This is a genomic window from Laspinema sp. D2d, assembly GCF_025370755.1.
In the GTDB taxonomy this organism is placed as follows: domain Bacteria; phylum Cyanobacteriota; class Cyanobacteriia; order Cyanobacteriales; family Laspinemataceae; genus Laspinema.
Genome location: NZ_JAMXFC010000013.1, coordinates 1 through 57,671, shown reverse-complemented (window position 1 = coordinate 57,671; position 57,671 = coordinate 1). Strand labels below are relative to the sequence as shown.

Here is a 57,671-nt window from a genome sequence, read left to right as displayed (position 1 = left end):
ATCGGAGCGGTTAGTTCACCGGACTTTCCCACGACAGGCAACCCGGCAGTTCCTGGAAAAGCTTTTATTTCCAAACTGTCTAATAATGGCACATTACTCTATACCACATTTTTGGGGGGTAATGGGTTTAATCAGGGGGAGGGAATTGCTACCGATAATGCAGGAAATGCCTATGTAACTGGCTTAACTCTTTCTAATGATTTTCCCATTCTGAATGCAATTCAAGGGAATTCAACCCTATCCCACCAAGCCTTTATCGCTAAACTTTCTAGCACCGGAAGTTTAGTTTATTCCACCTTGTTTGGGGGCAGTAGTTACGATGCTGCTCGCAGTATTGCTGCCGATAATAATGGCAATGTTTTTATCACCGGCGAAACGACTTCATCAGATTTTCCCCTCCTCAATGCCATTCAACCCGCTTATGGCGGGGCTCAGAACAATTTTTCCTTGAGCCTGGGAGATGCCTTTGCGGTGAAACTTTCTCCTGAGGGTCAGTTAGTGTACTCGACTTATCTCGGGGGTAATAATGATGACGGAGGTTTAGGAATTGCCACCGATGGCAACGGCAATGCTTATATAACCGGCGCGACTTATTCTAATAACTTCCCCATCCAAAATGCCGTTCAAAGTAGCTTTGGCGGGGTGCAAGATGCCTTTATCACCAAACTTGCTTCCGATGGAAATTTAGTTTACTCCACCTATATCGGGGGAACGGGAAGTGAACTGGGAGAAAGTATCGCCGTAGATACTAACCAAAATGTGTATATCACCGGAACGGTAAATGCACCGTTGCTGCCGGTTTTCGTGCCTCTACCCTCTGTACCGGCGATCGGCGATCGCACCTTCTCTGACCCATCAACTATTCTGCTTTCCCCCGACGAAAACGGGAGTCCCCGCACCTTCCTGTCTCCTCCCCCCATCAATCCCTTTGAAGCGAATCTCGGTGACTCACAAAGCGCCTTTGTCACTAAACTGGCGAACGATGGCAGTCGGCTGATTTATTCCAGATTACTCGGAGGAACCAGTAATGATAACGGCACTGGAATTGCCGTTGATAATAGCGGTAATGCTTATGTAACTGGAACAACTAATTCTGCCAATTTCCCGGCTGCTAATGGCTTTCAAGCTTATAGCGGCGAAGGAGATGCCTTTGTTACGAAATTTACTGCCGATGGTACTGTGGAATATTCCACTTATCTAGGTGGGAGTGCTCAGGATACGGGTACTGGCATTGAAGTTGATAATGCAGGAACAGTTTATCTAGCTGGAAATACTTATTCACCGGATTTACCCAATAGTTTGAATCAGTTTGGGGGGAATTTCAATGCCTTTCTTGCTAAAATTACGCCCCAACCTGGCCCCAGGATAGAATTACCTTTTATCAATTTAATCGATGCCTTCTCAACCTCCAGTGGCGGATCGATCTTGATAGGCACTCCCTTGGGGAATATCTTATTTGATGAAAGCTTTTACCTGTCCAATAATCCTGATGTCGCTGAGGCAGTAACTTCGGGTGTCTTCATTAATGGATTTGATCACTTCTTCTCCTTCGGGCAACTTGAAAGACGGCAACCTAGTCCTTTTTATAATGAAGGGCGTTATTTATCCCAAAATCCGGGTGTAGCGGCAGCAGTGGCCGCCGGAGGATTTCGGAGTGGATTTGAACATTTTTTAAATTTTGGATTCTTTGAGGGACGCGATCGCCGGACTCAATTATTCCACGAAGGGTTCTATCTGAATACTTACCCAGATATTGCAGCGGCTGTTGCCGAAAATCTGATTAATCTCGGGTTTAACCATTACATTCAGTTTGGACAACAAGAGGGACGCAATCCGAACCGTTTCTTTGATGAAGGCTTCTATCGGACAATTTATCCCGATGTTGCCGCAGCGATCGCCGCCGGAAATATTGCCAGTGGCTTTGAGCATTTTGCCTTCGCCGGGGAAAGGGAGGGACGGCAACCGAGTCCTCTGTTTAATGAACAGTTTTATCGGGCCACTTATCCTGATGTCGCCGCAGCCGTAGCAGGCGGTAATTTCCCTAGTGGATATGATCACTTTTTGCGGCTTGGATCTACGGAAGGACGAGCAGGAGTGGGGTAAATTGATACCGAATTTCTATTTTCAGTAGTCCAATAAATCCCCAGTAGAGAGGTAAAATTTTACCTCTCTACTCTTGTCTTGGGATGGTTTTAAAGCCGGAATTTTTTATACAAAGCTGGCAACCCGATCGCCTGATAAAGCCGGTAAGACGCGATCGCCAAAGGCTTGGATAAACTCCTCCTGTTGTCGGTTGACGTTATGCAGAATCAGTCGGTTAAATCCCAGGTCCATATCATCACGCAACCACTGGATATGCTGTTCTAAATCCGCAGAAATTCTCACATGATCGTCCAGGTCCTCGGGTTTGACGAACTGTGCGGCAGCCTCAAACTCTTCTGGGGTGGACAGTTCCGCTAGAACTGAACTTTTAAAGATATTCGTGTACCACTGTTCATAAGCACCCTCCCTTGCCTGTTCCAATGTTTGAGCGTAAGACAGTTGCACCTTGAGGTGCATGGGTTTCCCTTTTCCCCCTCCTCGATGAAAGGCTTCGACGACTTTTTGAAGTTCTTCTGGCGGACGAGAGGTGGTCAACAGTCCATCGGCCCAGGACCCTACCCATTCTGCTGTTTCTAACGTAATCGCTGCCCCAAAAATGGGCGGGAAATCATCGGGACGGGTATAAAGTTTAGCCTGTTCGACAGTGAATAACCCGGAGTGGTTAACGGTTTCTCCGGCAAATAAGGCCCGAATGATATCTACGCTTTCTTTGAGGCGGGCGTTTCGTTCGGCTTTACTCGGCCAGCGATCGCCTGTAATCCGCTCATTAATCGCCTCTCCGCTGCCTAATGCCACGGAAAAGCGCTTGGGAAACATTTCCGCCAGGGTGGCTACCGCTTGGGCGATAATCGTCGGGTGATAGCGTGGACCTGGGGCGCAAACGACGCTACAGGGTAGGGAAGTGGCCTGCATAGCCGCCCCTAACCAGGCCCAGGAAAACCCTCTCTCTCCCTGGCGATCGCTCCAGGGTTTGAAGTGATAAGACGAAGACCCAGCAGTAAATCCAGCCTGTTCCGCCATCTGGATATACTTAAGCAGGACGCTGGGTTTAAATTGTTCATGAGAAGCGTGATAAGCAAATTCAGTCATAGGGTTATTTCATCAATCAACAACATGAATTTAGAGGGTTTAATCTGTTTATCAATACAGCATTTACTTCCATGTTGAAACCTAGCCTAAATAGGTAGACAGGAGTGCTACAAAGGCAAATCCTCCCACAAAACAGAGTGTTTCTTGATCGTTTTCTTTTTCATGTTCACTGGCTTCCGGCACCATATTTTCAACCACTAAGGTGGTCAAAATCCCAGCGGTGAATGCCAAGAGCATAAATTTAATGACTTCCGGTTGACCGATGACGATCCAGTATCCTAGAGTTGCCCCAATCACCGGCGGAAAGATAAAGGATGCGCATAACAGTTGCCGAAATAGGGCGGATGTTTTACTATGTTTAAAACTGGAAACGACTGCTATACCTGTGGGGATATTGGCTAGGATATGACCTACTGCAACCATCAGGGCTAGACTAAAGGCAATGGTTGAACTCGTCCCCACCATTAAACCATCGCTAAATAAATCGATGCCTACGGCTAAGGAAAGTACCCAGGCTGAGGATTGCTTTTCCGATTTTTTAGAGCGGTTTTGTAAAAATTTAATCCCTCTTCTCATCAGAATAAAGAAGCCACCTCCTACAAAAAAGGCGAGGAAAATTAGCCAAGGGGGGTCGGCTGCCAACATTTGAGGCATAATTTCCACTCCCACTACGGAGAGGATAATTCCTGCTGCCGCATGAAGGGTTAAACTTAAATTCCCTTTAGAAGGAGGAATAAATTCGGAGAGGAGTCCGCCTATATAGCTGCCGATCGCTGGCATCGCGGATAGAGCTAGGGTGCTTAAGTAAGGGTTCATAATAAATAGGATGTAAATTTGGTGAATTTATAAAATACTCAGGGCTTTTAACTTTTAATTGTTTATCTGCTTATTTTTATCCCTGGAACTCCTCGGTGAATTTAATTTCAAATTACAGTTGATTTTAGAAATTTTAAAAACTCGTTAGTAACAATTTGTCCAGCAATTTACAAGCATTTTCAGCTTAAAATTAAAAAGGGTTTAACTTTTAGCGGCTTGCAATAAATAGATTTTTTTTAGAACAGTAGTAGCAGAGTTTTAAGGTTTACTTAAGAAAATTCTAGGTAAAAAAACGCCTAATTTGTTCCTCCTTGAGGAAGAGATTAGGACCTGAACGGGTGAAGAAGTATCTGGAAAATTGCCATGCGATCGCCCTTGAACTTCTGGGGGTACGCCCCAACTCAAGTTCAACTCTGGACAGTGCAATCACCTTGCTTGCACTCCTGATAACCTCTGAGTCTGGGAACCGTTATATGCCCTGCCTTCTGTTCCTGTGGTCATAAAAAGTCCCAAACTGGACTATTCCCTACAAATAGGGGCACGGGTTCAAAATTTTTGAAGTTGTGCCGCTGAATTGAAAAACTCTCGGGCAATTCCTTTGGTAATTAATAGGGTACTCAAAAGAGAAGCAAACGCCAGCATAAACATAATTAAAATTTGATAGGCGGCGGCATTCAGGGGATTGACCCCACTGAGTAATTGGCCTGTAATAATTCCGGGGAGGGTGACGAGTCCGACCACCATCATGGTATTAATCGTGGGAATGAGTCCGGCGCGAATGGCATCTTTACGGTAGGTGACGATCGCCTGTTCTGGAGTCGCCCCTAAAGCTAAATGGGTTTCAATTTCCACTGGGGAAGCATTCAGGGTACTGACAAATCTCTCCCCGGCGATCGCCCCACTGTTCATGGCATTTCCTAACACAATCCCGGTTAGAGGAATAATATATTGGGGATTGGTCCAAGCTTGTGGCTGTCGCAGGACCAACAAGTTAACGTAAACCAAGGTAATGGCACTACTAATTGCGATTGAACCCCAGACCCAAGGTAACAACCGAGGCACCTTTTGACTAATCCGATTGCGGGCAACAATTGCGGCAATGGTGAGCATGACCATCAGGACTGCTAACACCGCTAGGGGATTTTTCCAAGTAAACACCACTTCTAAGAAAAATCCCACCATTAGCAACTGGATCATCGTCCGGGCACTCGCTAACGCCAATTGACCCTCTAATCCCAAGCGTTGCCATGCGGATAGAGCGATCGCCAACCCCATCAATCCCAGGGCCAATCCCAAATCGATAAAATCTAGTTCAATGCGCTCCATAAGGGTTCTGATTGGTGATAGTTTTTCTAATGCTTAAGGAAAGATGACTTGTGCGCCACTGCCGATTAACTATAAAATGCCTGAGAAGTTTTTTGAATCCACCCTTCCGATGATCTCGATGTAGCGTAGCTGCCTGGGCGCGATCGCCCATCAATGGGTTGAATGGGGATGGGGCCACTCCTAGACGGTAACCTTTGTCCTGTTCTGCGTTGGTCCCCCTGGCAAAATCTGATTGTATCTAAAAAATGATGGTGTAGAGGCGTGAATCATATCCCCCCCCTGGATCTCTCTTTGCAGTACCACACGATCGCCCAAGACGTGGAAGCCTCAGTTTTAGCACTGTTGGCCTCGGGACGGTATATTGGCGGTCCGGTTGTGGCAGAATTCGAGCAGCAGTTTGCTGCTTATATTGGAACCGATCACTGTGTAACCTGCAATTCGGGCACTGATGCCTTATATCTGGCACTGAGGGCGCTGGAGATTGGCCCTGGGGATGAAGTGATTACCACCCCCTTTACGTTTTTTGCCACGAGTGAAACGATTTCCCGGGTGGGTGCAACGCCGGTTTTTGTCGATATTGTCCCCGAGACGTTTAATTTGGATGTAGAACGCCTAGAGGCGGCGATTACGGAAAAAACTCGGGGGATTCTGCTGGTGCATCTCTATGGACAGCCGGTGGAAATGACCCGGTTAATGGCGATCGCGAATCAATACAATCTTGCCGTTATCGAAGACTGTGCCCAATCCACGGGGGCCACTTGGGCGGGACAGCGGGTGGGAAGTATGGGTCATGTGGGCTGTTTTAGCTTTTTTCCGACGAAGAATTTAGGGGCCTTTGGCGATGGCGGCGCAGTCACGACGAATGACCCGGCGCTCGCCGCTCAAATGCGGATTTTAAAAGAGCATGGGGCCAGTGGGCGTTATTATCATGAATCGGTCGGGATTAATAGCCGTCTGGATGCGCTGCAAGCGGCAATTCTTCAGATTAAGTTACGCCATCTGGATTTTTGGAACGATCGCCGACGGGCGATCGCCCAAAATTATCACCGCCTCCTCGCACCTCTAGCAGGAATTGTCCCTCCCCAGGAATTACCCGGGGGTCAAGGGGTTTGGAATCAATACACGATTCGGGTAAAAAGTCAAGAAAATAATAATCAACGGCGCGATCGGCTTCAGCAGCAGTTAAATGAGTCGGGAATTGCTGCTACGGTTTACTATCCGCTGGCGCTCCATTTACAGCCGATTTACCAAGAGTTGGGCTATGCCGTCGGTGACTTGGCGATCGCCGAACAGGCGTCTGGGGAGGTACTCTCTCTACCCATGTTCCCTGAATTATCGGAGGAACAGCAGCAAGAGGTCGTTTATGCTTTGAAGTCGTTTCTGTAAATTCCAGGGGGAAGACCGTCTGAAGGCTTTGCTACAAAAGGGAAAACAGGTTTCCTCTATTCACTCCGAGTCCCGAACTCCGGCGTCTTCTTTCCCTGTATCCATCAATACCACCCGTGCGGTCAATAGAGTGAATTCTATCGGTCAAAAAGGGTTAAAGAATTGTAAAGATGGGTTAAGATATTAAGAAATAAGTAAATAATCTGAATAAGCCAGACCACAAGGCTGGTGGTCACTTCAGATCCAACCCAAGTATTAGAGGCAAGGAAAGGCGTGAGTTCTAAAACCATAGCCCAGATGCGGCGGTATGATCCGCAGGCGATCGCCAGTTATTATCGCTCCCGTCCCTGGAAAGTGATCTGGAGAGCCATTACCGTTATTTGGTATTTGTCTAGTTTTATTTTGGGCTTGAAGTGGGATGAGTGGACAAACCAAGCGGAACAACAGCGCCCAAAAAGAGCTAACCAGCTCCAAAACATCTTAACCAATCTAGGACCCACCTTCATCAAAGTTGGTCAAGCCCTTTCCACCCGTCCGGATTTGATCCGCAAGGACTTCCTCGATGAACTGATCAAGCTACAAGATCAACTCCCTTCCTTTGATAGTGCGATCGCCTACCGCATCATTGAGCGAGAACTCGACAAAACCGTTGAAGAACTGTTTGCTAAAATTACCCCCGAACCTGTTGCCGCAGCCAGCTTAGGCCAAGTGTATCAAGCCTATTTGCACAGTGGCGAAAAAGTCGCGGTCAAAGTACAGCGTCCGAATTTGAAACCCGTTCTGACCCTGGACCTATTTTTAATGCGTTGGGGTGCAAAGGCGATCGGACCTTGGCTGCCCTTGAATTTAGGTCATGACCTAGGTTTAATTGTCGATGAATTCGGGACCAAACTCTTTGAAGAAGTGGATTATCTCAACGAAGGACGCAATGCCGAAAAATTTGCGACCAACTTCAGCGGAAATCCAATGGTCAAAGTCCCCAGTATTTTCTGGCGATATAGCAGCAATACGGTCCTCACCCTGGAGTGGATTGAGGGGTATAAGCTCAATGATATTCCCACCATGCAAGGGGCGGGAATCGACACCAATGCCTTAATCGAAGTGGGGGTCACCACGGGGTTACAGCAGCTTTTGGAGTTTGGGTTTTTCCATGCGGACCCGCACCCCGGGAATTTATTTGGTCTGGCAGATGGTCGCATGGCCTACATTGATTTTGGCATGATGGATCAGCTAGACGAAACCACCAAGGAAAACCTGGTGGAGGCGATCGTTCATCTGATCAATAAAGACTATGTAGAATTAGCCGAACAATTTGTCAAACTGGGATTTTTAACCCCCGAGACGGATATCTGGCCGATCGTCCCCGCTTTAGAAGCGGTATTAGGGGATATCCTCGGCCAAAGTGTGCGGGATTTCAACTTTAAGACGATTACCGATCGCTTTTCGGAGTTGATGTACGAGTATCCCTTCCGGGTCCCGGCTAAGTTTGCGCTGATTATTCGCTCCCTGGTGACTCAAGAAGGGTTAGCCTTGACGATGGATCCTAATTTCAAAATCGTCGATGTCGCCTATCCTTATGTGGCAAAACGGTTACTGGCAGGAGAATCACCCCAGTTACGACGCCGGTTGATTGATGTCTTATTTAAAGATGGCAAGTTCCAATGGAGTCGCCTGGAAAACTTGATTGCGATTGCCCGTTCGGACACCAATTTTGATATTATCCCTACGGCAGAGTTAGGGTTGCGCTATCTCCTCTCGGAAGAAGGTGCATTTCTGCGCCGTCAAATCTTACTGGCATTAGTAGAAGATGACAAACTGCATACGGAAGAAGTGCGCCGTCTATGGAACTTGATCAAGGAAGATATCCATCCCAATCGCATATTCGATGCCGCTTGGGGCGCTTTGGCAGATTTCTCTCGGGAAAATGCAGCGGCATTGTTACCTTCCATGCCTACGGGAATCCCCTTTTTCGAGGAAAAGTAGTCTCAAAAAGCGATTTCCTGAGCCATCATCCTTGATCCGAAACCGGGTTTCTCACGGAAAATTGCTGTGAACTGTTCCAGATTTTCTCAAGCAACCCGGTTTCTTTTCTCTAGGGTCCCCAGTTACCTGGAAGAATGGGCATTTTTGATTGACCCGGTGTGGTTTCCTCTTTACAGTTGAGCCTTTCCCCTTTACCGTTGATAGTTGACCCTTCTGAGTTGACAGTCTTGTAGGAGAGATTCGTGCCTAACTTTCCCTATCCAGAGCCACCTTATTTCCTGTTAGCCGCTGCGTTTATCGCGGCGATCGCCTCGGGAACGGCCTTCTATGCCACCCTCACCCAATTGGTGCAAGCCTGGTCTCGGAATCGCTCAACCCGCAGTCTCTCTCAAGCCAGAGGTATGGAATTACAACTGCCTTTTTTGGGAATGGCTGGGGCGATTTGTGTCTTTCTGGCATCCGGGTTACAGGTTTTCGGATTTACGGTGTTTATTTCCTACGTGTTTTCCTTCCCCTTAACCATTTTAACCGCTTGGCTGGTTTGGTCTCAGTTGGGTAATCTCTTGATGCAACTCCAACGCGGTGGTTCCAAAGCCCTTGACCTTGATTCTTGGGAATAAAGTGCCGCTCAATTATCAGCCGATATTCCGGTTATAACCGGAGTGAATGGGAAAAAGCAACCTGCTTTTTCCTTTTCTTTTGAGGGGGTTTTGAGGGGAGAAATGGGGTAGATTAGACGGGTGTTCTCGCCCTAGGGCTAAATGTTTCTTTCTGATTAATTGAGTTAGAGGGAGGGGGAATATTTTTCCAACACTGCGCGATCGCGTCCCAGGGATTTCGCCTTGTATAGTGCGCGGTCTGCACTCAAAATTAATTTCTCCACGGAGTCTTGAGGCCGAGGTAAAGTTACCGAAACTCCCAGACTAATCGACACATAACCCACGGGGGATTTAGCATGATGAATCCGTAAGGCTTTGACCTGATTTCGGATAATCTGCGCTACTTGCATCGCGCCGTCGGCATTGGTATGGGGCAGAATGATGGCGAATTCCTCTCCACCATAGCGGGCGACTAAATCAGCAGGACGCTTGACGGAATCCGCGATCGCCTGGGCGACTTGTTTCAAACAAGTATCCCCGGCTTGATGCCCGTAAGTATCATTGTATAATTTAAAGAAATCAATATCACATAATATCAAAGACATCATCGAATGTTCCCGAATGGTGCGCCGCCATTCCCGATGGAGAAATTCATCAAAGGCCCGACGGTTGGCGACATGAGTCAAGCCATCCAAAGAAGCAATGCGTTGTAGTTCTTCATTCGCCGCTTCCAACTGTTTAAATAGGGTCGATTGTTGAATGGCGATCGCCAGTTGCGCGGACAACTGCTCAAATGCGCTAATCTCAAACGGTTGCCAGTGGTGAATCCCATTACATTGATGCGCCACCAACAACCCCCAGAGGCGGTTCTCATGTAACAACGGGGCAATCATTTTCCCATTCACCCCAAACGATTGCAAAAACTCGATCAAACACTCCGGGGAATTCGCCGCCTTGAGATCATCGATCGCCTTAACCGTTCCATTACAATAGCGCTCATAACAACTGGGGGGGAAAATTTCTTCTCCAAAACTTTGTCCCAGCATTGAGGGCCAAGGCGGAATCACAGATTCTGTCACCACACTCCCCGACTGGTTGGGCCAAATCTGATAGATTACCACGCGATCGCAATCCAGAAATTGTCTCACTTCCGAAACCGCTGTATTCAAAATCTCTTCTAAATTCAAGGATTGGCGAATTCGGGTCAAAGTCCCCCTGACCAGTCGTTCCCGGTCGGACTGGTGACGCATGGCTTCCTCCGCCCGGACCCGTTCCGTGATATCCTGGGCCAGAGAGGCTACGGCGATCGTCTCCCCATCCCGGTCAATCAAAGGAGTGGTGTACCACTCACAAATAGTCCGCTGTCCATCTTTCCTGACATTTTCACAAATTGAGCAAGCGCCTCCCTTTTGATGCAACAACTCCTGCCATCGTTGACCCGCCTCCACTTCTTCCGTTGCGGGGAATAGCAACGTCATCCCCCGTCCGAGGATTTCCCCTTTGCTATAGCCAAAAATTGCTTCTGCCGCTGGATTCCATTCCACAATCTCTCCGTTGAGATTGAATTCCACCACGGCTAAGGGCGTTTGTTCCAGGTGCAGAGAGAGTTTTTGTTTGGATTGTTGCAGGGCCGCTTCCACCTGTTTTTGAGCCGTCAAATTGGTACTAATCCCAATCCGTCCGATGATTTTACCTGTGGGGTCTTTAATTGCATCGGCGCGGAGGAACACCTGAACAATTTTACCGCTGCGGGTGCGCTGTTCCACCGAACCGATCCAGGATTGACCCGGGGCGATCGCCTCAAAGATTTCCTGGGCAATTTCGGGGTCAGTATAAAGAATAGAGGGACCCCCGGCGGCCTTCAACTCTTCAACCGTGCCATACTCAAACAGGGTAGAAAAGGCCAAATTGTGATAGATATGATTGCCATTGGCATCGCTGATGGCGATCGCATCACTGGCACTTTCCACTGCTTGGGCCACATACTCTAGGGCGGCTTCCGCCTGTTTGCGTTCCGTGATATCCCGCAAAATTGCGACAACCCGGTCTTCCGCACAAGCCATAATTCGGGCTTCCCGGCTGTAGCAGTTGCCATGAACGGTTAACTCATATTCCCAGGTTTGAACTTCCCCAGTTTCCAAGGCTTGAAGTATATATTTCATCGCTTCCGTGGCGATGGATAGGGGCCAAATTTCATAGATAGAAAGCCCGATTTCAAAATTGGGGGGGATGGCTGTCGTCTGGTCCGGCACATTTTTGCAGTCCAAAATCGTGCCATCGGCTTTTAAATACAGCATCAAATCGGGAATGGTTTCCATTGGGTCCTTATTTTTGCCCAGGTTCCCTCGGGATGACTCCTCAATTTGGAGGCGATCGCTGAAGTCAGGGTCCCAAACCACCGTAATGGTCCCTTGCCTACTGCCATCGCTGTTGAATAGGGGGGTTTTTTTGATTTCCACGGACCGCAGTTCCCCGGAAACCGTGGGAAATTCCACCGGGTGATAAATGGTGTTGGACAGTTCCCAAGCGGTTTGATCTAATTCTGCATCAGCCCTCAAGATTTCTTGAGCGAGGGGGTAGTCTTGACTTAACTGGAGGTTGGTTTTACCCGCATACTCGACCCCCATTAATTGGAATAGCCTCAATGCGGCTTCGTTTGCCAGCAGCCAACATCCCTGGTCATCTTTGAGGATGACACTTTCTGAAATGCTCTGAACTAAAGGTTTGAGCCACTGGGACAGGGGGCGATCGCCCAAGAGTCGGTCTATTCCGTCCCTTTCAGCCGCCTGGGGCGATCGACTCGGTTGAGGAGTATCCAGTTCGGGCCCCTGATTGGACTCAGAACTGGGTTCCGTCCAAGATTCCTGTTGAACTAATTGGGGTTTACCATTCATGATGCCAGTGCCTCCCCTGAAATTTTCTACGTTATAAACTTACTGTTGGATCCGCTGCTTTTATTTTGACCTTTTCTATCGGGCGATCGGGGAAAAGCAGCAGACTAGATTTCCTGCGGTTTTTCCTTAGAGGTGCTGCCTTTTTAAGGGATTCCTGCCCAGATTAATGATTGAAAAAACTATAAAAACAAAATAACCAACCCTTTAAGATACTGGCGTATCTACGATAAATTATAAGGGCTATTCTGTCACAAAATTTAATTGTGCTTCAGCCCTTGCACCGCGTTGGACAACCGGGCGGGAGTCTCCCGTAGCCTCGGACGCAGCCCAAGGGAGTCTCCAAAACTATCCCTTTGGCCGTTTCATCTTCCCTGAATCCACGACCGAGAGCATCGGTATCGTTTAGAGAGACCCGGGACAAAAAACTCGGTTTTTGGCCCAAAGTGAATGCTTTCTGAGCCAAAATGGCCTGAAAAGCCCCGTTTATCTTCCCTTGAGGGTTTCCCTGGACTAAGCCCTTTGGCGGTTCTGCCTGTAATGGGGAAGAGTTATCCGGCAAGCAACCGTGAGGAGAGCTAGAAGATGAGTCAATCCTACTCTCCCCAAGGCACTGAAACATTCCAGTTCGGCAATCCCGTCGGAGGGAATTTTTTGATGACTTCATCCGAGTTAAACTCCCGGCAAGAGAATTTCAAACTCAGTGCCAATATCTGGGGGTAAATCCTCTGCATTCAAGGTGCGCGATCGCAGATAAAGTTCTCCCCCATGTCTGGCGGTGACAATCCAATAACTCACCGCAAAGCTTGTTTCTTTTTCCGCTAATTTAGACATTCCAAACGAGGCTAAAATTTCATTGATTTTAGCTTGAGGAATCCCTAGGCCATTGTCCGAAATTTTAATCGAAACCCAGCGGGAATCCGGCTGGCTCGGCGTTAAAGCGGGTCGAGATATCAATTCTGTGGATATGACAATTTTCGACCGAGTTGGAGCCGGTTGAGGTTTGGCTCGAAAGCCCGCTTCGCTGAACTCTAAAGAAAATTTTTGATGCACCGCTTCGTGCATTAATCCCTCAATGGTTTTGCTGAGGATATTAATAAATACTTGATTCAGTTGAGAGGCGTAACAAGATATAGGCGGGAGATGTCCGTAATTTTTAGTAATTTCAATTTCGCCACTCATCCGGCTTTTGAGCAGCAATAAAACACTATCAATGCAGGCATGAATATCCGCAGGTTTGGGATAAACTTCATCAATATGACAAAAGTTTTGCAAGCTAGTAGCTAATTGTTTTAAGCGGTCTGCTCCATTTTTGAGACTGGCGATCGCCCGAGGTAAATCTTCTTTTAAAAACTCATATTCAATCTCTTCTTGAAAATCCTCAATTTCTGGCACCGACTCCGGTAAATATTTTTCATAAACTGCCACCAACTCCATTAACTCCTCAGAATAGCTGGCAACGTAGGTTAAATTTCCCCAAATAAATCCCACCGGATCGAGAATTTCATGAGCCACCCCATCCACCAACCGTCCCAAACTCGCCATTTTATCCGTTTGTACCAGTTGCGCTTGAATTTGCTCAAATCGCAATTGAGTTTCAATGCCGCGAATTTGCCAATAGGCGAGGTTCAACTCATGAATATTGAGTAATAAATAGTTATCGGAACTGGTTTGGACAACGAGGGGCTCGCCTAATAATTCAGGCGATCGCCGTAATGCCTGTCGTGCCGCTTGGACAATCGTTGTCTCGGAACTTAGGAGCATAATTTGAGTCCGAGCGTAGCTATAAAGCATTTGCAAAGGAGCATTTAAAAACAACTCACTTGCGCGCGGACGAATTAAATATTCTAGCAGTCGCTGTCGAGACATCATCCCGACAAATTCTCCCGCATCTCGCAAAATCACCCCAGTCAGAAGGGGATATTTTTCAAAAGTGCGAACGACATCACAGCAGCGGCGGGTGACATCCACCTGAAAATCAAACAGGGGTAATTCTCCCAGGGTTGATTCGACGCGTAGATCTCGATAACTTCCTTCAAAAAATACAGGCTTTGAGAGTTCAGAAGGGGGTTGATTTGGCACGAGCAAAGGATATCGCCGGTCAACACCGACGCCTAAACAGTAGAGTTAAAATGGGGTGGTAGATGGGTTGTCCACCCTTGGGGCGATCGCCGTTAGACCTGAGTGCACTCATCATAAACTAAAAGGTTGCGATCGCCCGATTGAGATCGTCCTTCTTTCCATTCTGTATTCTGTTGGGCAAAAAAATCAAAGTCCCTCTCCCAAATGGAAGAGGGATTTAGGGTGAGGGTTGTATCTGGGTGCAACCCCGAAGATGACCCCCTGAAGCCCAGGAGAGGGTCAAGTTTAAGAAGTTCTCATCATGGTTATACCCCGGGATATGACATCGGGTAAAACCAGAAAAATACCCAGTCTTTCACAACACTGCCGCAGTTCGCCCACTTGTTTTCAGGCGAGTGTTTCCCCCAGAAAATAGAAACACTCGAACTCTGTTAGATCACTACTCCTCTTGAGCTTCCTGGATATAGACCGGCTGTGGATTCAATTCTCCCATGCGGTTAGGGGGCCAAAATCGAATCACCGCACGACCGATAATTTTATCCCGAGGGACGAAACCCCAGTAATGACTATCGTAACTATTATTGCGATTATCCCCGAGAACTAAATATTGATCATCAGGAACAGTTTCCGGCCCATATTGGTAGTTGGGTCCTTCTTCAATATAGCGTTCCTTGATGGGAATATTATTAATGTAAACTCGTTCCCCTCTGACCTCTACCGTTTCCCCAGGCAGCCCGATCACCCGCTTGATAAAAGCATCTTTAAAATTTTGTTCTTGTAGGGTTTTGGTGGGATAAAATACGACAATATCGCCTCGGTCTGGATTGGTGAAGCGATAGCTCAACTTATCGACAATCAGGCGATCGTTAATTTCCAGGGTGGGTAGCATCGAACCCGACGGGATATAGCGTGCTTCGGCCACAAAGTGACGAATCCCGATCGCTAAAATCGCACTCAAACCAATCGTTTTAAGTGCTTCAACCCAAGAATTTTCCAGATTGAGTGGGACGCTTTTAGAGGAAGGTTGCTGAGAATTTATATCAGACACGGTTTCTTTTGCACGAGTCATGTTTGAACTGTTGACCTAAGAGTGCTGCTGGTTTTTAACACAATATTAGGAAGCATGGGAAATTGTATCTCCCGGGAGAAGTAGAGGGGGCTGAAAATCCCACCCACTTCCTTGAACCTTTAATCATCAATTATAGCTTGAACCTTCTGTGTATTTTTAACAACCCAATGAGTGGGATTATGGAGAGATTGACGCCGGATCTTCATAGGGTAATGTTGACCTCACTCGGATTAAACCGTCTACGCTTTTCCCCTCGGTCTTCGTCCCTCACCCCTTTCCAAGTCAGGGTGAAAACATTCACCTGAAAATCCTAGTTAAGCTGGGAGTACGAAGATCTCGCCCCTCGATCCGGGAAGCGGGTGAATCACGCCCCAACATCGATCGTCTATTGTATCAAGGTCCACTTCTTAATCTAGTGTAAAATGTCGGTCTAATTTTGGCAACTAGAAGGGCAAACAGACTCCCCCCATAACACCCCTGAACGGGATATCCTTGACTTGACCGAACCCGGGTTAAACATAACACAAGGAACTTGACCATGACAGACTATTTATTAATCCGACAAGCCCGGATTTTACAGCCCGATGGGGAATTTTTCCAGGGTGATGTCCTCATCCAAGGGGGAAAAATCCGCCAGATTGAACCCGATATTCCGGTGGTGGGTGTTGATACCAACCCTGACGAAAATCTGGAGGTGATTGACGCAGTGGGGCTGACTTTGTTGCCTGGGGTTATCGATCCCCAGGTTCATTTCCGCGAACCGGGACTGGAATATAAGGAAGACCTGTTTACAGCCAGTTGCGCTTGTGCGAGGGGAGGGGTAACGTCCTTCTTGGAGATGCCCAACACGCGACCCCTAACCACCACTCAGGCGACTCTGGATGATAAATTGGCCCGGGCGGCGCGATCGTCCTTAGTTAATTATGGCTTTTTTATTGGGGCAACGCCAGAACATTTACCGGATTTGGTGGAAGCCCATCCCTCATGCGGGATTAAAATTTTTATGGGGTCGATGAAGGGCCCGTTGTTGGTGGATGATCAGGAGGCATTGGAGGCAATTTTTAGTCAAGGCGATCGCCTGATAGCCGTCCATGCTGAGGACCGCGCCCGTATTGAGGAACGCCGTCAACAGTTTAGCGATCGCACTGATCCAGCGGTTCATTCGGAAATTCAGGATACTCAAGCCGCCTTAATCGCCACCAAGCGCGCTTTAAGCCTTTCTAAAAAATACCAACGCCGCCTCCATATTTTGCATCTTTCCACTGGAGATGAAGCCCTGCTGTTGCGGGAAGATAAACCCAGTTGGGTTACCGCTGAAGTCACCCCCCAACATCTGCTGCTGAATACCAGTGCCTACGATACTATCGGCACCCTGGCGCAGATGAATCCCCCCTTGCGATCGCCCCAGGATAATGAAATTCTCTGGCAAGCCCTCCTCGATGGCGTGATTGATTTTATTGCCACGGACCATGCCCCTCATACCCTGGAAGAAAAAGCCCAAGGCTATCCCAATACCCCCTCGGGAATGCCCGGAGTGGAAACCTCCCTGCCTCTGATGTTGACTCAAGCCATGCAGGGCCGCTGTACGGTTCCCCAAGTCGCCCACTGGATGTCCACTGCCGTTGCCAAAGGCTATGGAATTCCCAACAAAGGGGCGATCGCCCCGGGTTATGATGCGGATTTAGTCCTGGTGGATTTAAGCACCTACCGTCCCGTATTACGGGAAGAAGTCGTCAGCAAATGTGGCTGGAGCCCCTTCGAGGGCTGGAACCTCACCGGCTGGCCCGTGGTAACGATTGTCGGCGGTCAAGTGGTCTATGATCACGGAAAACTTAACACTGACATTCGCGGCAAAGCCTTATCCTTTGGCGGTTAATCTCTCCTAGAAAGCTGGCGGGGGTTTAAAACCCCGCCCGGGGTCGCGACTACTCGATCGCCAAGGGCATTAGGGCATCCAAATTAAAGTCCCCAACGGGGATTAATTCAGCCTGACGACCCTCTTCCTGATGAGTCAGGACCAGGCGCAAATAATCGCGAGGCTTGTAGGGTAAGCGTTCCGCCCATTCGATCGCCACCAGACCCGGTTCCGTCTCAGTCCCTTCCCAGTAACTGTCCAGATTCAGTCCTGAGACTTCGGTGGGGTCCAAGCGGTAGAGATCCAAATGATAGAGAGGGATGCGCCCTTCCAGATATTCCACAATTAAAGTAAAGGTGGGACTGACAATGGATTCAGCGATCGCCAAACCGGACCCAATCCCTTGAACCAGGGTGGTTTTACCCGCGCCTAAGTCTCCTTCGAGTAAAATTGTGGTCCCGGGAGGGCAGCATTGTCCGAGGGTAAAGCCCAGAGATTTCGTCGCATCTGCATCGGGCAACACTAACTTAACGATGGATTGACTCATGGATGAAAGAATAAGCGTAGACCGGAACTGGGGAATCCGTGAATAAAGTCCTAAAAATTATAACAGAATGGCCGATAAAAAGACGATTAATTGGACTCCCTATTGAGCCGTTAAATATGGAATAGTTTAGCGGTTAAATAGTAGCGTGATTTAGTCCAGTTCAGTGTCCTGGGAAACGGTTAGAAATTTATTAGTCTGGACCAGAGGAACGGTGTCAATGAAAGGCGTGTGAGGAGACAGAAACCGTGAAAGAGTAGCGAGGAATTGAGATGGCGATCGCGCCTAGCGGGCGGCAGAGAGAATTCTGGCACTGCTTTTAATATGAACGTGAGCGTACCAGCGGATCAATACCTGAGCCAAGAGTTGGTGATCGTGACGGACATAACCCGTTTCCCGGTCTTCCTGCATGACATTGGCAAACACCACACTACGGCCAAGTTCAGTAATGGTGGGGCGATCGACATAGACCGGATGGGAGTTATCTTGGGAATAGCGAATTAAGGATTGAGCCGAAGGCATTTGCTGTTGAACCAATACAGAACTAAACAGCTTTAATCCACAAGCTCGATCAATCGCTTTAATATGATCTGCAACGGTATAACCATCGGTTTCTCCCGGTTGGGTCATGATATTACAGACATAGATTTTAGGAACGTTGCGCTTGGCAATTTCTTCGGCAATTTCGGGGACTAATAGATTAGGAATTACGCTGGTATAGAGACTTCCCGGGCCTAAAATAATAAAATCAGCTTCACGAATCGCCTGAATAGCTTTAGGCAGCGGGGGTGGATTAGCGGGAGTGCAACCAATTTTGACAATTCTGCCATTCGCTTCCGTAATACTCGATTCTCCCTCAATGCGCCGACCATCGGCCAACTCCGCCCAGAGATTAACATCACAGAGGGTTGAGGGGAGGACTTGACCCCGGACTGCCAGAACTTTAGAACTGGTGGCGATCGCCCGTTCCAAATCCCCACTAATATCACTCATCGCCGTCAGAAAGAGATTCCCAAAACTGTGTCCCGTCAGACCATTTCCCGCCTTAAATCGGTATTGAAATAGTTCCGTTAATAACTTTTCTTCATCAGCGAGGGCCGCTAAACAGTTACGAATATCTCCCGGTGGCAACACCCCATTTTCCCGGCGTAGCCGTCCCGAAGACCCGCCATCATCGGCTACGGTCACAATCGCGGTAATGTTAGCACTGTAAGTCTTGAGTCCCCGGAGTAGGGTAGAAAGACCCGTGCCACCTCCAACTACTACAATTTTCGCGCCTCGATTTAACTTCCGGTGATGCAGCAGCACATCAATCAACTCGTCCTCCGCACCGGGTCTTAATACTTCCGTAATTGAGCCCACAGTGCGGGTTTGGCCCCAGAGAATAAAGAAAATCCCAAACAGGAGGACAAAGGGACCGCTAATATAGCTAGGAATCACCGTTGCCAGTTGGGTCAGTGTTTTTTCAATCAACTGAATCGCGAAAAAAATCGGGGTCAGTTTAACCCATATTGCCAGACCGAGAAGGGTTAATAAGACCCCAACCGCACTTAAGAGCAGCCAGCGTTTGACGAATAATCCAGGGGCTAACCATTTAAACCAATGGTTAAATCGCATCCCTCGCCGGAACAGGGGCTCCGGTTTGAGGGCATGGAAAGCTTGTTTGAGTAAACCAATTGACATGATTAATTTTAGGAGAGGGGATTAAAAAAGGATAGAGCCGAAATTTAGACCTTTTTGGTTTTGATTCTAATTGCAAAAGGTCTGTTCCGAACTCAATGGGACAATTGCCTGTCACGGATTAGAGATCATCTCCATCGGTTAAATAGGAGAATATGCTTACCAGGATATCGGGATTGTTCCCCAATGGCGAGAGACCCCGGCCAGAAGCGCCCCGGTTGAGGGTGCGGGTCCGGATTAGAATCGATCAGGGTGAGGCGATGTCGCTCAATAATTTTCCAGTCTGACAGGAAGCTAGAGCGTTCCATCCCTGGGGAGAGTAGCGACGATGAACTTCCCACCAGCCCCGTGGCTGGACTACTATACTTAACCTTTAGTGATTAGTCCGTAGAGCGTTACCGTAGTTGAGCCGATGAGTGAGCCATTGATTGAATTGAAGGGAGTGTCTAAGTCCTTTGGGCGGAACGTGATTTTAAAAGATGTGGATTTAAACATTTACCACAACGAGGCCCTTTCAATCATTGGACCCTCTGGGACTGGCAAATCGACAATTTTGCGGATTATTGCGGGACTGCTGGAGCCTGATGCCGGGGAAGTTTATGTACAGGGAATGCGCCGCGATCGCTGGATGGACGATTTGGCCGATCCCATTGGCATTGGCATGGTCTTTCAAAATGCGGCCCTCTTTGATTCCTTAAACGTCGATGAAAATGTCGGATTTTTCCTCTACGAACACTCCAAATTATCTCGCAAGCAAATTCGCCAACTGGTCACCGAGAAGCTCGAAATGGTAGGGTTGCCAGGAATCGGCAATAAATACCCCGCCGAACTGTCTGGAGGGATGCGAAAGCGGGTGAGTTTTGCCCGGGCGATTATGGCGAATCCAGACGACCCCACCGCCAGTCCAGAAGTGTTGCTCTATGATGAACCGACGGCAGGTTTAGATCCGATCGCCTCTACGGTGATTGAAGATTTAATCCGAGAGTTACAGGCGGCCCGAGGCGGCTGTAGTACCTATGTCATGGTGACGCACCAAGATAGCACCATTCGCCGCACCTCTGACCGCATTGTGTTTTTATTTGATGGGAAAGTGCAGTGGCAAGGTGGAATTGAGGAGATTGACACCACCGAGAACCCCTTAGTCCGACAATTTTTCAGTGGGAGCATTACCGGACCGATTCAACTAGCGGGTTGAGCATCAGGCGATCGCAAGGCAGCATGGAGGTAGCAGTGCTGCGGTGGTATGGCATCATCAGAGTCTGGGTAGGACTGTACAGGTGGGAGTCAAAATCATCACAACAACGTCAAAAGAGCAACTATCGCAGAAGGAGAACCCATGCGTTCGTCACGAAAGCTGAGAGAAGGATCGATTGGTTTATTACTTTTAGCCGGTCTAGGATTATTTGGGGGCATTATCTTATGGCTGCGCGGGGTCGGATTAGGCCGCGAAAGCTATACCCTGGTTGTGTCATTCCCTAACGTGGCGGGAATGCAAGTGGGGGGTCCAGTACGTTACCGGGGTGTCAGCGTGGGCCGGATTGCCAATATTATCCCTGGAACCAATGGAGTGGATGTGGAGCTGATCGTATCTCCCGCAACCCTGGTGATTCCTAATGCCGTGTTGATTGAGGCCAATCAGGGGGGGTTAATTGGGGAAACCTGGGTGGATATCAACCCCCTCCAGGCTTTACCGCCTCAAATTATTAAAACCACAACTCCCCTCGCCTCGGATTGCAATACCGAGTTAATTTTGTGCAATCGGGAGCGTCTTGAGGGACAGATTGGGGTGAATTTTGACGAACTGATTCGCGGTTCAATGCGGTTTACGAATTTATTTTCCGATCCTGCATTTTTTGCCAATCTGAATGCTTTGGTGAAAAACTCCACGGTTGCCACGGGTGAAATTACCCAACTCAGCCGCCAAATGAATATCTTGAGCCAATCGGTAGAACGAGAGTTAGGGATTTTCTCCACTGCCGCCCTCCAATCAGCTTCGGCCCTGAATACCGCTGCGGGACAAATTGGGAATACGGCGAATCAGGTGGGGGCAATTTCGACTCAACTGGGGAGGACGGTGAATCAATATGGGGCGATCGCCGGGGATATCCGCACCGCCACCAATCAAATTGGGGCGACTGCCAATCAATATGGGGCGATCGCCGGGGATATCCGCACCGCCACCAATCAAATTACCGCTATCTCCAATCGCTATGGGGCGATCGCCGGGGACCTCCAACGGACGGTCAATCAAATTGGGGCCGCCGCTGAGGAATATAGAGGCGTTGCCGGAACCTTTGGGGCCAGTGCCGATCGCATCAGTCTCACCCTCGATCGCGTCGGTGGCACCGTCGAGGGACTCGGCGGCACCGCTGGAGAACTCAACCTCACCGCTGCGGACCTCCGCACCCTGATTGGCAGTGTCAATGAACTCGTTGCCACCAATCGCGGTACCCTCGTCACCACCCTCAACAACATCAACACCACCAGCGAACAACTGCGAATCAGCGCGCAACAGATTACCCCCCTCGTCGCCCGGGTTGAACAACAACTCACGCAATTTGAGGATTCTCAACTCTTAGCGAACCTAGATACCCTCTCGGTTACCGCCAATGAACTCGCCGCCAATGCCTCCGCTGCCTCGGCCAATCTCGCCCAACTTACCGATACCGCCATCTCCCCGAGCAATCTGCTGTCATTACAACAAACTTTAGATTCAGCCCGCGCCACCTTCCAAAATGTCCAAAAAATCACCTCGGATTTGGAAGAGTTAACCGGCGACCCCGCTTTATTTGAAAGTATTCGGAATATTTTGCTAATTCTGGGGGATCTGCTCTCTTCTACAGAACAACTGGAAGAACACGCGCGGTTTGCGATGGCTTTAGCGCCCCTTTCTCATACCGTCAGCGACCCTTCCTTACAGTCCCAACTCCTCCCCCCAGCTTCTGACGAGAAACAAAGCCCCCCCTCTGCATCTCCAGGCCCTAATCCGGATAAACCCACGGCAGGTAACCGTTGATTCCCCGGACCCATCCCGGGGAAAACGGGTTAACCATAAAGAAACCAGTCCCCCACCTTGAGGCTAAATTGAGCCGGGAAGGAGGGGGACTGGTCTAAATTTTGAGGGAATATTTAGAAAACTCGACTAAAACAATGGGTTGTTTTACAGTTCTCTAATCCTCATCGTCTTCGTCGATCTCCTCATCGTCTTCGTTGAGGAAGTCATTTTTACTACTATCGACCTGAATCAGGTGGATGTGCTTGTAACCCAGCTTAATTTCAAACTCATCACCGGGCTTTAATCCCATTGACTGGGTATAAGTTGAACCAATCACAATTTGCCCGTTTTTGTGGACGCTGACTCGATAAGTTGCCTCTCGACCGCGACCATCTTTTGAGCCCTCTGGACTCAGGGGAATCCCGCGAGCTTCCAGCACGGCATCATAAAAGTCCGTGAGGTTTACCCGAAACTCTTCATTTTTTGACTTACTGTAGTATCCACAGCGCTTGGCGGTTTCTCGGCGGGGTAAGTGCGAGAGTTCTTTTACTTTTTGAAGCAGCGCCTTTCCTTTAAGGGGGGTTGTAGCAATTTCACTCATTGCTTTCAATGATTATCCTTCCCGATCTAAAAACTGAAAATTCAGCCGCATCATTCAATTTGGCCTAGTTAAAAATATATCCTCAAACCTGTGATTTTTAACCATAATTTTTTATAAAAAAATTAGACGGCTCAATTTTCAACCCCGGTTCACGGGAATCGACCGGGGTGAACATCCCTGAAGTCCTTGGATCCGACTCTCTCCCCTTTCCCAAAAACCCACTCCCCCTTGACAAATTTGCCTAGGTCTGTGCGGAATCGGAATACTAATTTGACTTGGAACCTAACAAGCGCTGGAGTTGCTTGAGGGATTGATAAATTTCGGGAAGACGGTTGGAGAGGGCGACAGTTTTCAGCCAGTGTTTGTTAGGAACGGCTGGAAAACCAGAGACGATCGCCCCGGGAGAAACATCACTGGTAATGCCGGTTTTAGCAGAGGCGATCACTCCATCTCCGACTTTCACCTGATTGTTAACCCCTACTTGACCGCCTAAAATCACGTTGTTCCCTAACTTGGCCCCACCGGCTAATCCCACTTGGGCGGCGATCGCACAATTTTTGCCAATTTTGCAGCCATGACCAATCTGTACTAAATTATCAATTTTGGTATTCTCCCCAATCCGAGTTTCCCCAACTGCGGGACGGTCTATATTGCTGTTACAACCGACCTCTACGCGGTCCTCTAGGACGGTATAGCCCGATTGCTCCATTTTCACCCAACCGGCGCGAGAGGACACAAATCCAAACCCTTCAGACCCAATCACGGCCCCGGCGTGAATGGTACAGTCTTTGCCGATGCGGGTGCGTTCATGAATGGTGCAATGGCTATGCAAAACGGTCCCTTCCCCGATTTCGGCATGGGGATAGAGGGTGACGTTGGGATGAATACAAACATTGTTGGCAATTTTGACCCCATTGGCGATGGAGACAAAGGCCCCGATCGCTACATTTTCTCCCAAGGTGGCATCAGGATGAATCGAGGCGGTGGGATGGATGCCTGCGGGGAGTCGAAAGGGTTGATAAAACAAGGCGATCGCATGAGCAAATAATAATCGCGGTTCCCGGGTTGCAATCCAAGCAATCCCGCGATCGTTCGCCTGTTGCTGGAACTGAGGATTCATCGGCAAAATTAACGCCGTAGCAGCAGTCACCGCGATGCGATCGGCAAATTTACCGCCTTCGATATAACTCAGGGTCCCGGGAGTTGCCTCGTCTACTGCTGCTACTCCAGTAATTTCCGGGTCATCCCCCTGAGAAACGGCGGGACTCTCCGGCAGATGAATGGCAAGTTTTTGGACAATTTCACTAAATTTCATCATAGCGATCGGCGGTTATCGAAGGTTGGCCCGGGTCATCAAAACCCGCACCCTCAAGGGTGGAGGCTCACAGGATGAAGCCTGGGAAGGCAGGCTACCAGAGTATTGTTAGGGTGTTGACACCCTTAGAATTCTCCAAGAAGTCGAGTCTTTTCTCTCGGTTATTGGTGGCACTAAAGTATCCACTCCCCAAGGATTCAACCGCTAAAAATACCATAAAACTTGTTGCAGTTTTTAATCTTTGGGCAATCCCTACCTCTATCAAAAAACAAAGCCTACTTATGCAGCAGGCTTGAGGGGTGCTATTTATTCAAGAAATGAATTATTGATTGACGGAACTGGCTTCTACATCTACTACCGTAGAACCCCCCACTGTTGAGGCGGTATTGACAGGATTGGCGGATTCTCCGACTTCACCTTTTCTGGCTTTGAAATAATCCATTGCAATTTGAGATAACTCAGCCACTAACAAGGTGGCTAGGGCGATATCGTCAAGTTGCCCAATCACGGGGATGAAATCGGGAGCAACATCAATTGGGCTGAAGAAATAAGCCACGGTTCCCAAAATAATCCACCAGCGATATTTGGGGTTGCGAAGGGTATTGCGATACCAGTTGTAAATTGATTGAATAGAGTTATTCATAGTTTGTCCTCCAGTTACTCTTCAATCTTGACAAAGCGATCGCCCAATTGTCGGTGTAGATAACCCCCCTATTTTTGCCTGGGAAGTTCTACTATTGACCGATCGCTGTCTTGGAGACGGGAAAATACTCCCCCTTCAATTCATCGGGTCCAATGGCAATTTATCCCTCAGCCACAAGGAACGCGACGGCTTCGACATGGGAGGTTTGGGGAAAGAAATCTGCCGGTTGCAGGAAACTTAGCCGATAAATTCCGCTATCACAGAGGATTTTCAGGTCCCGGGCGAGGGTGGCGGGTTTGCAACTGATGTAAACAATCCGCTGAGGTGCAATTTGAATCAAGGTATCCAAAACGCTGCGATCGCACCCTTTTCTTGGGGGATCCAGTAATACGATATCCGGTTTCTCTCCCGCCGGTAATCCCAGATTTTCTAATTGGGGCAATAATTTTTCAACGGAACCCCCCTGAAAAGAGACATTAGTCAATCCATTGAGTGCGGCATTTTCTTGGGCGATCGCGATCGCTGCCGGATTGATTTCTAAGCCGATCGCCTGTTTTACCCGTTTAGCCAGGGGTAGGGTAAAGGTCCCTATTCCACAATAGGCATCCACCAATCGCTCAGTTCCCTGCAAATCCAAGCGAGAGGCGATCGTTTCTAACAGGACCTCCGCCGTTTCCGGATTCACCTGAAAAAACGTATCTGAGCGGAGTTGTAACTGCACTCCGGCAAATTCATCCACAAAATAGGGTTGACCCGCCACACAGCGCGTTTCCTCCCCTAAAATCGCATTAGTCCGGTTGGGATTGTAATTAAGGCAAACTCCCACCAAATCCGGATAGCGGCTCAACCATTCTTCCGCCTGAGCCTCAATATCCATCACCTTGCGATTTGCAGAGACCAAAGTAAGCAAAATCTGTCCAGTACGGCGACCAATTTGCAGCGCCAGGTGCCGTAGATTGCCCCGGTGTTCCGTTTCATTGTAAATCGACCATCCCCGGTCCTGAATGTCCTGTTTCACCTCAGCCAGAAGAGGATTTAATCGCGGATCCTGCACAGGGCATTGATTTAAGTTGACCAGACGATGACTATTTTTTTCATAGTACCCCGCTTGGACATTCCCCGAAGCGGAACGACTCAGGGGATAGGTAGCTTTGTTGCGATAGCCAAAGGGGGAAGGAGAGGGCAGGATCGGTTCTACGGTCGCCTGTTCAATTCCGCCAATCCGGGCGATCGCTTGGGTGACGAGATTTTGCTTCGCTTGGAGTTGAGCAGAATAGGCGACACTTTGCCACTGACAGCCGCCGCATTTATCCGCGACGATACAATGAGGGCGAATCCGGTTAGGAGAGCGTTCTAGGACTTCTAGGAGCTTACCACTGGCATATTGAGGCTTCACTCGCACCAGCCGGACCAGTAGGCGATCCCCGGGAACCGCATCGGGAACGAAAACCACTCGCCCCTCATAGCGCCCCACCCCGTCCCCGGTGTCGCTCAAATCCTCAATTTCTACTTCGATCGCGCAACCTTGTTGCCAATTTTCATCCTGCCGATCCCCGACTCCGTACTTGTTTTGCCCATTAGTGGCATTCACTGTAAATTTACCTCTCTTTATTTGTGTTCCCCTCAATGGCTAAACTACAGAAATGGATCTCCGATGTTTTGTAAAACCATGAGTGTAGTTAGTCAAGTTATTCTCAAAGCCGACGATGAACTCCGTTATCCGACGAACGGGGAACTCACCAGTTTAACACAATTTTTTCAAACCGGCCAGCAACGGGTGCGAATTGCCACCACGTTAGCTGAGAACGAGAAGAAAATTGTGGAGCAAGCCAGCAAACGCCTTTGGCAAAAGCGCCCCGATTTTATCTCTCCGGGGGGCAATGCCTACGGCCAACGTCAACGGGCTCAGTGCCTCCGGGACTTCGGCTGGTATCTGCGTCTAGCCACCTATGGCGTCCTCGCCGGAGACAAAGAACCCATTGAAAAAATCGGGATCATTGGTGCTCGGGAAATGTACAACGCCTTGGGCGTTCCAATGGCAGGAATGGCCGAGTCCATTGTTTGCCTCAAAGAAGCGTCCCTGGCACTTCTAAGTCAAGAAGACGCCAACGCTGCTGCCCCCTACTTTGATTACATCGTTCAAGCGATGTCCTAAGTCAAAGAGCATTTCAAATCTAATTTTGATTAGCTAGATTGTAGCGGATAGATCTTAGTGCAGCAAGCATTAATACCTATCCGCTATTCTTTTGGACTAAATGTAGGATTCTCCCCCATCCACCCCATCTCCCCCATCCACCCCATCCACCCCATCTCCCCCATCCACCCCATCCACCCCATCCACCCCACCCACCCCATCTCCCCCATCCACCCCATCTCCCCCATCCACCCCATCCCTTGAATAAAGAAAAAAAAGATCCGGAAAATTTATAAAAAATTGGCTTATTTAGACGGGCATTAAGATAAGTAGCTAATCGGTAGCGTCAGGGTTCATTTGATGCAATTCCTATCAATATAATCCACAAGAACTGGTCTATGATGAATAAAATCAGCAGCTATCCCCTCGTTTTAATTACCTTATCGTTGCTGAGTGCAGTAACGGTTATTCTCGGGAGTCAGGGAGAGAACGTAGATGGGGGTAAAGTCCTGGCAAATGTTCCCACGATTCAGCCGAGTATGAGTGTTCAGCAACAGATTATTTATGTTGATCCGAAGCGGGGAAATGACTCAGGAAGTGCCGGTCAAAGTGAGGCGAATGCGTTACGAACCATTACCGCTGCTTTGGGGCGGGCGCAGTCGGGAACGGTGATTCAATTAGCACCGGGACGCTATCATGCGGGGGAAGTTTTTCCCTTGAAACTGCAACCGGGGGTGATTCTGCGTGGGGATGAAAGTAGTCGGGGTGATGGGGTGGTCATTACTGGGGGAGAAACCCATCTCAGCCGGATTTGGGCGGGTCAAAATATTACGATATTAGCCGGGGATAGTAGCCAAATTCTGGGGGTGACGGTTACAAACCCGAATCCTTACGGGACAGGAGTTTGGATAGAAAATGCCAATGCGATTGTGAGAAATAGTACCTTTACCAATAATAATCGCGAGGGGATTTTTGTATCAGGGACGGCTCACCCGATTATTGAAAATAATCAGTTTATGTATAATGGAGGAAATGGAATTTCGGTAACGAAGGAGTCGAAAGGGGAAATTCGCCGGAATGTGTTTCAGGATACGGGTTTTGCCCTGGCGATCGGGCATAATGCTGCCCCAGTTGTTGCCGGTAACCATATTCATCAAAATCGAATTGGGATTGTGGTGACGCAAGCGGCGCGTCCGATTTTAGAGGGGAATATTATCGAAAATAATAGCGATTATGGGTTAGTGGCGATCGCAGAATCTCAGCCCCAGATTGCGGCGAGTAATACGTTTCGTGGGAACGAACGAGAAAATCAACTGATCGCCCGCAATCCCCAGGGAATTCCCCCGACTCCGGACGAATCGACAGGCATTCAGCAGGCTTATTTCACCTGCGAACCCTACGGCAACAATTATGCAACAGTGGCTCAACAAGGGTATGCTTCGATTCCCCAAGCGATGATTGTTTGGAAGAGTTCGGAGGTGGATTTACCTGAAAATCGCTGCAATGAAGTGACTCAGAAGTTAAACCAAAAGGTGACGGCTTATGGGGGTCAATTGCATAAAATGTTATTTGCTACGGGACGGGTGAATAATGACCGGGTGATTTGTTTGGTTAAGGATTTACAAGACAGTTGTCAGCCCGATAATATGTTGTTCACTTTAAGCGGATTTAATGCCAGTGATCCGACTCAAGTGTTACGCCAGTTGATTGCGTTTAGTGTGGAAGGCAAGGGCAATCCGGTACAAGAGTTTGGTGAGGAGGCGATCGCGCCCTTAGAATCGGTTGCTCACAATTTACAACCGGCATTGGGATTGTGGTTTGTTAGTGGGTTAACTCCATAACAGTGCAGGAGATCGCCACTCTTTCTTTAGTGCTTTTTCTCTCAACACCTTGGGCAATTTGCCTCTATCAAGGCGCGGTTTATTCTGCGCTTTTTTTGTTTATTTAATTGCTACAAAGTTGGGAATGCAAAAGTTGTTTAGGGTATGATTGGCACATTTGTCTTAATTATATTCTAATTGAAAAACTGGAAAAAAGCCTTCTATTACGGGCATTTTTTTAGAAAAAATTAACAAGAATAAAGGAATATTTGAAATGCACAATATGAATTTTAATTATCAATTTTTGGCAGGAATGGTAACCGTTACAGTGGGAAGCTGGAATCTAATCGCTTTGGCATTGACTCCGGCGGAAGTGGATGCGGTGGCATGGCAAGTTTCGGTGTTAATTAGTCCGAATTTGACCCAACAGGGAGATGCGTTTCTGATTGAAGGAGAAAAAACAGGGAGTGGGGTGATTGTAGCGCGGGAGGGGAATAGTTACTATGTGCTGACTGCTTTGCACGTCGTTTGGAAACGGGGGGGATTTCATGCGATCGCCATGCCAGATGGGCAGGTGTATTACGTTGAGGCTTCGGAAAATAGTCGGGATATCATTCCCCTGGGTCACCCTTCGGGGGAGTTGGGACAAACGATCGCCGGATTGGATTTGGCCCTGCTGCGGGTGCAAAGCGATCGCACCTATCCCTTGGCGAGAATTGCCTCGAATCCTCTCCAGTCAGGAACTCCGGTGTTTGTGAGTGGATGGCCCAATCCCGACGATTTGCGGCAAAAAATTCGCGATCGCCAGTTAGTCGAAGGTGCGATCGCTGAAGTGACTCCGCCTTCCAATGATGGCGGTTATCGGTTACTCTACAGCAATCCGACGCGCAGTGGCATGAGTGGAGGCGGTATTTTTAATGCCAATGGGGAACTCATCGGGATTCATGGCAGGGGACGGGGAGTTCAAAATAATTGTAGTACCCCAGAAGTCAATGCCAACAATAGTTGTGGAATGTATATCGGTGAGTTTTTAGCAGACGATCGCGTGCAAAGTCTCCAGTTATCCTGGAATCGCAATCCAGTCGATCTGGGGATGATTCAATATGGATTGACTTATACCAGTCAAACCGATCGCGTCAATGGTTCTCCTGTGGCGCGGAGTACCCCACCCCCTGTCATCCCCCCAACTCTCACCCCGCAGACCCCTCAGACATCGCCATCCCCTCCTCCCGTGGCAGATTTTCCCACGCCCTCTCATGAGGCGATCGCTGAAGCACAAACGATTTATTATGTTGACCCCAATCACGGCACCAATGGCGCTACTGCGGGACTCACTCCCGAAAATCCCTTTCGGAGTATCTCCTATGCGCTACAAGGTGCGCGTCCCGGAACAGTAATTTATCTCGCCCCTGGATTGTATAGCGCCCGGGAAACTTTTCCCTTGAAACTGAATCCAGGGGTGATTTTAATCGGTAATGAATCCCAGCAGGGAGAAGGGGTAATTATTCGCGGGGGAGGAATTACGTCCACGCGCACCGCTGGACGACAAAATTATACCCTATTTGCCGGAAACAATAGCCAAATTTTAGGGGTAACCCTGACGAATCCGGACCCAAACGGAACGGCAATTTGGATTGAAGATACAACCACTGCTTTGATTCGCAATAATACTTTGATGGATAATCCCCGAGAGGGAATTTTAATCGGAGGAACCGCTACCCCAATCATTGAAAAGAATCGGTTTGTTAATAATGGCGGAAATGGGATTTCCGTCATCCAGCAAGGGCGAGGAGAGATTAGAAATAATGATTTTACTAACAATGGAATTGGGTTGGCGATCGCAGGTATGGCAAATCCCTCAATTGCGGACAATCATATTCGCGGCAACCGCAATGGAATCGTTGTTACCGCCTCAGCAACACCGACTATTCAAGGGAATATTCTGGAAAATAATCAGAATTATGGGATTTTAACCCTTGGATTGGCCCAACCCACCCTCGGGGATAACAACTTGTTTAGAAATAATGGAATCAGTAGTCAAATCACCGCTAGAATTCAAGATTGGGCAGGAGATATTCCCCCAAGAACTGTTAACTCGACGATATTTGGTTGCCTGGAATATGACGGGGGTTTAGCCACCTTTGCTTACACGGGTAAGGGGTCGATTCCGCTGCCCTTTTTAAACTGGAATCATACGGCTTCTGACTCGGGATTAAACCGTTGTCGCTTGGTTACTTCTAGTTTAAATAAAATTCTGGCCTTAAATGGTCAAGAGTTATCTACAATGGCACTAGCTACGGGACGAATTCATAATAATAATGCAGTTTGTTTAGTCGAACAGTCCACAGGAATTTGTCAGGATAGCAATCTGCTCTTTTATTTAGGGGGAGAAGAACAGCGCAATCCAGAAGAGGGATTAGCACCGCTACTCCTGTTTGATTGGGAAACCGCAGGAAATCCAGTCCAACAGATGGAACGCGGTACATTTTTCCCCCTAAACGCCTTTGCACAAAGGTTGAAACCTGAACCAGGATTATGGTTTATAGATTAGATTAGACCTCTGGCAAAATTACAGATTACTCCCCCAAAACCACTTTGTTAATGGGGGCTTAAAGATTTATAAAAAAGGTGTAGTAAGGTTGATAAATTATATAAAACATCTTAAAAGTTTTCCCTGGATTAGGGGGTGGGGATTGTGACTTTAAATTTTTAAACTCATATCTTTATATCATCAATCAGAAAGTTTCATTTAAGGTAACGCTAAATATCCGCATAATCCCCGGTGAAAGGGATACAGAGGTTCCCCATTCATGAGATTCCTTTGGGGAGTGCGAGCATCTGGCTAACTATTTTTAAGAGGCTCACACTCCTCTAAAGGTTTAACTTAAATGTTTGAGAATTACACCACTGTTTGGCGTAAGGGGAAGAGATTTTCTTGAGAGGTATCCTGGGAAAAGACATTAGCATTGACGCCAACATTGACGTTGTTTAAAGCCTTGATATTTGACACTTCAATTAAAGAACTTTGGCCGCCGGATAGATTAGCTGATTCTTCCTCGGACAATGGCTCCAAGAAATCTAAATTAGAAAGTTCAGTGCTGAGATTGATGTCTTGAATTTTCATGATTTTGGCTCTCCTTATTTTTTTTGAATTCTGAATGAAAAAATGGCTTTGGTTTTCAAAGCATTGATTACATTAAGCCGCACAAAAAAATGAGTCGTGTCATCCTTGCGGTATAAATGCAAAGATTTTTCCGAAAAATGTCAAATTAATTACAGAAAAGTAAGACAGGGACTGATGTAGGTCGATCGCCCCTTCTGGAATGAGACCCTAAAGACTACTCCGTTAGTTAGGGTTTCCGCCCGTTTTACGCCCTTTACGGCGTTTCTAAGGAAGGAGAAGCTGAAAGAGGACCTATGCCTTGAGAAATAAAGCAAGTATGATTACTCAGCAATCTGGCCGAAATATTTCTGAGGGAGGGATAATCAGAATCGAGGGTCGGTCTTTTCAGACGTTCCCGGAACTGATAGGATAACCTTTAACACCCATCCGATCCAGGGATACCGCTATGGTTCCGAGTACCGCGATCCGCTTACCCAATCACAGGTGGCAGATTTATCCTCAAAAACCCGAACTCGCCCAGCAGATTGCTGAGGCAGTGGCGTTGCCACCCATTTTGGCGCAAGCACTCATTGATCGCGGCATCGAAACTATAGAAGAAGTCAAGGCCTTTTTAGACCCTGAATCGGTGATTTTGCCCTCTCCTGTAGATGAGTTTCCCGACTTGGCATTGACGGTAGAACGATTAGAAAAGGCGATCGCTACTGGGGCAAAAATTGCGATTTGTGGCGACTATGATGCCGATGGAATGACGAGCACTGCCTTACTCATGCGGGCATTACGGGCATTAGGTGCGAATGTGGATTATGCCATTCCCAGTCGCATGGCAGAAGGTTACGGGATCAATGAGCGGATTGTCAAGGAATTCCACAGTGAAGGGGTAAAAATTATTTTAACCGTGGATAATGGCATCGCCGCCGTCAAACCCATCGCCCTGGCGCGAGAATTGGGGATGGATGCAATTATTACGGACCACCATGAACTCCCCGATGAACTCCCTCCGGCGACAGCCATTCTTAACCCAAAACTGATTCCAGAAACCTCTCCCTATCGGGGAGTTGCTGGGGTGGGAGTTGCTTATATTTTAGCCATTTGTTTAGCACAAAAGTTAGGTCAATCCCAACCTTTAATCAAACCCTTACGAGAATTATTAACCCTGGGGACTATTGCGGATTTAGCCCCATTAACGGGGGTGAATCGCCGCTGGGTGAAACGGGGATTGCGCCAATTACCGGAGTCGGAGTTAGCGGGGGTACAAGCGTTAATTCAGGTTTCCGGTGCCAGTAGCAGTGGGAAAACCATGAAACCGGATGAAATCGGGTTTCGGTTGGGCCCGCGCATTAATGCGGTGGGACGGATTGGTGATCCGCAGGTTGCGATCGAACTACTGACGACGGATGATCCAGGGATTGCGTTAACGCGGGCGATGCAGTGCGAACAAATCAATCAGGACCGTCAGCAGATGTGCGAAACCATCGAGGCGGAGGCAGTTGCCTGGATTGAAAGCAGTGGTATGGACTATTTAGGGAGTCGTGTGTTAGTTGTAGTCCAACCGGGTTGGCATCATGGTACTATTGGTATTGTTGCTTCTCGCTTGGTGGAACGCTACGGAGTGCCGGTATTTATTGGTACTTATGAGGACGATCGCCAGGAACATATTCGCGGATCAGCGCGGAGTATTCCCGAATTTCATGTGTTTGAGGCCATGCAACATTGCGATCGCTGGTTGGGAAAATATGGCGGACATCGCGCAGCAGGGGGATTTACCTTAAGTGTACAGAACTTAGACGGGTTTCGCCAAGGGTTGAGTGAGTTTGCTCATGGATGTCTGGAACCCCATCATCTCAAACCGGCGATCGCTATTAATGTGCTGGCAGAATTTGAGCAAATTGACCTCGACTTATACCGAGAAATCGATCGCCTCCACCCCTGCGGCATTGAAAACCCCTCCCCAGTATTCTGGACGCCGAATGTAGAAGTAGTGGAACAGCGTATCGTCGGCAAAGGACATATCAAAGTTACCCTAGAAAGCTCGACTCAAAGTTTCCACCCCAATTCGTCAAAAATTGCCACGCCGCGACGGATTCAAGGGATTGCATGGCGCTGGGGGGATTATTTTCCCTTGCCTCGATACATTGATGTAGCGTATAAGTTGCGGGAAAATACTTGGAATGGGAATACCAGTGTAGAAGTAGAACTGATCAGTGCCCGTTTGCCTGAGCACGAAGAGAGTCACCCGAGTGAGATGATCCGACAGTCCGGGCCCCCCCAACCCCCAGTCCGGCGATCGCTGAAAACGCCACCGAAACAAGCCGTCCAGGAATCACTTCCCCTAACAACGGTGGGCGTTACTATGTCTCGGGTTACCCCAGTGATCCCCGAAGCACCTCCGGTTACCGTTGATCCAGAATGGTTATCCGGAATTGCCTTACAATCCTTACTCCCTCACTTACAGGGTCGGGTGTTGTTCTATGGTGCCGGTAGACCGGAAATTGGCGCGACAGCCTGCGAAATTGAGTGGAACTTTCCTAAACATCCCTGTGATACGTTGTTACTCTGGACGTTACCTCCCTCGGGTACACATTTGCAATGGCTACTGGGGAAAGGGATGCCCCGTCAGGTATATGTTTATAATCACTTACCGCCTTTGCCATCACCGATGCAGGTGCGATCGCACCTACGCGATCGCCTCCAGGAGGCAGGGACTCAACCCTTGAACCTGTTACAAATGGGTCAAGAATTGTGGGTTGCACCGAGTACCTTGCTGGCGGCTTTACGGGAATTGGGCGATTCTTATCCGGAATTTCCTCCCACCCAAACCCTTGATTGCGAATTAGAACGGTTGTATCGTTGGTATGCCTTTCCCCCCGGGAAATTAGCGCAAATTAATTGGCGATCGCCCTTGCATTAGTCGCACTATTCCAGAATCGTAATATGATTGGTGTTATCGATAGTAATTTTTCCCTGGTGTTGTAACTCGCTCAGGAGGCGGGTAACAGTAACGCGAGTTGTGCAGGAAGCCTCGGCGAGTTCCTGATGAGTGAAGCGCAGACTCAAGCGGGTTCCGTTGGCAACAGGTTCCCCTAAAATGGTTTTTAAAACCTGGAGGAGGGTCAGCAGGCGATCGCTGGCGCGCCTTCTCCCACAGACGGATAACAACAATTCAGATTGCTGTAATCGCTGGGTGATTCCTTCAGCAATCAACTGAGTGAGATGAGGAGAGTGAGCCAGTTCTAGGTGAGAAATCGCGATTAATTCTACGGTTTGGGAAAGAGCAGTCACTTGATAGAGAGGAAGAACCGTTAAAGTCCGACAAAAGGGGATTCCTTTACCCGCTATTCCCATCAGCACCTCCCCATTATTTTCCGTCAAGGTACTCAATTTCACCCACCCTTTACAGATCAGCCAGAGGGCATCCGGTTGTAAAGGGATATTTTCTCCTTTAGAAAAACTATGCCTAGTGCGATCGCAGAACAGGTCCTCGGTGTTCTTTTTTTTCTGGGCCCGTGCGCGCTGGCTCTCGCTGATGTCTCGAATACAGAGGCAACTAGAAACAATGTTACCCCACGCATCCCGTTCCACCGTGAGGGTCAGCGCCGCATCAAACGGTTCCCGATGGGGGGAATAGAGTCTCGTAAGCCACTCCTGATCGTCCTCAACCTGTTGCCGCCTTTTCAGTTGTTCCCGAAACTCCCGGCGTGCCTCCATCGGAACCAAAATACTGACGGGTTTGTGCAGTAGCAATCCGTGAGTGCAGTCAAATAATCGGGTTGCCGCACGATTCACCGAGGTAATTGTGCAAGTGCTATCCAGGGCAATGTAAGGATGAGGTGCTTGCTCAAACAGGATTTGATAACGCTTGCATTCGGCTTCGAGTTGGGTGCGAGATTCAACCAGTTGTTCTTGTTGTTCCGCCAGTTGTTCTAAGGCAACGAGTAATTCTTCCGAAGCGGTTCCGAGTTCTTTAAAGGCGATCGGCAATAACTCACCCTGGTGCTGCATCCCCGAATGTTCAGCACTCCGGTGATACAGGTTTTCAATTCGCTGATTCATCGCCGTAACATACTGGGTAAATAAATCGAGTTTAAAAATACCTCCCTCCTGATCAATCTTCTCGATTTGGTATGAGTTAGTGGGTTTACTTGAGTTGATTGTTCATTTTCTAGCCTTTAGAATCAGAAATCTTAAAAATTAGTTATAGTAAAATTATACCCTAGTTGTGATCAAGATGCAAGTTTTGAAGGGGTTTGTTTAAAGGGGTTGCAGAAGGGTAAAAAGCCGATTAGCGTTTGATCGGGGGTTGGGGGTTGAGGGGACCGCTTCACAATTTTGCCCCAGGTGTTTTAAACCCTCCAGACTGAGGGATCAAATCCTCTGTTCTTCCCCCCTTTTGAGGCAGTCATCCTGCCCAAGGGCGATCGGGCCCGAGTGCAAAACCGGGGATTGCCCAGTCACCGAGTCTCCAAAAAATTGAGGACCCTAGTCCGGGGTAGGGTAGCCGGATCAACTTCATCATCCACAAGGGTTTCTGGATTTACTGTAGCCCCAGATACCAAAAAGGTTAACAAAAATTCTCTCTCGGGATAGAGTTTGAACTCTGGACTAGACTTTAAAATTAGTTAACACTTAAATATTTTACAAAGTAAATTTGACTCTAGCCTGAATAAAGTTACCTCAAAACCGGGAACTTTTTCCTGGGGTTTAGAGTCACTCTATTTTTAGTAAAATTTAAGTATAAAACAAGGTATGTTTTTCAACAACTGGGCATTTAAATGGCTGTCAAGGAGTTAACTGCAGGACCATGATGACCCTTAATCAATTGATGGAAATTTCGCACCCCGGTGATTTTTAATTTTATAAACGTTGATTAAAAATCATCTCCAGATATCAGTATTGTTAATTTTTAGACAGGAAGAAGATTACGGGACAACGAATTTCTATTCATCCCAAGTAGAGAGTATCTCTACCGGATCGGAACACTAATTAATATAGATGCAGAGAAACAAATTATGAATCGAGTAGCCACGCGCCCCCAAATATTAGTCGTTGAAGATAATCTCGCTTATGCCAATATCTTAAAACTCACTTTTGAATACTCAACATTTTGGGCAGAAGCAGAAATAAAAATAGTCAATGATGGCAGAGAAGCTATCGATTATCTCTCGCAGATTCAAGAAAATTCAGGCGATCGCCCGGAGTGCGGCCAGTTACCCGATTTGATTCTCTCCGATATCAATATGCCCCATTTGTCGGGATTAGAATTACTGGCGTGGGTTCGACAAACGGCTCATTTGCAACACTTACCTGTTATCCTAATGAGTAGCTATATCGAGACATTAGAGCTGGAAATTATTAAGAGCTTAAAGGCAAATTATTATTTTATTAAGCCCTTAACGATTCAAGACTTATTAAACCACCTGAATCAAACCCTTAAGCAACTTAAACCCAGTGAAGCTCACATTGTTGAATAACCCTCAATCAATCATTCAAAACCGAGAGAGACTTGGAGATTAACCGGGTCTTTCTTTATTGTTATTGCCCAGAACAGACCCATTTTGAGCTTGTTTTCTATTGTTGGGGTTCAATTCAAGGTTTGAATATCTTTTTCCAACTTTTATAACGTTCTAATCTATCTGCTGGTCAATTCACCGCAGGAATATCAGGATTGGTAGCTGTTGAACGGGTTAAAAACTGCTTTAACCGGACTGAAGGCGATCGCCCCAAACTTTCGCGTATCAGTCGCTACGTTAGTGCTTTACATCGACTCCTGTCTTCAGATAGAAATATTAAGGTCTAAAACCCGTTATCCTAGGGAACAGGGTAGTTGGGATAAATTTAACTCTATAGTGAGTCTAAACCCCGGTTGACTTCAACTTCTGGCTCATCCTGTCCCCCAGGGTCAGGGAAATTCATAAATTGCCTCCAGACTACTTCTGAATGAAGCATCAAGATTAGCATCGGAGTGAGGTCAGTACAATCTTGTCTCACTTGGCTAAAGTTTTATTAAACCCACAATCCACTCATGAATTGGATTGCGGGTTGTGGAACAGTGTTGCGCTCATCACCAAGAGGTTCCGGCAAGGGTCACAGTCCTGCTTTTAGAGGTCCCCAAACCTCTAAAAGCAGGACATCAATCGGTGTGCTTGTCTAACGGGTTGATTGAGAATCAAGATTCTAATTCGGGGTAAAATGAAGTCTCAGGGTTGATCCAATTGTCTTAAATTCGGGAATTCTCAAAAAAGCAGTCATTTGGGTATGGCACCAGATGAAGGGGTACGCTTCCCTAACGGGGTTAAGCCAACAATAGAAAACACACAGAATGACCAGTTTTTACAGTCTCCTGTGTCCGTGACAAGCGATTGGAGCATAAAGAGGCGAATATGAGCCAACAATGGTTTGCTGAACAGGATAGCTTATCCGATGCAGTAGAAGAACTTGCAGAAACCACCGTTTCCCTAGGCGTGATTTCTAGTTTTATGGTTCGCTATCAGGGTCAACAGCGTCGATTTTATTTACCCAGTGAGAGCGACTCTGAACCTTTAACGGCAGAACAAGCCTACTTGCGGTTGAAACAGTTGATGGAAGAATCAGGGCTATTGAGCCAGATCTTATTCTGATATTGTTCCAATTCTTTAAGCCGTTCAACCCCAATTTTTGTACCCTTTGACTGAACACCCGGTGTAGGGGGCGGGACCTTGATCACGGTGAGTCTGCGGGCCTGGGTAAGCGGGAAGATGGAACCCTCAATTCAGCGATCGCCCTTTGGGAAAAGTTTATCCCTGAATTTTATCCCGGAGTGAGCATTTCGAGAACCCTACAGTAAACCCTGGGAGTTAGGAAAAAGGAAGACTCTGATGGAGTCTTACTGGAGCCATTCTCCCAGGTTCTTGGTGCAGGGGTGAGTTTTTAGGCTCTGCCTTGATCATCAAGGGTCCTAGAGGGGACTACGAGCAGCCAGAACAAAACACTGCAAGGGGCAGAGTTTGACCTAGAAATCGCCACTTCCTTGGCGATCGCCCTTATCTAAGCGGGGATGGTGACAAAACAGCCCGAAAATCAAGCGCTACAGGGTTTAGGCAGCGGCGATTTGAGCTTATGTTGTTACATATCGCCGCCGCGAAATGCCAGCAAAAAGATGACCACTGGACCCGCAATCAAGATTAATCCCACGAAAGTGAGTTGAAGAATTACTTCCAGATTGAGGTTACTTGCAAAACTACTTAAAAAATCCATTTCTCCTCCCAACGGTGCCTGTCCTGAGTAGATATCTAAAACTAACAGCGCTTTACCCTACCCCGAATGGGAGAGGGGATTTGCCGCACTGTAAATCAAAATCCGCATACAATCTTACAAGTGAATGGTCCATTTTTTTAAGGAAGTTTACAAAAATCTGAAAAAACATCAACCTAGACCCGGTTTTGATTTCCCCCCGGGTCAGAGACTCCCCAGCGATCGCGGAGTAAAAAGCGCTATTGTAAAAAGGCACGAGGGTTTTATATGGGGTGTTTAACCGTGGCGAGTTGGCGATGTGTCAAGCAGTGTGGAGCGTGCTGTCATCTGGATCCCGAGGAACGTCCGGAGTTGGCCGAGTATCTATCCCCGGAAGATTTGGCCTTATATTTGAGTATGGTAGGGCCAGATGGATGGTGTATCCATCTGGATCCGTTGAACCGGGAATGTACGATCTACGACGATCGCCCCCGCTTCTGTCGGGTCCTCCCGGATGTGTTTGAGGAGATGTACGGCATCGAACCCGAGGAATTAGACGAGTTTGCCATCGAATGCTGTCAGCAGCAAATCGAGGCCGTTCATGGCGATCGCAGCTTGGAAATGCTCCGGTTTAATGAAGCCGTTGGGGCTTCCCTCCTGGAACTCCCCCCTCTCGATTAAGCCGATTCTCTTTCCCGCAATTTCTCTCTCCTCCCGCCTATTCCTTTCGGTAGAGGCTGTGGCTCTAGGCAACCTCTTCTCTACCTTTCGGTTGATCTTTGGGGGGAGAGTCGGGAATAATGAAAGAACAATGAAAAAACTACAGCAGTTACCCTCCATGCCAGCAAACCCTTCTTCTGTCAGCGATGCGATCGAGACCCTTCCCACCTTGTCTCCTGTCCCCTCCGATGCGGAAGCCTGCTTAGAACGCGCTCTAACCCTCCCCACTGGCCTAGAACTCCCACCTACCCCCTCATCCCCGGTTGCACCGAAAACCCGAACTCCTAAAGCCCGTCCGGGAGCCTGGAGTGTTTTCGCCTCTACCTTTGTCACCATTTTTCTGGCTGAATTAGGAGACAAAACCCAAGTCGCCACCCTGTTAATGACCGCTGAATCCCAATCGCCCTGGATTGTCTTTGCCGGTGCCGGTTCCGCATTAGTCGCGACTAGCTTATTAGGGGTCCTCCTCGGTCGTTGGTTAGCCAGCCGCATCTCCCCCAAAACCCTCGAAAAATCAGCGGGAGTCGTGCTGCTGTTTGTCTCTGCAATGCTGATCTGGGATATTCTGCATTAAATTCCCCACCGCCTAAAAGCCCTACCCTTTCCCTCGTTTCTTTTTTCAGAATCCTTTAAAACATCAAGCAGGAGAGCAGACAATGGACTGGCAACTTCTCGGCGTAAGTTTTCTCACGATTTTTTTAGCAGAATTAGGAGACAAAAGCCAAGTCGCGGCGATCGCCCTCGGGGGTAGCTCAAAATTCCCTCAGTCCGTATTTTTCGGGACCGCTGGCGCACTTCTTTTAGCCAGTTTGTTAGGGGTTTTAGCCGGAGAAGGGGTGGCGCAACTCCTTCCGGCTCATCTTCTTAAGGCGATCGCGGCGATCGGCTTTGCAATCATGGCCCTGCGTCTCCTCTTCAGCAAAGATGAAGAGGATGAGGAAGACGCTTCATCCGACGCAGAAACCCCCGCAATTGCCCTCTCAGACCCCGATTAAATCGACCTAAGTCCTTCCTAAGCCTACGCAAAAGCCCCCAGATACCTGGGGGCTTTTGCTGACTTAAACTTACTATCGCGAAACTCTTATGAAGCGAGGCGTTGTTGTTGATTGCGATACATCCAACTGAGTAAAATACCACTGCTACCCAGTTTGAACAATTCCAACAGCCAATATCCTTGCTGCATTTGATTCATACCCGATGGAATCCCTTGGACGGGTTCAAATACATTCAGTTGCATCGCCAACGCGCTCATTTGCGGCGTTAAGCCATAGGTATCAATCAACACAATGAATAGGAGGATAACGGATAGGATAATAGCAGGAATAGTCCACTGAGGGTTTAATTGATGCCGTTTAACCACTGTAAGAATTCCGGTTAAAACTAACGCGGCACATAATAATTCAATCCGATTAAACATCCCAAAGAGCAGATAACCGGCGGAAGCAAACCCGGCTGCATTCATCATTCCGGCTGCATACATACTCGGCAGAATGACCAGATCCAGCAATAGGCAGGCACTCAGCCAGAACCCCAGGCTGAATAGGACGATGGTTTGCCACATCGGTTGTTTGATTGTAACCGTCGGATTAGTTGCCATAATATTTCCTCTTCCGCTCCGTCTTTTTTTTAGCTTAACCAATCAGCCCGGGAAAATCCATAAAGTAACATTTCAAAAGGATACAAAATGTTACTAAAATGAAGGTAATTACGGTTCTAAATGTAAACATTTATTGCAGGCGGTTCAAGAGAGGCGAGGAGTGGGGTCCTCGGACCGGGAGAGAGGTCGAGGACCGATCGCATTCCACTCCCTGCCAAAATAGTACAAAAGGCTAACCTAGAAAAAAGCGTGAAAGCAGTTATTTTATTATCCGGAGGATTGGACTCCTCCACGGTGCTCTACCAAGCCAAAGCCGATGGCTGCACCTGTTATGCGATTTCCTTTGATTACCAACAACGGCACCGCCGCGAACTGGAAGCGGCAAGGGCGATCGCCTTATCCGCTGGGGTCATAGAACATCAAATCGTCTCCTTTGACTTGCGACAGTGGGGAGGGTCCGCCCTCACCGACGACAAACTAGACCTCCCCTGCGATCGCTCTTTGGAGGAAATGGCTCAAAGTATTCCCATCACCTACGTTCCTGCGCGAAATACCATCTTTTTGAGCTTTGCTCTCGCCTACGCCGAAGCCACCGATGCCCGTCGGGTTTACATCGGGGTGAATGCTATCGACTATTCCGGCTATCCTGACTGCCGTCCCGACTACATCCAAGCCATGCAGACAGTCTTTCGACTGGGGACAAAACAGGGGAGAGAATCTGAAACAACAGAGATTGTCACCCCGCTGATTGATCTGAAAAAAACCGAAATCATCCAACTGGGGAACCGCTTAGGGGTCCCCTGGGAAAAAACTTGGTCCTGTTATGCCGGAGGCGATCGCCCTTGTGGCGTTTGTGACTCTTGTCAGTTACGTTTATCCGCATTTGCAGAATTGGGATTAACCGATCCTTTGCCCTACCTTCAAGGGGGTTCCTGAAGCCAAATCAGGGTGAATCTGGCTGAGATTGAGGAGTTTTAAAAGGCGATCGCACCCCCGAGAGGCTGTCCGGTTTTTCAAGACTGAGAAACCGGGAGTATTTACTCATTCCCCCGACATCCCGTCAGGGGGATTTATTTGCTTGTCCCTACATTTAGACTTCTTGCACAATTCTTTAAAGCCGATTGGCGTTTTTAAGGGGGGTTGGGGGGATCAATCCTTTTTTTGCAAGAGGTCTATTTAGGATGGCATCAAGTAGAGGATGAGAGGGGGGCGATCGGTCCGTCTACGGACGCGACTTTAAAGCAGTCCAACCCCTAAAAGAAAGCCCCAAGAAAGCGGGTTTTTGACTTGAATCTTGAAGGGCAACCCATCTCCCGGTTAAAAAAACCGATTTAAAGAAACAGTTTTCCGTCCGATCGCTTGAAAATGTTGAATCAAACGAACCCCGCAGGGAATCCCGAAAAAACACAGCCACAGCTAGGCCATGCCCTGCGATCGCAAAAGTGGAAAACCATTCCTTAAGATAGAGGGTTACCTTTCTCAAAGGATTTAAAATGTTAAAGTCTAAAGCCTAAATTAGGTAGGAAAGCCCGGACTCGGTTGTGGAGAAGCCCAAACCTTTCTGAAATCGACTCCCTGCCTCATTGTCCGCCGCTATCGGCTGGCCTAAAGCTGCCTCAAAAAGTAGAGTTTTATACTGGTGCAGACCCTTTAGACAGAGCTTCCTCTATCTGGAGAATCATAACCAACTATTTCCAATCTAACTTTTTTCTAAATTATCATCTTCCTCTGGTTTGTTGTCATATTCTCAGCCTAATTGTTAACCTAGAATTGTTGTAGCAACGATAGGAACGACATGGCTAGAGATTATATGCTTCGGATTCGATTAAATACTCAAGAATTAGACCGCCTGAAAGCAGAAGCTGAACGGCGTGAACTTTCAATGTCAGAAGTAATTCGAGACTACATTAAACGAATGCCTAAACCAAAAAAAGGTTCAGATGGATTCTTAGATGAAGTTCAAACGCCAGCAATGGTGGAATGAAAATTTCTGTTATATCAGAATATTTTCAGCAAGATAGTATCTTGAATTTGAGCTGGCGCTTAAGAACGAATTCTAATGATCATCAAGCTCTAAATCGGGTGGGGAAGAGGGGAGAGGCTCCTCATCCTCATCCTGATTCTCATCTTCATAGAAATCGAAATGCTGTGAAGAAGATAAGAGCAATTCGTCCTCCTCCAGCTCGATATCTTGGGATGCAGAGGAGGATTGAGTCTCGGATTCATTGACATTGAAATCCGCTTCTGACGAAGGAGACTCCTGCTCAAGGGTATTTAGCTCTAAATCCTGGGGTAAGGAGTCAAACGAGTCGAGGTCAGAAGAGATAGGGTTCGTCACTTCTGGACGATAAATCCGAATTTGGTTCAAACGAGGGCCTTCTGTCGAGACCACCGTAAATTCCAAATTATCGTAGAGGAGGGTTTCCCCCTCCGCTGGGATTTTTTGAAACTGATAGAGGAGGAAACCGCCCAAGGTTTGATATTCATCGGTCAGGGGTAAATCAAAATTGAGCAATTCATTGACTTCTTCCAAGTTCATTTGAGCTTGGACCATCCAAGTTTGCTCATCGACCATTTGGATCGTTAACTCTTCAGAATCGGAGAGTTCGGGGCTTTCGCCGATAATTTGAGCCACTAAGTCACTAATGGTCACTAAACCGGCAGTCCCGCCAAATTCATCGACCACCATGACCATCGGTCGTTGCGATCGCTGAACGATCGGCAACAACTCGCTTAAAGGAGTATATTCGGCAACGAACCGCGCCGGACGAATCCAGGGTGCTAAGGGAGTATCTGGGGTCAGGATTCCCTGGGCTAAAGGTCCGGCCAATTCTTTAAAATAGACAATGCCGCGAACGTCATCTAAGGATTCCCCGATCACGGGATAGCGGGAGTGACCCGTACTCACGACCTCATTGAGCAACATTTGAAAAGTGGCGTCATAAGAGATCCCATGAATGCTCGTCCGAGGGACCATCACTTCCCGAGCGGAGACTTCCCCAAATTCAAACACATTATTGAGCAGTTCTCGCTCCTCCGCTTCTAAGCCCGTGGATTCGCGTTCCGTGGCGATAATAAGCTGTAACTCTTCGGGAGTGATGCGATTGGACCAAGCCTGAGCGTTAAAGCGAATACCCGCTAGACTGAGTAGCCAACGGGTTGAGCGGTCCAGGATCCAGATAAAGGGATGAAAAAACCGGGCGATCGCCAAACTCGGGGGGCCCAGGAGTCGGGCCAGTTGCTCAGAATAGAGCAAAGCCAAGGTTTTGGGACATAATTCCCCGAGGACAATTTGCAAATAAGCCACGATTAAAAAGGCCAGGGGGATTGCCAGGGAATGAGCAATCACCTGAGCAATATCCGGTCGAATCGGCAACCCGACGATCCATTCGACGACTAAAACCGCCATCGTATTTTCCCCAATCCACCCCAAGGCCAGACTGGAGAGGGTAATGCCTAACTGAGTCGTAGAGAGCAGTCGCTCAATATTGCGATGGAGATGTTGGACAATTTTGGCTTGCAAGTCGCCATTATCGGCCAAATGATTAATCCGCGATCGCCGCACGGACACGATCGCAAATTCTGTCGTCACGAAAAAAGCATTAATGGCGATCAGTCCAAATACCGCAAGCAAGCGCAGAACGATATCTTGCCAGGTCTGAAGGGAACTCTCGGGGACCACAACCGCTAAACCAGTGGCGATCGCCCTAGGCGACTGCAATCCCACAACCCCTAGGGTCACCATCCCACCCAACGCAGAAAAATAGCTTAAAGAACGCACCACCACAACTCATTTTGAAACATTTGGATTACCCATTTTAACGTTGACCGCTTGATACCGGAACCGGACCCCCAAGAAATTAGGCCCGATCGCCCTGCTAGAACATCCCCCGCACTTAAACCCCATGCTCAGGTTGCTTCGAGGGCCTCTATCCGGACTAGATTTCCCCGTTTATTGAACCGGAATTTCTGACATTTTTAGTTCAAGCTCCTGATCCGGATAATCCGTCAGGGTCAACGACAGCTTCTGGGCATTGTCCAGCAACGCCGTGGGAATGCTGACGGTGCCCTTATAGCTCTCATCGCTAGGGGGCAAATCTCCAGGCAATCCTTCCGTTGTCGCACTGAGCGATCGGCCCTTATCGTCGGTCACATTCAAGAAACTGTAAAGAAACTGTACCGATCGCGAACTCTCATTCTTTAAACTGACATCCAGCACCAGGGAGGACCCTTCTCGCCGCACCCCGGTGACCTCCAAACTCACGTCCTGGTCCTTGGTGCCGATGGGAAACCGCTCGTCTTTCTTCGGTTCTTCCGCAGCTTTGGCTTCTGCGGACTGCTCTGCTGTCGGTTCCACCGCTTTGGTTTGGGCGGGTTCCGGTTCCACTTCTTTACCCGAAATTCTCGCCTTGACCGTTTTAATTACTTCGTCTTCCTTCAAAAGCTTCAGTCCTTTACCTTTCGCTGTCGCCGGAGAATTTGACTCTCCCGAGGTATTCGGACGGACGTCAGGCTGGGTTACTTCCTTGAGCGCCGCTTTGCCTAACTCTAATCCCAGGGAAGCACTCAAGGCACCCGCGCCAAACATCATGGATAACAGCAAAAATGTCAGGATGACAGTTGGGTTGACTTTCATAGTGTTTTTTTCTTTTATGCGATCGCCGCAATACCGACTCATTGTTCTAGCTTCAAGAGTACCTGGCCTTTCCCGGGTGGAAAATGACACAAACCCTTGATAAACCCAGGCATCTCGATTTTAATCCCTATTTTTTTGATTCCATCAGGTTCTCATCGAATCCGTTCCCCGCTTGGCTCCAACTCATGATCTATCCCGTTACCCTTAACCCCTAGACAGGTTACACCCCCAAGGGTTACAATTTTAAGTGGGGTCTGTTGCTTAACTCAGAATTCCGACCTTTTGGATTAATTCTGAACCGCAAATTTTCCCCCGACTCTGCCAGGAGTCTGCTACAATCAGTAAAAAAACACGGCAGTTGGCCGAGCGGATGAGGCAGCGAACTCATAATTCGCCTTAGGCAGGTTCAACTCCTGCACTGCCGATTAAACAAGAGAGCGGGAATCAAACACGAACCCCACTTCTTCTGGGCGATCGCCCAGAAGCAATTCAGAACTCCCGTCAATTTCGCGAGTTCACCCCCTTTTTAGGGGCAGTACATCAACTGCCCCTACTTTCTGCTTACCGCAGAGGCAGGATTTCGTTTTGAGGATTAAAAGGGATCCCACTTGGGGTATAACTGGGCATCGTCTGCAAAGACTCGTTAAACGGGTTCGTCAAATCCCGGGTTCTAATAGTAGGATCGCTAGAAGTCTGGACTTGCAGGACAGCCTCATAGAGCTTGTTGACCCGTTCCGCATCCCGTTCCGCCTGTCTTTCCGGGTAAGTCATCGGCAACAGATAATAACTGATTTGGTCAAAAATTGAGCGATTCTGGTAAAACGTATCAGAACTACGAAAGAAAGCCCGCTCGAATTGTTCAGAAATGGTTCGAGGCTGGCTTTGGGCGACTGCCTCTGGTGCCACCACCACAGACGCACCTAGGAGTGCCAACACCCCGACTGCGCTTTTTAACTGGAGTCTCATTAATTTTCTCCTCACCTTTTGGCTCGATATTAGCTCAACTTCCACGATAAGATAATTATCGGCTGAAATTTTCCTCTTGTCACTACAATTAACCATGACCGAGATTACTCAAGGATTGGATGAGACATCGGTCTCAGTTCACCCTACCGATTTAAACGACCAACGCCAACAGCTTCTGGACTTACTCTGCCAGTTAGCCTATCGCGAGGGGGACTTCACCCTATCTTCCGGCCAGAGCAGCCGCTACTATATCAATGGTAAACAAGTCACCCTAGACGCGATCGGCGCACTCCTCACGGGTCAGGTGCTATTCTCCATGCTCTCCCCAGAAACCCTCGCTGTGGCGGGGTTAACCTTGGGCGCTGACCCGATTGTAACCGCCGTCAGCATCGTTTCTGCCTACGAAAACCGTCCGATTCCCGCCCTAATTGTTCGCAAAGAAGCCAAGGGACATGGCACCCAAGCCTATATCGAGGGACCCGAACTGGCTCCCGGGACCCAGGTTGTCGTCCTAGAAGATGTGGTCACCACTGGGGCCTCCGCTATGAAAGCGGTTCACCGTTTGCGCGACGCGGGGTACAAAGTAGAGGAAGTGATTTCCCTGGTCGATCGCGAACAAGGCGGTGCGGAGTTGTATCAAAAAGAGGGATTAAAGTTTCGCGCCGTCTTCACCATCGCCCAGATTCAAGCTCGCTATCAGGAGTTGGGATTATAAGTGAGAGAATGAGGCGATCGCTTGTAGAAAAATAGGCGATCGCCTTTCTGAGATTTGGGGCGATCGCATTTCTGAGATGTGGGGCGATCGCCTGGAGTCTCACAACCCGATTGTTTCCACAAAACGTCGGTGAACCGTCAAAAGATATGTTTAAAATCTGATTTTTTAAAAGCTTATTCCTGGTGCATTGGATGCGGGTAACGCCTAATTAAAGCCTCTCCCATTCTTCTCTAGTAATATTAGCCTGAGTCAATATTCTAGCGAGTAAGCTCTTGCCGATGTCGCCTTGATGGGGATTAGGAATCCATACCTTCAGTTCTCCCTGAATCATATACTGGTGTTTGCCACCGGAATAGGGGCCTTCAAATCCCAACTTTTTGAAGTTACGGATTAAATCTTGCCGTTGAATGGGTCCAAATGGGGGCATTAAGCGACCTCTTGTGGTGGAGTTAGATCAATGCCCTCGATAGGTGGGAGGTTATGCTGTAATCGCAATCCTAAGATAATCCAGCCTTCCAAAATTTCCTGCAATAAGTCTCTACAGGATTCCAGGGTTTCGGCATTAGCATAGACCCCAGGAAACCCAGGAATTTCGCCGTAAAACGTATCATCTTCAAGCAACTCATAAGTGGCCCGGTGCATAACACTTTGAATGTATTGAGTCAGCATTTTTGGAGGCAAGTTGATTTTTATCAGGGTTAGCCAAAAGTCAATCTTTGCCTATTATAATCTACAATCGCCCTCCTGCCGATAAAAGGGAGGAAACTCTGGGAAAAAAGAGGCGATCGCACTGTGGGGAAAAAGGGCGATCGCAATACATCAAGATATCAATGAATTAGCCCCCCTTCCCAAGGGGGGTTGGGGGGATCCCACCCGCGCTCGCAATACATCAAAATATCAATGAATTAGCCCCCTTTCCAAGGGGTGTTGGGGGGATCCCACCCGCGATCGCAATACATCAAGATATCAATGAATTAGCCCCCCTTCCCAAGGGGGGTTGGGGGGATCCCACCCGCGATCGCCTCTTAGTAGTATCTCAAGATCTCCCCTCTGAGAGAAGGCTCAATAGACCTCTTGCAAAATTCCGGATTGATCCCCCCAACCCCCCTGATTATCCCCCTCCCGTCCCCCTTAAGAAGGGGGAAGCCAGAGGAATAAATGTTTATTCCCCGGGGGCTTAAGAGATGTATGCAAGAGGTCTAATCTCCCCTAAAATAGAACTAACAATATCTTAATCCCTATCATTCATCGGAAAGCCAGGGGGGAGCGCGCCAAACCATAACAACTCCAACTTTCACCTACCCTACAATCCCAAACTCATCTCCATTGCTAAACAAATGCGGCAAAATCCCACACCTGCCGAGAAAAAACTGTGGCAGGATTGCTTGAGAAATTTTCCCTTGCGTGTTTTGCGACAGCGCCCGATTGATAACTTTATTGTGGACTTTTATTGTGCGAGTTTGAAGTTGGTTATTGAAATTGATGGAGAGAGTCATTTTACCCAACAGGGCAAAAATTATGATGAAGAGAGGACGCGGATTTTAGAAGGGTATGGGATAACGGTAGTTAGGTTTATCAATGTTGATGTGTTACAGAATTTTGAGGGTGTTTGTCGGGAGTTAGAGGGTTGGATCCCCCCAACCCCCCTTGGGAAGGGGGGCTTTTAAGAGCGGCTTTTGGCTGTGGGAAAAAGGCGATCGCTCTGTGGGAAAAAGGGCGATCGCTCTGTGGGAAAAAGCGAGCACTCTCTGGGATAAAGAGGCGATCGCTCTGTGGGAGAAAGGGCGATCGCTTTTTTTATAGAGCGGGGGTGATCAGGTAAAAACAACAAATCTAAAAAACAGGTTACCTGTTATCTAAAGAACTACCACTTAATAAAAGTATTCCGATTTACCCCATACCCAAGGTTTTCTAACACAGGATAGACTGGCTCCATGATAGCATCTATTCTATCATGATTCATTAAGTTATGTATATCATCTCTGTGGGGGAGTCCCAATGTATGACCTATTTCATGCATAGCTACTCTTGTAAATAAGTAGGTATTGTTTATTAATTCATCAAATTTGAATTCATTGAAATCTATCACATTATGATAGTCTATTCCATCCAAATCAACTTCTACAAAGTTAAAATTTCGCTCGGGGAGCTGTCCTTGATTTGTGCCAGCTAACCAATAAGCCTCCTCGCCCGTCAAAGGTTTTTTGACGACTGCAAGTTTCAATAAGCCACTTTCAGTAACATCTTTTACAATAATATTTTCCCAATTTTGTGCTGCCTGTTCGATAATTGCTAATTCAGAATCAGTAAACGCATTGTAATGATCGGATATTTCAATCTGTAGACCCGAATTAGACGCTTCGGGTGGAGTGTAAACAGGTTCATTGGGCGGCGTATAGGAAGGGAATTCACTGCCGCCAATTTCATACCAGGAAGTTACAGGCCCATTGGTCTCAATTCGCCCATTTTGAAATTCCTGAGAAACGAATCCACTTGCATCGATTCTCGGTTCACCAATTGGCTGACCCAACCAAGAGTTTTCACCATAAGCAGCAGAGAAAAAATTATGCACTTTGAAAGTAGGTTCATTAACAGGAGGTGAAACTATATCATCATTAACAATTGGATCTTCAATCGAGGTGTCGCTGTTATCATCTGTAATCGGAGCAGAATCGTTGGGGGGAAGCAGAGGAGGGTTTCCAGGTGGATAGCCATTTGTATAGGCGCTTGGCACCCAATAATTAGTTCCATATATGTTTGTCCGATACCATAAAGCATCTAGTTCGTTGGTGGTGAGATCGGGGACTGCTTCACCGTAAGTCCAAGCATCAAAATTCAGACGTTGGTTATAGCCTACACTGAAATCGGTGCGATCGCTTAAATTTGTGCTACTCCGGAGGTTTACACCATTGGTTGACCAAATAATAGAAGTAAAATCTCCCATAACAAGGTCATAAGCCGCTCGCTCCTCTGGGGTCACCAGACCTTCCCCACCCCAAGTATCTGGGGTCAAAAAGTCCTCTGGATCGTATTCTTCCGGGGTCATCTGCTTGGCTTTTGCTACCGCTGCATCGGGGTTGACCAAACCGGCACCTGTCTCACTATCTTCCCCTGGGATGTTCAAATCTGTTGCGGTAGACTTGAGTGCTTCGATGATTTGCCGATAGTTCAACTCGGGGTTTGCTTCCCATACGAGAGATGCTACACCCGTTACTTGTGCTGCTGCAATGGATGTTCCTGCCATTGTGCCGACATCTTCACCGGCAGTGGAGAGAATGGGTGAAGCGCTACTACCGCCTTCTGCCATAATATCGGGTCCGCGACGACCATAGCTGGAATAATCCGCCCGTTGATTGCCGTTGGTCGCGCCTACGGTGATAATATTGTCAAATTCTTGGGATGCTTGTCCCAATACTGACATGACGCTGCCATCGTTTCCGGCAGCAACGACGACCAAGATGCCATTCTGACGCGCATATTCCAGCGCTTCCCGTTCTTTTGGTGTGAATTCGTAGCGGGTTTTGATGCTTCCATCGGACTCGACTTGGGTTAAATCTAAACTGAGGTTGGCTATAGCTGTCGGTTGTTCCGAGGCAATGGCATAATCCACAAATTCTATCAGGGCATCGCCCCATTTTCCCGACCCGATCGCCCGACTCAACCACAAGGGCGCTTGGTCATTAATCCCATATATTCCTACCCCATTATTCTGGGTTGCACCGATAATTCCTAACGTATGCGTTCCATGTTCGCTGCCTTCGCCTTCTTCCAGCAAGGGGTTATCATCGCCATCTACAAAGTCGGTTCCTAATGCGGCCCGTTTGTAGTCAATATCGATGTTATTAGCATTAAATCCAGTATCGATGACTCCCACCAGTGGCAGGGGATTTTCTGCACTGACGCTGAAGTGTGCCACCGCTGCATTACTCTTACCGCCTTCGCTATCGTAGGCAAATCCTTTAATCTGATATTTGCCCGGTTCTAACCCAAAGGTGGAATAGTCAAAAAAGGCCCATCGGTCATCTTTTGTGGAAATATTAAAGGTCGTCCAATTCTCAATTTCTTCCCACTGTTCCCCTGTTTTGTGGAGGGAAAATTCGACTCGTTCCACATCGTTGGCACCACTGGCGTCAAATATCCACCCATTCAGGCGAACGGTTCCTCCTTTATAATATTCTTCTTGAGTGGCATCCAATTTTAAATGTTTTGGTGCGGGATTTTTCTTGGCATTAGCACCTCCGGCATTCTCGGGCAAATCTAAAGGCGGTGTGGGTTCTTCTTCTAACCCCATCAAGGTTTGAGAGAGTGTTACCGTTGGGGACAGTTGCTCTGCTTCTACTTCATCATCGGACGCGGTGGCATTGTCTTCGTCTTCTTCTACCTCATCAGAGGTGTCGGCAATAGTTTCTTCTTCTACTTCATCAGAGGTGTCGGGAATGGTTTCTTCTTCTAACTCATCAGAGGTGTCGGGAATGGTTTCTTCTTCTACTTCATCAGAGGTGTCGGGAATGGTTTCTTCTTCTACTTCAATCGAGACACTGGCAGCGGTTTCGCTTTCATCGGGTAACGTATCTAAATCGCCAGATGTATTGGTTTCTTCTTCCACATCTGATGCTGTGGTAATGCTGGTGGTGGGAGTTGTTTGAGTCTCAAAAACGATTGAAATCCCCTCCTGCGTCTGTTCGGCAATTGCCGAGTTTTCTACCTCGGAAGATTGGACTGTCGCTGCTTCGGAAATTTCGGGCAGGAATTGCCGTCCCTCTGCTACGCCAAATTGCTGCAAATGACCAAAGGCCAGTTTTTTATTGTCACCAAATTCCGCAGATAAATCGCTGTAATGGCTTAAATAATAGTTGAGGTCAAGTTTAGGAGAAAAGCGCCGTCCTTCCTCTAATCCAAATATTTGTAAATGCTCGAATGCTTTGGCGGTATCCTCGCCGAATGCGGCTTTAAGGTCGGCGTTATTGTCTAAATAATATTGCAAATCGACCCAAGGGGAAAACTCGCGCCCTTCGGCTAGGCCAAATGTCTGCAAATGTTGATAAATTTGTTCATGGAACGTTAACCCAGCAGCCTCTAAGTCGGGATTTTGGGCGGCGTAATGTTCCAGATTGGTCCAGAGGGAAAAGTCTCGTCCTTCGCCTAATCCATGAGTTTTGAAGTGTTGAAAGAGTTGGGGGACGGTGTTCAAACCTGCGGCACTTAAGTCTGGATTAATTTGGGCGTAATACTCTGGATCAAATAGCCGATCGCCTGCTTCTGCGGTTAGTCCAACGGGTATGGAAGATTCTCTGGTAACTGGGTCAATATCGTCGGTTGTTCCAGTCGTTGGCGCAATTTGTAGGGTTTCCTCTTGAATGAGTGTTCCTTCCTGGTTGGTGAGGGCACCTGGGTTTAGGGTAGAGACATCAAGGGTAGGACCTCCACTCCCCGGGTTCCAATTTTGTACAGGTTCCAAACCCAAAATATTGTCTGTGGCAGGGGTATCACCCATCATGCCAGTGAGCAGATTGGAAGTTCCTGAGATGTTTTGTGGTTCAAACATGATGCCCTCTGAATTAATACAATTTACGAACCCCTACTGGTGGGCGCTCTGACTTCAGGAAAACCCCCAAACCGTGATGGAGTCACAGATTGAGTGGTTTTACCCAAGCTAAATTGCCCTGCTTATTCTTTTACTAGGAGAGCGACTGCTAAATTATGCAACGGCGATCGCCGCTCATCATTAGGTCCCTGTTCTAGGGAAGCACCGATGTCGCCCTCTGTTAATCTTTACTATTCCCTCTGCCTAAAGAAAAATCACATTTTTTGGGAAACAGCCAAATTGTAATATTTTTTTACAATTAGAGGGAAATGTTGAATGGGGTCTGGAGTTGCTGCCGGTGGGAGGCGATCGCAAACCGGATGGAGGAACGTTTAGAGATCAGACCCATTTCGGCCTGTGAGAAAATAGGTTTTCATTTCTCCTTTGCCTTTAATATCAATTACACCGCGTTCCTCAATTTTATACTTATCTTGCAATAAATGATAGGTGGTTTCCGAGATTTGAATTTTTCCCGTGATTCCGTGAGATTCCATGCGAGAAGCGGTGTTGACCGCATCTCCCCAGAGGTCGTAGGTGAATTTTTTGATGCCAATGACACCGGCAACCACGGGTCCGGTGTTGATGCCAATTCGTAGACTTAAGTTTGTGAGATACTCGGCGTTGAACTGCCCGATCGCCTCTAGCATATCTAAGGCCATTTCTGCGATCGCTTCAGCATGATCCGGTCGAGAGAGGGGAACGCCACCGACTACGAGATAGGCATCCCCAATAGTTTTAATTTTCTCTAATCCATGTTTTTCCGTGAGGCGATCAAACGTGGAAACAATGGTATTGAGAAGCGTCACCAATTCTTGGGGAGAAACTTGGGTAGAGAGTTCCGTAAATTTAACTAAATCTGCAAATAAAATAGTGACGGCATCAAATTTTTCTGCAATTAGCCCTGGTTGTTTTTGAAGCTGTTGGGCGATAGTTGGCGGTAAAATATTTAAGAGTAATTCTTGGACTTTTTCTTGTTCTCGGCAGAGTGCCTCTTCAGTTTCTTTTCGTTGGGTAATGTCATGAAAAAATACAGAAAGTCCCTCGTAGGATGGAAAAACTCGAACTTCAAAGCAGCGCTTGGTGATGGGAGAACAGTCTTCAAAGGTGATGCTGATTTGTTCCGCTGCGGATTTTCGATACTCTCGTTCAAACTTAGAACCCACGGTTTCGGGCACTTCTTCCCAAATAATTTTTCCTAGCAGCTTATTAGGGTTTCGTTGTAAAATTTCTCCAACTTTTTGATTGGCATAACTAAAGCGCCATTGGCGATCAACGGCGAAAAAAGCATCAGTCATGTTTTCTAATGAATCAACAATTTGGGAATCGGTCGCCCGCAGTTTGGCTTGGGCGTCTTTTTGTCGAGCAATTTGACGTTCTAATCGTTTAACTTGGAGTCGTAATTCCATTTGGGCGATCGCCTGTCGTCCTAACAATCGCAGTCCTTCTAGTTGTTCTGGGGTAAGATGGCGCGGAATGGTATCGATGACACAAAGGGTTCCCAGAGGAAATCCATCGGGGGTGACAACCGGCGTTCCCGCATAAAAGCGGATATTGGGATTAGAAGTCACCAGGGGATTGCCAATAAACCGCTCATCTTCTAACGCATTCGGGACAACGAGAATATCATTGGGATTGAGAATCGCATGAGCGCAAAATGACATATTTCTGGGGGTTTCGGATGCATCTAAACCCACTTTGGATTTAAACCATTGACGATTGGCATCAATTAGACTCACTAAGGCAATGGGAGTCCCGCAAATTGAAGCAGCTAAGGCGGTTAAGTCATCAAAATAGTCTTCCGCTTCAGTATCTAAAATGCTATAGCGGTAAAGAGCTTGTAAGCGTTCTTCTTCATTGTCTGGAAATGCAGCGGGTTGCATGGAATGAGGGTCCAAAAAACGCTGAAACTTCCGGATAAAAAATTTTACCGGAAGAAAAGCGACGCTCCACTTTATGATTGTCTTGAGCAGGTTAAACCGGGCTTTTTTTCTCTCTATTCGCTGATTTTTCTGACGCCGATTTTGGGTTGACATTTTTGCTGTTTTTCGCGCTCAACTCAGTAACCACTTGGGTATTCTAGCATTGGTTACTCTTTAGATCTTACTCGATCAGGGTAAGAATTGAGAGGAGTGAAAGGGTTATTCAACGCTTAACCAATCGTTTCGCTTCGCGAATGCCGGAGAGGTAAGCGCCATGTACGGTGGCGGGATAGTCCCTAGAGGTTGCTTCTCCGGCGAAGAACAGCCGATCGCCGATGGGTTCAGCCAAAATATCGCGATCGCTACTCTCTCCCCCGACGGCAATATGAGAGTAGGACCCAAAAGCAAAGGGATCCTGACTCCATCGTGTCACCATCATGCTTTCGGGTTCGGGAATGCGATCGCCGTAACTCCGGCGCAACACACGCAGCACTCGTTCCCTAATTTTCTCCTCAGAAAGTTGTTCAATTTCCCGCGCAAAACTCCCCCCTATAAATGCAATTAATACGGGGTTTTTGCTATAAAATGACCCATTTAAAAACTCATAAAAATCGGGACTATTCTCATGAAGATAGCCCAATCTTTGATAGTCTTGACTCCAAAACTGTTCGGAAAATTTAAAAATAACTTTATTTAAAAGTCCCATATTTAAGCGAGTGATAGCGGCTTGTTTATGTTTCGGTAATTCCGGGGAAAATTGGATAGTTCCTGATTTCAAAACGCCGACGGGTAACGTCAAGATCGCCGCATCTGCTGTAAAACTTTCCCGTTCTGTCGTGACAGAGACACCGGAACTACTGTAACGGATTTCAGTTACCTTTTGTTGCAACTGAATTTCCAGATTATTCGCTAATCTCGTAATAATTTGGTCATATCCTTGGGGAAAGAGATAATCCCCTCCATCAAATTCTGAACCCTCATCCACATACCAACTAGAGAGACTCTCTAAATCCGCCCCGAATTCCGTCACAAATTCAGAATTGAACCCCCATTCAATCAGTTGTGCTTGTTGAGGAGTCAGAGTTTGGGCGGCTAAAACTTGTTGTAATGCTGCCCCCAGGGAAAGGTCCTGTTCGGAGTTTTCTGCTATAGATGCAGCGCGATCGCGAATTTCTTCGTAGAGTGCATAGCTCACCTCAAAATCGCGATCGCTCATCGGATTTCCTTGGTTGTTGTATAGTATAATATTATCAAAATCTGTGGGTAAGATGGGAATTTGCCACGCTTTCGCTAAAGTGGCAATGGGATTGTCCGTAATTCCATGAATCCAGGATGCCCCCAAATCCACCGGAAACCCCAGAGTGCGACTGGTGTGGATTCTGCCGCCAATGCGATCGCGTCCTTCCAACACCGTCACTTGAAACCCCTGACCCTGAAGTTCTCGCGCTGCTGCTAACCCAGCAATTCCCGCCCCAATCACTAGCACTTTTTGCGGTGAAGATTGCGCCCGGTTTTCAGCACAAGCTAAACTCAAACCCAAGGTACTAGCAAACAAACTCAACTGAAGGAACTGACGGCGTTTAAACAACGATTTCACCGGGAGTATAGGAGACATCGGCACTTAAAGGATAAATGGAAATTTGAATTTATAGCCTTATTTTAAATGATTAATTAATCACTATTTTTTCATCAACCGTTGTTTTTCGGATAGCTTATTGATGAATGATAATTGCATCTGGACTAATTTCGATATAACTGTGATTTTCTAAAAGAGTCGTAATTTGTTCCAGGTTGTTTTGAAATAAATTTTTTAACTCACTATTTTGAATATTCCCAGTAGAAATCAATAAAAGTTTATACGGCTTTTTTTGGAGCAAGAATGACTTAACAAAATCTGCATCTTTAACTAATTAAAATTCGCTGTTCTTGAAGTAACAAGGTGTTCAAGTCAGAGTCAGGGGTAGAATTGCTCTGGGGTAAATCGCTGGTATGAATGGCATCATAACCGGCACTTTGGAGAAAACAAGCCAACTGAAGGGGGAGTTGAGCATCAACTAGAAATTTCATGATGCTAGGGTATAAACTCGCTTGATCTGACTTAACCGCGCCGCAAAGAGTAAGGCGGATAAAATATCGGCTTCTTCCAAGTCTTCATAATCGGCTAAAATTTCAGCATGGGTCATGCCGGAACTGAGACTTACGGTTCGCTCATTTTAAAAAAAGTAAAAAAGATGGCAATTCAATCCTCTCCTTATGACTAGAAAACAACAGAG

51 protein-coding genes and 1 tRNA gene (1 of these 52 running past the window's edge) are annotated in these 57,671 nt (G+C 47.7%); 23 read left to right on the top strand and 29 right to left on the bottom strand.

The genetic code is table 11. The features are described 5' to 3' along the window. A protein-coding gene (locus NG796_RS11115) for an SBBP repeat-containing protein (protein ID WP_261206687.1) crosses the window boundary here: on the top strand, nucleotides 1–2,103 show its 3' portion. 762 nt of this gene lie to the left of the window's left edge; the window shows 2,103 of its 2,865 coding nt (coding positions 763–2,865); its start codon lies beyond the left edge, outside the window; the stop codon is at nucleotides 2,101–2,103. 105 nt (nucleotides 2,104–2,208) lie between these two features. On the opposite strand, the gene NG796_RS11110 is transcribed toward NG796_RS11115, so the two are convergent. The 3 genes from NG796_RS11110 to NG796_RS11100 all read right to left on the bottom strand — a co-directional run bounded on the left by NG796_RS11110 (nucleotide 2,209) and on the right by NG796_RS11100 (nucleotide 5,334). Further along, nucleotides 2,209–3,192 (bottom strand): TIGR03885 family FMN-dependent LLM class oxidoreductase, encoded by a 984-nt coding sequence (locus NG796_RS11110; protein ID WP_261206684.1) that lies wholly within the window; start codon nucleotides 3,190–3,192, stop codon nucleotides 2,209–2,211. Nucleotides 3,193–3,273: 81 nt separating this feature from the next. Beyond that, nucleotides 3,274–4,008 carry a ZIP family metal transporter gene (locus NG796_RS11105; protein ID WP_261206683.1) on the bottom strand — a complete coding sequence of 245 codons (735 nt, stop codon included), beginning with the start codon at nucleotides 4,006–4,008 and terminating at the stop codon, nucleotides 3,274–3,276. A 546-nt stretch (nucleotides 4,009–4,554) separates the two neighbouring features. Then, entirely contained in the window at nucleotides 4,555–5,334 is a 780-nt protein-coding gene (locus NG796_RS11100; RefSeq protein WP_261206682.1) for an ABC transporter permease, read from the bottom strand. A gap of 261 nt (nucleotides 5,335–5,595) precedes the next feature. On the opposite strand from NG796_RS11100, the gene NG796_RS11095 reads away from it, so the two are divergent. The 3 genes from NG796_RS11095 (at nucleotide 5,596) to NG796_RS11085 (ending at nucleotide 9,323) form a co-directional block, all read left to right on the top strand. Continuing rightward, the gene (locus NG796_RS11095; protein WP_261206681.1) at nucleotides 5,596–6,720 is read left to right on the top strand and encodes a DegT/DnrJ/EryC1/StrS family aminotransferase; all 1,125 of its coding nucleotides are present in this window, start codon (nucleotides 5,596–5,598) and stop codon (nucleotides 6,718–6,720) included. 297 nt (nucleotides 6,721–7,017) lie between these two features. Next, nucleotides 7,018–8,703 carry an ABC1 kinase family protein gene (locus NG796_RS11090; RefSeq protein WP_261206797.1) on the top strand — a complete coding sequence of 562 codons (1,686 nt, stop codon included), beginning with the start codon at nucleotides 7,018–7,020 and terminating at the stop codon, nucleotides 8,701–8,703. A 242-nt stretch (nucleotides 8,704–8,945) separates the two neighbouring features. Continuing rightward, on the top strand, nucleotides 8,946–9,323 hold the full coding sequence (locus NG796_RS11085; RefSeq protein ID WP_261206680.1) for a hypothetical protein: 378 nt from the start codon (nucleotides 8,946–8,948) through the stop codon (nucleotides 9,321–9,323). Nucleotides 9,324–9,487: 164 nt separating this feature from the next. Here the strand turns inward: NG796_RS11085 and NG796_RS11080 are convergent, their stop codons facing one another. The 3 genes from NG796_RS11080 to lepB form a co-directional block, all read right to left on the bottom strand. Next, a complete protein-coding gene (locus tag NG796_RS11080; RefSeq protein WP_261206679.1) occupies nucleotides 9,488–12,196 on the bottom strand; it encodes a diguanylate cyclase domain-containing protein in 2,709 nt (902 codons plus the stop codon). A gap of 669 nt (nucleotides 12,197–12,865) precedes the next feature. Next, entirely contained in the window at nucleotides 12,866–14,275 is a 1,410-nt protein-coding gene (locus tag NG796_RS11075; protein ID WP_261206678.1) for a sensor histidine kinase, read from the bottom strand. A gap of 439 nt (nucleotides 14,276–14,714) precedes the next feature. Then, the gene (gene lepB, locus NG796_RS11070; protein ID WP_261206677.1) at nucleotides 14,715–15,344 is read right to left on the bottom strand and encodes a signal peptidase I; all 630 of its coding nucleotides are present in this window, start codon (nucleotides 15,342–15,344) and stop codon (nucleotides 14,715–14,717) included. Nucleotides 15,345–15,882: 538 nt separating this feature from the next. On the opposite strand from lepB, the gene NG796_RS11065 reads away from it, so the two are divergent. Then, on the top strand, nucleotides 15,883–17,220 hold the full coding sequence (locus NG796_RS11065) for a dihydroorotase (RefSeq protein WP_261206676.1): 1,338 nt from the start codon (nucleotides 15,883–15,885) through the stop codon (nucleotides 17,218–17,220). Nucleotides 17,221–17,269: 49 nt separating this feature from the next. On the opposite strand, the gene tsaE is transcribed toward NG796_RS11065, so the two are convergent. Both tsaE and NG796_RS11055 read right to left on the bottom strand, forming a co-directional pair. After that, on the bottom strand, nucleotides 17,270–17,746 hold the full coding sequence (gene tsaE, locus NG796_RS11060; protein WP_261206675.1) for a tRNA (adenosine(37)-N6)-threonylcarbamoyltransferase complex ATPase subunit type 1 TsaE: 477 nt from the start codon (nucleotides 17,744–17,746) through the stop codon (nucleotides 17,270–17,272). Between the two features lie 282 nt (nucleotides 17,747–18,028). Further along, nucleotides 18,029–19,426, bottom strand: a complete 1,398-nt coding sequence (locus NG796_RS11055) for a gluconeogenesis factor YvcK family protein (protein WP_261206673.1) — start codon at nucleotides 19,424–19,426, stop codon at nucleotides 18,029–18,031. 409 nt (nucleotides 19,427–19,835) lie between these two features. On the opposite strand from NG796_RS11055, the gene NG796_RS11050 reads away from it, so the two are divergent. Then, entirely contained in the window at nucleotides 19,836–20,618 is a 783-nt protein-coding gene (locus tag NG796_RS11050) for an ABC transporter ATP-binding protein (protein ID WP_261206671.1), read from the top strand. A 141-nt stretch (nucleotides 20,619–20,759) separates the two neighbouring features. Continuing rightward, on the top strand, nucleotides 20,760–22,439 hold the full coding sequence (locus tag NG796_RS11045) for an MlaD family protein (protein WP_261206669.1): 1,680 nt from the start codon (nucleotides 20,760–20,762) through the stop codon (nucleotides 22,437–22,439). A gap of 154 nt (nucleotides 22,440–22,593) precedes the next feature. On the opposite strand, the gene NG796_RS11040 is transcribed toward NG796_RS11045, so the two are convergent. The 4 genes from NG796_RS11040 to rlmD form a co-directional block, all read right to left on the bottom strand. After that, nucleotides 22,594–23,019 carry an AbrB family transcriptional regulator gene (locus tag NG796_RS11040; RefSeq protein ID WP_261206667.1) on the bottom strand — a complete coding sequence of 142 codons (426 nt, stop codon included), beginning with the start codon at nucleotides 23,017–23,019 and terminating at the stop codon, nucleotides 22,594–22,596. A 265-nt stretch (nucleotides 23,020–23,284) separates the two neighbouring features. Further along, nucleotides 23,285–24,334: a UDP-3-O-(3-hydroxymyristoyl)glucosamine N-acyltransferase gene (gene lpxD / locus NG796_RS11035; protein ID WP_261206795.1), complete on the bottom strand. Its 1,050-nt coding sequence runs from the start codon at nucleotides 24,332–24,334 to the stop codon at nucleotides 23,285–23,287. Between the two features lie 322 nt (nucleotides 24,335–24,656). Then, a complete protein-coding gene (locus tag NG796_RS11030) occupies nucleotides 24,657–24,977 on the bottom strand; it encodes a YkvA family protein (RefSeq protein ID WP_261206666.1) in 321 nt (106 codons plus the stop codon). 160 nt (nucleotides 24,978–25,137) lie between these two features. Then, nucleotides 25,138–26,568, bottom strand: coding sequence for a 23S rRNA (uracil(1939)-C(5))-methyltransferase RlmD (gene rlmD / locus NG796_RS11025; protein ID WP_261206665.1), 1,431 nt, complete (start codon nucleotides 26,566–26,568; stop codon nucleotides 25,138–25,140). A gap of 78 nt (nucleotides 26,569–26,646) precedes the next feature. Here rlmD and apcD point away from each other — a divergent pair, with 78 nt between their 5' ends. Further along, nucleotides 26,647–27,132, top strand: coding sequence for an allophycocyanin subunit alpha-B (apcD, locus tag NG796_RS11020; RefSeq protein WP_261206793.1), 486 nt, complete (start codon nucleotides 26,647–26,649; stop codon nucleotides 27,130–27,132). A gap of 96 nt (nucleotides 27,133–27,228) precedes the next feature. Here the strand turns inward: apcD and NG796_RS11015 are convergent, their stop codons facing one another. Further along, nucleotides 27,229–27,363 carry a hypothetical protein gene (locus tag NG796_RS11015; protein ID WP_261206664.1) on the bottom strand — a complete coding sequence of 45 codons (135 nt, stop codon included), beginning with the start codon at nucleotides 27,361–27,363 and terminating at the stop codon, nucleotides 27,229–27,231. Nucleotides 27,364–27,509: 146 nt separating this feature from the next. Between NG796_RS11015 and NG796_RS11010 the strand changes: the two genes are divergently transcribed. Next, a complete protein-coding gene (locus NG796_RS11010; RefSeq protein WP_261206663.1) occupies nucleotides 27,510–28,952 on the top strand; it encodes a right-handed parallel beta-helix repeat-containing protein in 1,443 nt (480 codons plus the stop codon). A gap of 253 nt (nucleotides 28,953–29,205) precedes the next feature. Next, on the top strand, nucleotides 29,206–31,482 hold the full coding sequence (locus NG796_RS11005; RefSeq protein ID WP_261206662.1) for a DUF1565 domain-containing protein: 2,277 nt from the start codon (nucleotides 29,206–29,208) through the stop codon (nucleotides 31,480–31,482). Between the two features lie 348 nt (nucleotides 31,483–31,830). On the opposite strand, the gene NG796_RS11000 is transcribed toward NG796_RS11005, so the two are convergent. Then, the gene (locus NG796_RS11000) at nucleotides 31,831–32,055 is read right to left on the bottom strand and encodes a hypothetical protein (RefSeq protein WP_261206661.1); all 225 of its coding nucleotides are present in this window, start codon (nucleotides 32,053–32,055) and stop codon (nucleotides 31,831–31,833) included. 445 nt (nucleotides 32,056–32,500) lie between these two features. On the opposite strand from NG796_RS11000, the gene recJ reads away from it, so the two are divergent. After that, a complete protein-coding gene (recJ, locus tag NG796_RS10995) occupies nucleotides 32,501–34,963 on the top strand; it encodes a single-stranded-DNA-specific exonuclease RecJ (RefSeq protein ID WP_411268801.1) in 2,463 nt (820 codons plus the stop codon). 5 nt (nucleotides 34,964–34,968) lie between these two features. Here recJ and NG796_RS10990 read toward each other — a convergent pair whose 3' ends face one another. Continuing rightward, the gene (locus NG796_RS10990) at nucleotides 34,969–36,105 is read right to left on the bottom strand and encodes a helix-turn-helix domain-containing protein (protein WP_261206659.1); all 1,137 of its coding nucleotides are present in this window, start codon (nucleotides 36,103–36,105) and stop codon (nucleotides 34,969–34,971) included. 956 nt (nucleotides 36,106–37,061) lie between these two features. On the opposite strand from NG796_RS10990, the gene NG796_RS10985 reads away from it, so the two are divergent. From NG796_RS10985 to NG796_RS10975, 3 genes are all read left to right on the top strand, one after another. Further along, complete coding sequence (locus NG796_RS10985) at nucleotides 37,062–37,523, top strand: response regulator (RefSeq protein ID WP_261206658.1); 462 nt, start codon at nucleotides 37,062–37,064, stop codon at nucleotides 37,521–37,523. 194 nt (nucleotides 37,524–37,717) lie between these two features. Continuing rightward, entirely contained in the window at nucleotides 37,718–37,849 is a 132-nt protein-coding gene (locus NG796_RS10980) for a hypothetical protein (RefSeq protein WP_261206656.1), read from the top strand. 583 nt (nucleotides 37,850–38,432) lie between these two features. Further along, nucleotides 38,433–38,669 carry a hypothetical protein gene (locus tag NG796_RS10975; protein ID WP_261206655.1) on the top strand — a complete coding sequence of 79 codons (237 nt, stop codon included), beginning with the start codon at nucleotides 38,433–38,435 and terminating at the stop codon, nucleotides 38,667–38,669. Nucleotides 38,670–39,153: 484 nt separating this feature from the next. Here the strand turns inward: NG796_RS10975 and psb30 are convergent, their stop codons facing one another. Next, nucleotides 39,154–39,285, bottom strand: a complete 132-nt coding sequence (gene psb30, locus NG796_RS10970) for a photosystem II reaction center protein Ycf12/Psb30 (protein WP_044196985.1) — start codon at nucleotides 39,283–39,285, stop codon at nucleotides 39,154–39,156. Nucleotides 39,286–39,564: 279 nt separating this feature from the next. On the opposite strand from psb30, the gene NG796_RS10965 reads away from it, so the two are divergent. From NG796_RS10965 to NG796_RS10955, 3 genes are all read left to right on the top strand, one after another. Beyond that, entirely contained in the window at nucleotides 39,565–39,942 is a 378-nt protein-coding gene (locus NG796_RS10965) for a YkgJ family cysteine cluster protein (protein ID WP_261206791.1), read from the top strand. 130 nt (nucleotides 39,943–40,072) lie between these two features. Then, a complete protein-coding gene (locus NG796_RS10960) occupies nucleotides 40,073–40,555 on the top strand; it encodes a TMEM165/GDT1 family protein (RefSeq protein ID WP_261206654.1) in 483 nt (160 codons plus the stop codon). A gap of 82 nt (nucleotides 40,556–40,637) precedes the next feature. Then, the gene (locus tag NG796_RS10955) at nucleotides 40,638–40,976 is read left to right on the top strand and encodes a TMEM165/GDT1 family protein (protein WP_261206653.1); all 339 of its coding nucleotides are present in this window, start codon (nucleotides 40,638–40,640) and stop codon (nucleotides 40,974–40,976) included. 86 nt (nucleotides 40,977–41,062) lie between these two features. Here NG796_RS10955 and NG796_RS10950 read toward each other — a convergent pair whose 3' ends face one another. Then, nucleotides 41,063–41,578 (bottom strand): DUF4149 domain-containing protein, encoded by a 516-nt coding sequence (locus NG796_RS10950; RefSeq protein WP_261206651.1) that lies wholly within the window; start codon nucleotides 41,576–41,578, stop codon nucleotides 41,063–41,065. A gap of 219 nt (nucleotides 41,579–41,797) precedes the next feature. On the opposite strand from NG796_RS10950, the gene queC reads away from it, so the two are divergent. Together queC and NG796_RS10940 are read left to right on the top strand one after the other, a co-directional pair. Next, nucleotides 41,798–42,514 carry a 7-cyano-7-deazaguanine synthase QueC gene (gene queC / locus NG796_RS10945; protein ID WP_261206789.1) on the top strand — a complete coding sequence of 239 codons (717 nt, stop codon included), beginning with the start codon at nucleotides 41,798–41,800 and terminating at the stop codon, nucleotides 42,512–42,514. Between the two features lie 874 nt (nucleotides 42,515–43,388). Beyond that, nucleotides 43,389–43,562: a ribbon-helix-helix protein, CopG family gene (locus NG796_RS10940; protein ID WP_261206649.1), complete on the top strand. Its 174-nt coding sequence runs from the start codon at nucleotides 43,389–43,391 to the stop codon at nucleotides 43,560–43,562. A 72-nt stretch (nucleotides 43,563–43,634) separates the two neighbouring features. On the opposite strand, the gene NG796_RS10935 is transcribed toward NG796_RS10940, so the two are convergent. After that, nucleotides 43,635–45,362, bottom strand: coding sequence for a hemolysin family protein (locus NG796_RS10935; RefSeq protein WP_261206646.1), 1,728 nt, complete (start codon nucleotides 45,360–45,362; stop codon nucleotides 43,635–43,637). A gap of 168 nt (nucleotides 45,363–45,530) precedes the next feature. Next, the gene (locus NG796_RS10930) at nucleotides 45,531–46,256 is read right to left on the bottom strand and encodes a hypothetical protein (RefSeq protein WP_317619294.1); all 726 of its coding nucleotides are present in this window, start codon (nucleotides 46,254–46,256) and stop codon (nucleotides 45,531–45,533) included. Between the two features lie 310 nt (nucleotides 46,257–46,566). Here NG796_RS10930 and NG796_RS10925 point away from each other — a divergent pair. Continuing rightward, nucleotides 46,567–46,639: transfer RNA gene (locus NG796_RS10925), tRNA-Ile, on the top strand. 136 nt (nucleotides 46,640–46,775) lie between these two features. Here the strand turns inward: NG796_RS10925 and NG796_RS10920 are convergent. Further along, nucleotides 46,776–47,180: a hypothetical protein gene (locus tag NG796_RS10920; protein WP_261206644.1), complete on the bottom strand. Its 405-nt coding sequence runs from the start codon at nucleotides 47,178–47,180 to the stop codon at nucleotides 46,776–46,778. A gap of 94 nt (nucleotides 47,181–47,274) precedes the next feature. Between NG796_RS10920 and pyrE the strand changes: the two genes are divergently transcribed. After that, a complete protein-coding gene (pyrE, locus tag NG796_RS10915; RefSeq protein ID WP_261206786.1) occupies nucleotides 47,275–47,895 on the top strand; it encodes an orotate phosphoribosyltransferase in 621 nt (206 codons plus the stop codon). Here the strand turns inward: pyrE and NG796_RS10910 are convergent. From NG796_RS10910 to NG796_RS10900, 3 genes are all read right to left on the bottom strand, one after another. Next, nucleotides 47,877–48,017: a hypothetical protein gene (locus tag NG796_RS10910; protein ID WP_261206642.1), complete on the bottom strand. Its 141-nt coding sequence runs from the start codon at nucleotides 48,015–48,017 to the stop codon at nucleotides 47,877–47,879. The two genes, pyrE and NG796_RS10910, sit on opposite strands and share 19 nt — an antisense overlap. A gap of 86 nt (nucleotides 48,018–48,103) precedes the next feature. After that, the gene (locus NG796_RS10905) at nucleotides 48,104–48,322 is read right to left on the bottom strand and encodes a type II toxin-antitoxin system HicA family toxin (RefSeq protein ID WP_261206640.1); all 219 of its coding nucleotides are present in this window, start codon (nucleotides 48,320–48,322) and stop codon (nucleotides 48,104–48,106) included. Continuing rightward, nucleotides 48,322–48,564 (bottom strand): type II toxin-antitoxin system HicB family antitoxin, encoded by a 243-nt coding sequence (locus NG796_RS10900; RefSeq protein ID WP_261206639.1) that lies wholly within the window; start codon nucleotides 48,562–48,564, stop codon nucleotides 48,322–48,324. Before NG796_RS10900 ends, NG796_RS10905 begins: the two co-directional genes overlap by 1 nt. Before the next feature lie 578 nt (nucleotides 48,565–49,142). On the opposite strand from NG796_RS10900, the gene NG796_RS10895 reads away from it, so the two are divergent. Continuing rightward, nucleotides 49,143–49,562 carry an endonuclease domain-containing protein gene (locus NG796_RS10895; protein WP_317619295.1) on the top strand — a complete coding sequence of 140 codons (420 nt, stop codon included), beginning with the start codon at nucleotides 49,143–49,145 and terminating at the stop codon, nucleotides 49,560–49,562. After that, nucleotides 49,543–49,698 carry a hypothetical protein gene (locus tag NG796_RS10890; protein WP_261206637.1) on the top strand — a complete coding sequence of 52 codons (156 nt, stop codon included), beginning with the start codon at nucleotides 49,543–49,545 and terminating at the stop codon, nucleotides 49,696–49,698. Before NG796_RS10895 ends, NG796_RS10890 begins: the two co-directional genes overlap by 20 nt. A gap of 61 nt (nucleotides 49,699–49,759) precedes the next feature. On the opposite strand, the gene NG796_RS10885 is transcribed toward NG796_RS10890, so the two are convergent. From NG796_RS10885 to NG796_RS10865, 6 genes are all read right to left on the bottom strand, one after another. Next, entirely contained in the window at nucleotides 49,760–53,440 is a 3,681-nt protein-coding gene (locus NG796_RS10885; protein ID WP_261206636.1) for a S8 family serine peptidase, read from the bottom strand. A gap of 371 nt (nucleotides 53,441–53,811) precedes the next feature. Further along, nucleotides 53,812–55,359 (bottom strand): adenylate/guanylate cyclase domain-containing protein, encoded by a 1,548-nt coding sequence (locus NG796_RS10880; protein ID WP_261206634.1) that lies wholly within the window; start codon nucleotides 55,357–55,359, stop codon nucleotides 53,812–53,814. Between the two features lie 262 nt (nucleotides 55,360–55,621). Next, nucleotides 55,622–57,013, bottom strand: a complete 1,392-nt coding sequence (locus NG796_RS10875; RefSeq protein ID WP_261206632.1) for an FAD-dependent oxidoreductase — start codon at nucleotides 57,011–57,013, stop codon at nucleotides 55,622–55,624. Between the two features lie 97 nt (nucleotides 57,014–57,110). Continuing rightward, on the bottom strand, nucleotides 57,111–57,245 hold the full coding sequence (locus NG796_RS26560) for a hypothetical protein (protein WP_411268802.1): 135 nt from the start codon (nucleotides 57,243–57,245) through the stop codon (nucleotides 57,111–57,113). A gap of 55 nt (nucleotides 57,246–57,300) precedes the next feature. Further along, entirely contained in the window at nucleotides 57,301–57,465 is a 165-nt protein-coding gene (locus NG796_RS10870; protein ID WP_261206630.1) for a DUF5615 family PIN-like protein, read from the bottom strand. Continuing rightward, entirely contained in the window at nucleotides 57,462–57,581 is a 120-nt protein-coding gene (locus NG796_RS10865; protein WP_261206629.1) for a DUF433 domain-containing protein, read from the bottom strand. The genes NG796_RS10870 and NG796_RS10865 overlap by 4 nt, the downstream gene beginning before the upstream one ends. Nucleotides 57,582–57,671 lie beyond the last annotated feature (90 nt).

Bases quoted from the DNA above. Each gene is read 5' to 3' on its own strand.
- NG796_RS11040 (WP_261206667.1), bottom strand. From the start codon at position 23,019: ATGAGTGAAATTGCTACAACCCCCCTTAAAGGAAAGGCGCTGCTTCAA.
- NG796_RS11105 (WP_261206683.1), bottom strand. From the start codon at position 4,008: ATGAACCCTTACTTAAGCACCCTAGCTCTATCCGCGATGCCAGCGATC.
- NG796_RS11005 (WP_261206662.1), top strand. From the start codon at position 29,206: ATGCACAATATGAATTTTAATTATCAATTTTTGGCAGGAATGGTAACC.
- psb30 (WP_044196985.1), bottom strand. From the start codon at position 39,285: ATGGATTTTTTAAGTAGTTTTGCAAGTAACCTCAATCTGGAAGTAATT.
- NG796_RS10940 (WP_261206649.1), top strand. From the start codon at position 43,389: ATGCTTCGGATTCGATTAAATACTCAAGAATTAGACCGCCTGAAAGCA.
- NG796_RS10920 (WP_261206644.1), bottom strand. From the start codon at position 47,180: ATGAGACTCCAGTTAAAAAGCGCAGTCGGGGTGTTGGCACTCCTAGGT.
- NG796_RS10870 (WP_261206630.1), bottom strand. From the start codon at position 57,465: ATGAAATTTCTAGTTGATGCTCAACTCCCCCTTCAGTTGGCTTGTTTT.
- NG796_RS10865 (WP_261206629.1), bottom strand. From the start codon at position 57,581: ATGACCCATGCTGAAATTTTAGCCGATTATGAAGACTTGGAAGAAGCC.
- NG796_RS11030 (WP_261206666.1), bottom strand. From the start codon at position 24,977: ATGAATAACTCTATTCAATCAATTTACAACTGGTATCGCAATACCCTT.
- NG796_RS11100 (WP_261206682.1), bottom strand. From the start codon at position 5,334: ATGGAGCGCATTGAACTAGATTTTATCGATTTGGGATTGGCCCTGGGA.
- NG796_RS10955 (WP_261206653.1), top strand. From the start codon at position 40,638: ATGGACTGGCAACTTCTCGGCGTAAGTTTTCTCACGATTTTTTTAGCA.
- NG796_RS11110 (WP_261206684.1), bottom strand. From the start codon at position 3,192: ATGACTGAATTTGCTTATCACGCTTCTCATGAACAATTTAAACCCAGC.
- NG796_RS10930 (WP_317619294.1), bottom strand. From the start codon at position 46,256: ATGAGTCGGTATTGCGGCGATCGCATAAAAGAAAAAAACACTATGAAA.
- NG796_RS11055 (WP_261206673.1), bottom strand. From the start codon at position 19,426: ATGTCAATTGGTTTACTCAAACAAGCTTTCCATGCCCTCAAACCGGAG.
- apcD (WP_261206793.1), top strand. From the start codon at position 26,647: ATGAGTGTAGTTAGTCAAGTTATTCTCAAAGCCGACGATGAACTCCGT.
- NG796_RS10880 (WP_261206634.1), bottom strand. From the start codon at position 55,359: ATGCAACCCGCTGCATTTCCAGACAATGAAGAAGAACGCTTACAAGCT.
- lepB (WP_261206677.1), bottom strand. From the start codon at position 15,344: ATGACTCGTGCAAAAGAAACCGTGTCTGATATAAATTCTCAGCAACCT.
- NG796_RS10950 (WP_261206651.1), bottom strand. From the start codon at position 41,578: ATGGCAACTAATCCGACGGTTACAATCAAACAACCGATGTGGCAAACC.
- NG796_RS11045 (WP_261206669.1), top strand. From the start codon at position 20,760: ATGCGTTCGTCACGAAAGCTGAGAGAAGGATCGATTGGTTTATTACTT.
- NG796_RS10885 (WP_261206636.1), bottom strand. From the start codon at position 53,440: ATGTTTGAACCACAAAACATCTCAGGAACTTCCAATCTGCTCACTGGC.
- NG796_RS10990 (WP_261206659.1), bottom strand. From the start codon at position 36,105: ATGAATCAGCGAATTGAAAACCTGTATCACCGGAGTGCTGAACATTCG.
- NG796_RS10905 (WP_261206640.1), bottom strand. From the start codon at position 48,322: ATGCCCCCATTTGGACCCATTCAACGGCAAGATTTAATCCGTAACTTC.
- NG796_RS11010 (WP_261206663.1), top strand. From the start codon at position 27,510: ATGATGAATAAAATCAGCAGCTATCCCCTCGTTTTAATTACCTTATCG.
- NG796_RS10900 (WP_261206639.1), bottom strand. From the start codon at position 48,564: ATGCTGACTCAATACATTCAAAGTGTTATGCACCGGGCCACTTATGAG.
- NG796_RS11050 (WP_261206671.1), top strand. From the start codon at position 19,836: ATGAGTGAGCCATTGATTGAATTGAAGGGAGTGTCTAAGTCCTTTGGG.
- pyrE (WP_261206786.1), top strand. From the start codon at position 47,275: ATGACCGAGATTACTCAAGGATTGGATGAGACATCGGTCTCAGTTCAC.
- tsaE (WP_261206675.1), bottom strand. From the start codon at position 17,746: ATGAGTCAATCCATCGTTAAGTTAGTGTTGCCCGATGCAGATGCGACG.
- NG796_RS10875 (WP_261206632.1), bottom strand. From the start codon at position 57,013: ATGTCTCCTATACTCCCGGTGAAATCGTTGTTTAAACGCCGTCAGTTC.
- NG796_RS11080 (WP_261206679.1), bottom strand. From the start codon at position 12,196: ATGAATGGTAAACCCCAATTAGTTCAACAGGAATCTTGGACGGAACCC.
- NG796_RS10960 (WP_261206654.1), top strand. From the start codon at position 40,073: ATGAAAAAACTACAGCAGTTACCCTCCATGCCAGCAAACCCTTCTTCT.
- lpxD (WP_261206795.1), bottom strand. From the start codon at position 24,334: ATGAAATTTAGTGAAATTGTCCAAAAACTTGCCATTCATCTGCCGGAG.
- NG796_RS11065 (WP_261206676.1), top strand. From the start codon at position 15,883: ATGACAGACTATTTATTAATCCGACAAGCCCGGATTTTACAGCCCGAT.
- NG796_RS10975 (WP_261206655.1), top strand. From the start codon at position 38,433: ATGAGCCAACAATGGTTTGCTGAACAGGATAGCTTATCCGATGCAGTA.
- NG796_RS11000 (WP_261206661.1), bottom strand. From the start codon at position 32,055: ATGAAAATTCAAGACATCAATCTCAGCACTGAACTTTCTAATTTAGAT.
- NG796_RS11090 (WP_261206797.1), top strand. From the start codon at position 7,018: ATGCGGCGGTATGATCCGCAGGCGATCGCCAGTTATTATCGCTCCCGT.
- NG796_RS10985 (WP_261206658.1), top strand. From the start codon at position 37,062: ATGAATCGAGTAGCCACGCGCCCCCAAATATTAGTCGTTGAAGATAAT.
- recJ (WP_411268801.1), top strand. From the start codon at position 32,501: ATGGTTCCGAGTACCGCGATCCGCTTACCCAATCACAGGTGGCAGATT.